The sequence below is a fragment of the Clostridium massiliamazoniense genome (assembly GCF_001403635.1).
Lineage (GTDB): Bacteria > Bacillota > Clostridia > Clostridiales > Clostridiaceae > Sarcina > Sarcina massiliamazoniense.
This window is the reverse complement of sequence record NZ_LN879468.1, coordinates 1,153,428-1,211,098: the sequence shown is the minus strand read 5'-3', so window position 1 is coordinate 1,211,098 and position 57,671 is coordinate 1,153,428. Positions and strand designations below refer to the sequence as shown.

The 57,671-nt window shown below is 29.3% G+C and carries 58 protein-coding genes (2 of these 58 cut by a window edge); 54 read left to right on the top strand and 4 right to left on the bottom strand.

Features of this window, described 5'->3' with window-relative positions:
• The 25 genes from fliG to ARA19_RS12475 all read left to right on the top strand — a co-directional run.
• Positions 1 to 182: the end of a flagellar motor switch protein FliG gene (gene fliG, locus ARA19_RS12595; protein WP_055071320.1), read on the top strand. 835 nt of this gene lie to the left of the window's left edge; the window shows 182 of its 1,017 coding nt (coding positions 836-1,017); the start codon falls outside the window, past its left edge; its stop codon occupies positions 180 to 182.
• Positions 166 to 918 carry a FliH/SctL family protein gene (locus ARA19_RS12590; RefSeq protein WP_055071319.1) on the top strand — a complete coding sequence of 251 codons (753 nt, stop codon included), beginning with the start codon at positions 166 to 168 and terminating at the stop codon, positions 916 to 918. Before fliG ends, ARA19_RS12590 begins: the two co-directional genes overlap by 17 nt.
• 12 nt (positions 919 to 930) lie before the next feature.
• On the top strand, positions 931 to 2,241 hold the full coding sequence (gene fliI, locus ARA19_RS12585; RefSeq protein ID WP_055071318.1) for a flagellar protein export ATPase FliI: 1,311 nt from the start codon (positions 931 to 933) through the stop codon (positions 2,239 to 2,241).
• Positions 2,242 to 2,247: 6 nt separating this feature from the next.
• Positions 2,248 to 2,688, top strand: a complete 441-nt coding sequence (locus ARA19_RS12580) for a flagellar export protein FliJ (RefSeq protein WP_055071317.1) — start codon at positions 2,248 to 2,250, stop codon at positions 2,686 to 2,688.
• Positions 2,689 to 2,697: 9 nt separating this feature from the next.
• The gene (locus ARA19_RS12575) at positions 2,698 to 4,071 is read left to right on the top strand and encodes a flagellar hook-length control protein FliK (RefSeq protein WP_055071316.1); all 1,374 of its coding nucleotides are present in this window, start codon (positions 2,698 to 2,700) and stop codon (positions 4,069 to 4,071) included.
• Between the two features lie 14 nt (positions 4,072 to 4,085).
• Complete coding sequence (locus tag ARA19_RS12570) at positions 4,086 to 4,808, top strand: flagellar hook assembly protein FlgD (RefSeq protein WP_055071315.1); 723 nt, start codon at positions 4,086 to 4,088, stop codon at positions 4,806 to 4,808.
• Between the two features lie 2 nt (positions 4,809 to 4,810).
• Positions 4,811 to 5,203 (top strand): TIGR02530 family flagellar biosynthesis protein, encoded by a 393-nt coding sequence (locus tag ARA19_RS12565; RefSeq protein ID WP_055071314.1) that lies wholly within the window; start codon positions 4,811 to 4,813, stop codon positions 5,201 to 5,203.
• Between the two features lie 104 nt (positions 5,204 to 5,307).
• A complete protein-coding gene (locus ARA19_RS12560) occupies positions 5,308 to 7,893 on the top strand; it encodes a flagellar hook-basal body complex protein (RefSeq protein WP_055071313.1) in 2,586 nt (861 codons plus the stop codon).
• 71 nt (positions 7,894 to 7,964) lie between these two features.
• Positions 7,965 to 8,156 (top strand): flagellar FlbD family protein, encoded by a 192-nt coding sequence (locus ARA19_RS12555; protein WP_055071312.1) that lies wholly within the window; start codon positions 7,965 to 7,967, stop codon positions 8,154 to 8,156.
• Positions 8,157 to 8,173: 17 nt separating this feature from the next.
• A complete protein-coding gene (locus ARA19_RS12550; protein WP_055071311.1) occupies positions 8,174 to 8,995 on the top strand; it encodes a motility protein A in 822 nt (273 codons plus the stop codon).
• Positions 8,995 to 9,717 carry an OmpA/MotB family protein gene (locus ARA19_RS12545; protein WP_055071310.1) on the top strand — a complete coding sequence of 241 codons (723 nt, stop codon included), beginning with the start codon at positions 8,995 to 8,997 and terminating at the stop codon, positions 9,715 to 9,717. The genes ARA19_RS12550 and ARA19_RS12545 overlap by 1 nt, the downstream gene beginning before the upstream one ends.
• A 22-nt stretch (positions 9,718 to 9,739) precedes the next feature.
• Positions 9,740 to 10,228 carry a flagellar basal body-associated FliL family protein gene (locus tag ARA19_RS12540; protein WP_055071309.1) on the top strand — a complete coding sequence of 163 codons (489 nt, stop codon included), beginning with the start codon at positions 9,740 to 9,742 and terminating at the stop codon, positions 10,226 to 10,228.
• A gap of 10 nt (positions 10,229 to 10,238) precedes the next feature.
• On the top strand, positions 10,239 to 10,622 hold the full coding sequence (locus ARA19_RS12535) for a flagellar biosynthetic protein FliO (protein ID WP_055071308.1): 384 nt from the start codon (positions 10,239 to 10,241) through the stop codon (positions 10,620 to 10,622).
• Entirely contained in the window at positions 10,615 to 11,388 is a 774-nt protein-coding gene (gene fliP, locus ARA19_RS12530; protein ID WP_055071307.1) for a flagellar type III secretion system pore protein FliP, read from the top strand. The genes ARA19_RS12535 and fliP overlap by 8 nt, the downstream gene beginning before the upstream one ends.
• A 19-nt stretch (positions 11,389 to 11,407) precedes the next feature.
• Complete coding sequence (locus ARA19_RS12525) at positions 11,408 to 11,677, top strand: flagellar biosynthetic protein FliQ (RefSeq protein ID WP_055071306.1); 270 nt, start codon at positions 11,408 to 11,410, stop codon at positions 11,675 to 11,677.
• 8 nt (positions 11,678 to 11,685) lie between these two features.
• Positions 11,686 to 13,515, top strand: coding sequence for a fused FliR family export protein/FlhB family type III secretion system protein (locus ARA19_RS12520; RefSeq protein ID WP_055071305.1), 1,830 nt, complete (start codon positions 11,686 to 11,688; stop codon positions 13,513 to 13,515).
• Positions 13,516 to 13,594: 79 nt separating this feature from the next.
• Positions 13,595 to 15,655 carry a flagellar biosynthesis protein FlhA gene (gene flhA / locus ARA19_RS12515; RefSeq protein ID WP_055071304.1) on the top strand — a complete coding sequence of 687 codons (2,061 nt, stop codon included), beginning with the start codon at positions 13,595 to 13,597 and terminating at the stop codon, positions 15,653 to 15,655.
• On the top strand, positions 15,655 to 16,740 hold the full coding sequence (flhF, locus tag ARA19_RS12510; RefSeq protein WP_055071303.1) for a flagellar biosynthesis GTPase FlhF: 1,086 nt from the start codon (positions 15,655 to 15,657) through the stop codon (positions 16,738 to 16,740). The genes flhA and flhF overlap by 1 nt, the downstream gene beginning before the upstream one ends.
• Positions 16,734 to 17,597 (top strand): MinD/ParA family protein, encoded by an 864-nt coding sequence (locus ARA19_RS12505; protein ID WP_055071302.1) that lies wholly within the window; start codon positions 16,734 to 16,736, stop codon positions 17,595 to 17,597. The genes flhF and ARA19_RS12505 overlap by 7 nt, the downstream gene beginning before the upstream one ends.
• 12 nt (positions 17,598 to 17,609) lie before the next feature.
• On the top strand, positions 17,610 to 18,236 hold the full coding sequence (locus ARA19_RS12500) for a flagellar brake protein (RefSeq protein WP_055071301.1): 627 nt from the start codon (positions 17,610 to 17,612) through the stop codon (positions 18,234 to 18,236).
• A 12-nt stretch (positions 18,237 to 18,248) separates the two neighbouring features.
• Positions 18,249 to 18,968, top strand: coding sequence for a FliA/WhiG family RNA polymerase sigma factor (locus ARA19_RS12495; protein ID WP_242862429.1), 720 nt, complete (start codon positions 18,249 to 18,251; stop codon positions 18,966 to 18,968).
• Positions 18,969 to 18,979: 11 nt separating this feature from the next.
• Entirely contained in the window at positions 18,980 to 19,471 is a 492-nt protein-coding gene (locus ARA19_RS12490) for a hypothetical protein (protein WP_055071299.1), read from the top strand.
• Complete coding sequence (locus tag ARA19_RS12485) at positions 19,459 to 19,644, top strand: hypothetical protein (RefSeq protein WP_055071298.1); 186 nt, start codon at positions 19,459 to 19,461, stop codon at positions 19,642 to 19,644. Before ARA19_RS12490 ends, ARA19_RS12485 begins: the two co-directional genes overlap by 13 nt.
• Positions 19,645 to 19,653: 9 nt before the next feature.
• Entirely contained in the window at positions 19,654 to 20,412 is a 759-nt protein-coding gene (locus ARA19_RS12480; protein WP_055071297.1) for a flagellar hook-basal body complex protein, read from the top strand.
• Positions 20,413 to 20,452: 40 nt separating this feature from the next.
• The gene (locus ARA19_RS12475; protein ID WP_055071296.1) at positions 20,453 to 21,220 is read left to right on the top strand and encodes a flagellar hook-basal body complex protein; all 768 of its coding nucleotides are present in this window, start codon (positions 20,453 to 20,455) and stop codon (positions 21,218 to 21,220) included.
• Positions 21,221 to 21,420: 200 nt separating this feature from the next.
• Here ARA19_RS12475 and ARA19_RS12470 read toward each other — a convergent pair whose 3' ends face one another.
• Positions 21,421 to 23,061 carry a putative manganese-dependent inorganic diphosphatase gene (locus ARA19_RS12470; RefSeq protein WP_055071295.1) on the bottom strand — a complete coding sequence of 547 codons (1,641 nt, stop codon included), beginning with the start codon at positions 23,059 to 23,061 and terminating at the stop codon, positions 21,421 to 21,423.
• Positions 23,062 to 23,674: 613 nt separating this feature from the next.
• Here ARA19_RS12470 and ARA19_RS12465 point away from each other — a divergent pair.
• Positions 23,675 to 26,227, top strand: coding sequence for a calcium-translocating P-type ATPase, PMCA-type (locus ARA19_RS12465; protein ID WP_055071294.1), 2,553 nt, complete (start codon positions 23,675 to 23,677; stop codon positions 26,225 to 26,227).
• A gap of 133 nt (positions 26,228 to 26,360) precedes the next feature.
• Here the strand turns inward: ARA19_RS12465 and ARA19_RS12460 are convergent, their stop codons facing one another.
• The gene (locus tag ARA19_RS12460; protein WP_055071293.1) at positions 26,361 to 26,768 is read right to left on the bottom strand and encodes a hypothetical protein; all 408 of its coding nucleotides are present in this window, start codon (positions 26,766 to 26,768) and stop codon (positions 26,361 to 26,363) included.
• 297 nt (positions 26,769 to 27,065) lie between these two features.
• Here ARA19_RS12460 and deoC point away from each other — a divergent pair, with 297 nt between their 5' ends.
• The 10 genes from deoC (at position 27,066) to holA (ending at position 38,915) form a co-directional block, all read left to right on the top strand.
• Entirely contained in the window at positions 27,066 to 27,740 is a 675-nt protein-coding gene (gene deoC / locus ARA19_RS12455; protein ID WP_055071292.1) for a deoxyribose-phosphate aldolase, read from the top strand.
• Between the two features lie 298 nt (positions 27,741 to 28,038).
• A complete protein-coding gene (locus ARA19_RS12450) occupies positions 28,039 to 30,324 on the top strand; it encodes an AAA family ATPase (protein WP_055071291.1) in 2,286 nt (761 codons plus the stop codon).
• Between the two features lie 169 nt (positions 30,325 to 30,493).
• Positions 30,494 to 30,829 carry an anti-sigma F factor antagonist gene (gene spoIIAA / locus ARA19_RS12445; protein WP_055071290.1) on the top strand — a complete coding sequence of 112 codons (336 nt, stop codon included), beginning with the start codon at positions 30,494 to 30,496 and terminating at the stop codon, positions 30,827 to 30,829.
• 24 nt (positions 30,830 to 30,853) lie between these two features.
• A complete protein-coding gene (gene spoIIAB / locus ARA19_RS12440) occupies positions 30,854 to 31,285 on the top strand; it encodes an anti-sigma F factor (protein WP_055071289.1) in 432 nt (143 codons plus the stop codon).
• 10 nt (positions 31,286 to 31,295) lie between these two features.
• Entirely contained in the window at positions 31,296 to 32,045 is a 750-nt protein-coding gene (sigF, locus tag ARA19_RS12435; protein WP_055071288.1) for an RNA polymerase sporulation sigma factor SigF, read from the top strand.
• A 544-nt stretch (positions 32,046 to 32,589) separates the two neighbouring features.
• Entirely contained in the window at positions 32,590 to 33,657 is a 1,068-nt protein-coding gene (locus ARA19_RS12430; RefSeq protein ID WP_055071287.1) for a polysaccharide deacetylase family protein, read from the top strand.
• 292 nt (positions 33,658 to 33,949) lie between these two features.
• Entirely contained in the window at positions 33,950 to 36,178 is a 2,229-nt protein-coding gene (locus ARA19_RS12425; protein ID WP_055071286.1) for a P-type ATPase actuator domain-containing protein, read from the top strand.
• Between the two features lie 4 nt (positions 36,179 to 36,182).
• Entirely contained in the window at positions 36,183 to 37,115 is a 933-nt protein-coding gene (locus ARA19_RS18155) for a ComEC/Rec2 family competence protein (RefSeq protein ID WP_055071285.1), read from the top strand.
• The gene (locus ARA19_RS18150; protein ID WP_341382806.1) at positions 37,081 to 37,881 is read left to right on the top strand and encodes a ComEC/Rec2 family competence protein; all 801 of its coding nucleotides are present in this window, start codon (positions 37,081 to 37,083) and stop codon (positions 37,879 to 37,881) included. Before ARA19_RS18155 ends, ARA19_RS18150 begins: the two co-directional genes overlap by 35 nt.
• Before the next feature lie 2 nt (positions 37,882 to 37,883).
• Complete coding sequence (holA, locus tag ARA19_RS12410; protein ID WP_055071283.1) at positions 37,884 to 38,915, top strand: DNA polymerase III subunit delta; 1,032 nt, start codon at positions 37,884 to 37,886, stop codon at positions 38,913 to 38,915.
• An 83-nt stretch (positions 38,916 to 38,998) separates the two neighbouring features.
• On the opposite strand, the gene rpsT is transcribed toward holA, so the two are convergent.
• Positions 38,999 to 39,262, bottom strand: a complete 264-nt coding sequence (rpsT, locus tag ARA19_RS12405) for a 30S ribosomal protein S20 (RefSeq protein ID WP_055071282.1) — start codon at positions 39,260 to 39,262, stop codon at positions 38,999 to 39,001.
• A 191-nt stretch (positions 39,263 to 39,453) separates the two neighbouring features.
• Here rpsT and gpr point away from each other — a divergent pair, with 191 nt between their 5' ends.
• The 5 genes from gpr to lepA all read left to right on the top strand — a co-directional run bounded on the left by gpr (position 39,454) and on the right by lepA (position 45,178).
• Positions 39,454 to 40,428, top strand: coding sequence for a GPR endopeptidase (gpr, locus tag ARA19_RS12400; protein WP_055071281.1), 975 nt, complete (start codon positions 39,454 to 39,456; stop codon positions 40,426 to 40,428).
• 57 nt (positions 40,429 to 40,485) lie between these two features.
• Entirely contained in the window at positions 40,486 to 41,562 is a 1,077-nt protein-coding gene (locus ARA19_RS12395) for a stage II sporulation protein P (protein ID WP_055071280.1), read from the top strand.
• A gap of 164 nt (positions 41,563 to 41,726) precedes the next feature.
• Positions 41,727 to 42,716, top strand: a complete 990-nt coding sequence (locus ARA19_RS12390; protein ID WP_207643343.1) for a stage II sporulation protein P — start codon at positions 41,727 to 41,729, stop codon at positions 42,714 to 42,716.
• Between the two features lie 196 nt (positions 42,717 to 42,912).
• Positions 42,913 to 43,269 carry a hypothetical protein gene (locus ARA19_RS12385; protein WP_055071278.1) on the top strand — a complete coding sequence of 119 codons (357 nt, stop codon included), beginning with the start codon at positions 42,913 to 42,915 and terminating at the stop codon, positions 43,267 to 43,269.
• A 109-nt stretch (positions 43,270 to 43,378) separates the two neighbouring features.
• A complete protein-coding gene (gene lepA / locus ARA19_RS12380; protein ID WP_055071277.1) occupies positions 43,379 to 45,178 on the top strand; it encodes a translation elongation factor 4 in 1,800 nt (599 codons plus the stop codon).
• A 161-nt stretch (positions 45,179 to 45,339) separates the two neighbouring features.
• Here the strand turns inward: lepA and ARA19_RS18145 are convergent, their stop codons facing one another.
• On the bottom strand, positions 45,340 to 45,465 hold the full coding sequence (locus ARA19_RS18145; RefSeq protein ID WP_278321699.1) for a hypothetical protein: 126 nt from the start codon (positions 45,463 to 45,465) through the stop codon (positions 45,340 to 45,342).
• 266 nt (positions 45,466 to 45,731) lie between these two features.
• On the opposite strand from ARA19_RS18145, the gene hemW reads away from it, so the two are divergent.
• The 13 genes from hemW to yqfD form a co-directional block, all read left to right on the top strand.
• On the top strand, positions 45,732 to 46,859 hold the full coding sequence (gene hemW / locus ARA19_RS12375) for a radical SAM family heme chaperone HemW (RefSeq protein ID WP_055071276.1): 1,128 nt from the start codon (positions 45,732 to 45,734) through the stop codon (positions 46,857 to 46,859).
• A 252-nt stretch (positions 46,860 to 47,111) separates the two neighbouring features.
• Complete coding sequence (gene hrcA, locus ARA19_RS12370; RefSeq protein ID WP_055071275.1) at positions 47,112 to 48,128, top strand: heat-inducible transcriptional repressor HrcA; 1,017 nt, start codon at positions 47,112 to 47,114, stop codon at positions 48,126 to 48,128.
• 89 nt (positions 48,129 to 48,217) lie between these two features.
• The gene (gene grpE, locus ARA19_RS12365) at positions 48,218 to 48,817 is read left to right on the top strand and encodes a nucleotide exchange factor GrpE (RefSeq protein WP_055071274.1); all 600 of its coding nucleotides are present in this window, start codon (positions 48,218 to 48,220) and stop codon (positions 48,815 to 48,817) included.
• A gap of 82 nt (positions 48,818 to 48,899) precedes the next feature.
• Positions 48,900 to 50,753, top strand: coding sequence for a molecular chaperone DnaK (dnaK, locus tag ARA19_RS12360; RefSeq protein ID WP_055071273.1), 1,854 nt, complete (start codon positions 48,900 to 48,902; stop codon positions 50,751 to 50,753).
• A 124-nt stretch (positions 50,754 to 50,877) separates the two neighbouring features.
• Positions 50,878 to 52,032, top strand: a complete 1,155-nt coding sequence (gene dnaJ, locus ARA19_RS12355) for a molecular chaperone DnaJ (RefSeq protein WP_055071272.1) — start codon at positions 50,878 to 50,880, stop codon at positions 52,030 to 52,032.
• Positions 52,033 to 52,197: 165 nt separating this feature from the next.
• Complete coding sequence (gene prmA, locus ARA19_RS12350) at positions 52,198 to 53,139, top strand: 50S ribosomal protein L11 methyltransferase (RefSeq protein WP_055071271.1); 942 nt, start codon at positions 52,198 to 52,200, stop codon at positions 53,137 to 53,139.
• Between the two features lie 21 nt (positions 53,140 to 53,160).
• Positions 53,161 to 53,910, top strand: a complete 750-nt coding sequence (locus ARA19_RS12345; RefSeq protein ID WP_055071270.1) for a 16S rRNA (uracil(1498)-N(3))-methyltransferase — start codon at positions 53,161 to 53,163, stop codon at positions 53,908 to 53,910.
• A 1-nt stretch (position 53,911) separates the two neighbouring features.
• Positions 53,912 to 55,216 (top strand): tRNA (N(6)-L-threonylcarbamoyladenosine(37)-C(2))-methylthiotransferase MtaB, encoded by a 1,305-nt coding sequence (gene mtaB / locus ARA19_RS12340; protein ID WP_055071269.1) that lies wholly within the window; start codon positions 53,912 to 53,914, stop codon positions 55,214 to 55,216.
• Between the two features lie 222 nt (positions 55,217 to 55,438).
• Positions 55,439 to 55,783, top strand: coding sequence for a histidine triad nucleotide-binding protein (locus tag ARA19_RS12335; RefSeq protein ID WP_055071268.1), 345 nt, complete (start codon positions 55,439 to 55,441; stop codon positions 55,781 to 55,783).
• A 128-nt stretch (positions 55,784 to 55,911) separates the two neighbouring features.
• Positions 55,912 to 56,088 carry a 30S ribosomal protein S21 gene (rpsU, locus tag ARA19_RS12330; RefSeq protein WP_055071267.1) on the top strand — a complete coding sequence of 59 codons (177 nt, stop codon included), beginning with the start codon at positions 55,912 to 55,914 and terminating at the stop codon, positions 56,086 to 56,088.
• A 63-nt stretch (positions 56,089 to 56,151) separates the two neighbouring features.
• Positions 56,152 to 56,601: a GatB/YqeY domain-containing protein gene (locus tag ARA19_RS12325; protein WP_055071266.1), complete on the top strand. Its 450-nt coding sequence runs from the start codon at positions 56,152 to 56,154 to the stop codon at positions 56,599 to 56,601.
• Between the two features lie 288 nt (positions 56,602 to 56,889).
• Positions 56,890 to 57,174, top strand: a complete 285-nt coding sequence (gene yqfC, locus ARA19_RS12320) for a sporulation protein YqfC (RefSeq protein ID WP_055071265.1) — start codon at positions 56,890 to 56,892, stop codon at positions 57,172 to 57,174.
• On the top strand, positions 57,171 to 57,671 hold the 5' end (the start) of the coding sequence (gene yqfD / locus ARA19_RS12315) for a sporulation protein YqfD (protein ID WP_055071264.1). It continues 627 nt past the right edge of the window; the window shows 501 of its 1,128 coding nt (coding positions 1-501); the start codon lies at positions 57,171 to 57,173; the stop codon falls past the right edge of the window. Before yqfC ends, yqfD begins: the two co-directional genes overlap by 4 nt.

The following is a 57,671-nucleotide window of genomic DNA, read 5'->3' as shown; positions in this document are numbered from 1 at the left end:
TATTTAGAAATCAATCAAAGAGAGCTGCTGCTTCATTAAAAGAGGATATGGAATTCTTAGGACCAGTAAGACTTATAGATGTTGAAAAAGCTCAACAGCAAATTGTTAATTTAATAAGAAGATTAGATGAAGCTGGAGAGATTGTTCTTGCTAGAGGAGGAGAAGATGCAATCATCTTATAGTGTTATAAAGAGTGGAAATTTATATTCAGGCAATTTAGTTAAAGTAAATACTATCTATGAGAATAAAAAACATATAGAAGAATGTTTTAAGGCTGAGAGCATAAAAAATGAGAATATGAATGAAAGCTTTAAAAATTTAGGGGAAAATTTATTAAAACAAGCTAGGGAAGAAAAAGAAAATATATTAAAAGATGCCTATGATAAGGCAGTTAAGATTGAAAAAGAAACCTATGAAAAGGCTTATAAAGAGGGATTAGCCAATGGAGTAGAAGATGGCTATAAGGAAGCTTATGAGAAGAATATAGAAAGAGCTTTAGAAGAGGCTGAAGTCATAAGAAATGAGGCTATTGCTATGCTTCATAGAGCAAAAGTAGACTATGAAGAGTATTTATCTGCAAAGAGTGAAGAAATTTTAAAACTTTCCTATAATATAGTTTCTCATATTTTAAATGAAAATATAGGAAGTGAATATGGGGTGAATAAGTTTATAGAAAATGTTTTAAAAGATTCTAAGGATAGTAAAAGTTTTGTAATTAGAGTGAATGAAATTCATAGATTGCCTTTAGAAGAAGAATTAGCACGTTGGAAATTAGAATTTTCTTTAAAGGGTGAAGTGTTTATTTTAGAGGATAATTCACTTAAGGAAGGTAATGCCATAGTTGAAATGGAAAAAGGCAAAGTTGAAGTTGGAATAGATAAAGCTTTAGAAAGTATAAAGAACGAAATTTTTAGCTAATAAGGGGAAACTATGTTAGATATTGATTTTGAGAGACTAAATAGAAAAATAGTTAATTCAACAGCTTATTACTATGAGGGAAGAGTAAAAAAAGTTATAGGTTTAACTATAGAGGTTGAGGGCATAAGAGCAGCAGTGGGTGAACTTTGTATAATTTACAACCACAAAAATGAAGAAATTAAATGTGAAGTTGTTGGATTTAAAGAAAATGAAGTTCTGCTAATGCCCTTAGGTGAACTTGTTGGAATAGCTCCAGGGTGTAGAGTTGTTCCTCAGGGGAAACCTTTAAGTGTTAGATGTAGTGATGAGCTTTTAGGTAAAATTCTTGATGGAATAGGAGAACCTTTTTATGGTGATGGAATAAGTGGAGGAGAATTTTATAGTTTAGATAACTCACCACCAGATCCAATGACTAGAAAAAGAATTAAAGATATACTTCCCACAGGACTTAGAGCTATTGATGGCTTTTTAACCTGTGGAGATGGACAAAGAATTGGTATATTTGCAGGAAGTGGAGTTGGGAAAAGTACAACTCTTGGAATGATTGCAAGGGAAGCAAAGGCTGATGTTAATGTAATTTCTCTTATAGGTGAGAGAGGAAGAGAGGTTCTTGATTTTATAGAAAAGGATTTAGGACCAGAGGGGATGAAGAAGTCTGTGGTTGTTTGTGCAACTTCTGATAAACCAGCACTTATAAGACTTAAAGGAGCATTAACAGCAACAGCTATAGCAGAGTACTTTAGAGATCAAGGTAAAAAGGTTATTTTAATGATGGACTCTGTTACAAGGGTGGCCATGGCACAAAGAGAAATTGGATTGGCCATTGGGGAGCCACCAGCAACAAAGGGATATACACCATCAGTTTTTGCTATTTTACCAAGGCTTATGGAAAGAGCGGGAACCTCTGATAAAGGTTCTATAACAGCTTTTTACACAGTACTTGTTGATGGTGATGATTTTAATGAGCCTATAGCGGATACTGTAAGGGGAATACTTGATGGTCATATAGTTTTATCAAGGGCTTTGGCTCACAAAAACCACTATCCAGCCATAGATATTTTAAATTCAGTATCAAGGCTTATGCCTACTATAGCTGATAAAGAGCATATAGAAATTGCTTCTAAGGCAAGAAATATGTTGGCTCTTTATAAGGAATCAGAGGATTTAATTAACATTGGTGCTTATGTAAGAGGACAAAATAAGAATTTAGATTTAGCTGTAGAGCTTCAAGAAGAAATAAATAATTTTTTAAAACAAAAAATAGATGAAAGCTCGGAGTTTAATAATTCAATTGAGAACTTAAAGACTTTAATGAGAGGTTAATTTTTTATGGGTAAAGGGTTTGATTTCAAGCTTCAAAAAATATTAGACATAAGAATAGAAAAGGAAGAAGAAAAGGCCAGAATTTTTAAAAAAGCACAATGTGAAAAAAATGAAATTGAAGAAAAGATAAAAGAGTTAGAAGAGAGTTATATAAGATATAGCGAAGTTACCAATAAAGAAACAGTTGCCTATCAGAAGATAAAGAGAATTTATGTGCAAAATGTTTCAAGAGCTATTGAAGAAAAGAAAAAGGAGCTTCAGATAAAGGAACAAGAAGTTTTGTTTAAAAGGGAGGAAGCAAAAAAAAGCCAAATAGAAAGAAAAACTGTTGAAAAACTTAAGGAAAAAGAATATGAAAATTTTAAAAAGGAACAAGAAAGATTAGAAACGGTATTTAATGATGAGATGGCTTTATATGGTCATATAAGAAAACTTGAAAGGGGGTGAGAATAGTTAATGAAAATAGATATATTAAGTTCTATGGAAACTTTAGTAGTTCAAAGTAAAAGTAAAGAAGTTAAATTAGAGAATAATTTTAAGGATATATTAGATAAGGCAACAGCTACTAGAAATCAAAAGGATGACATAGTTGATTCTAAGAAAAGTGAAGTTAAAAAAGAAATCAATAGCACTAAAGATACAGAGAAAAAAACTATAAAAAATAATGAAAATGTTGTTAAAGATAATTGTGACAATAAGGAAGTTATTGAAGAAGGTTTATTAGATGGAGAAGGGCTTAAAGTTGTTGAAGAATTAATGGCATTTATTATGGGATTTAATGAAATGATTAATGAAGATTTAAAATCAGTAATAGATGAGATGAATTTAGAGACTTCTATTAATGAACTAAATGAAGAAGTGATTAGCAGATTACTTGCTCATAGTAATAATGAATTAATAGTTAAAAATGACTTACAAGAAATTATAAATAGCTTAGAAAGTGTTGGATTTGTAGAAAAAGATAATTTCTTAGTGAATCATATTAATGAGGTTTTAGGTAATTTAGTTGAGGAATTAGAAAAAATAGATTTAGTTTTAGAAAATACACCTTTGGTTAAGGAAAATGAAAATATAAGGGTTGAAATTAAGAATTTCATTGAAAATGGAAAAGCTATTATAGAAAAATTACCTAAAAATAATATTTTAAAAGATAATTCTGTGCACTTAAATGATGAGAATAGATTAGAGTCTGAAGAGCTTATAATTACTTCAAAAAATAGTGAAATAACTAAAGAAAAAACAGAAACAACCTTTAATAATAAAGGAGAAGAAAATAAAGAGTTTTCAGAATCAGAAAAGGAAGATTTAGTTTTAAATAAAATATTAGGTCATGAAATAAAAGACCATAAACCTTTTATAGCAAATAAAATTCTATCTATGAATAATGAAAATGTTGGTGAATTAAAAGAAGTTATAAATGTAAAAAGTTTTTCTGTAGATACAGTAAAAAATATGAAGTATATGGTTAATAATTCTATTAAAGAGTTAGTAGTTAAAGTTAATCCAGGGAATTTAGGAGATGTGACTATAAAAATTTCTATGGCAGGTAATGAAGTTAAAGCTAATATATCAACAGCTTCAAAGGAACTTTATAATTATATAAATTCAAGTGAAATAAAGAACCTGTTGAACCAAGAAAATATAAGGGTTTCAGAGGTTAATATTTCTTTGTATCAGGAAGATACAACTTTCTTTAGGGAAGGTAGTGAATTTAATGGTAGAGGTAATAATGAGAAAGAAAGAACTTTTAATAGAGAAGGCTTTAGTGCTCTAGAGGAAGGGATTGTAGAAGAAGTAAAGGACTTAAGTTCTTTAGATATTATAGTTTAAAAAGGAGAGAGGTTATGGAAATAAGATTAGCTGGAGCTAATAGTGGAAGAGCTACTGATAGGGGAACACCTATTGTAAAGCCAGGTGATGATATGGACAAGCATGCTTTTTTAAAAATATTATCAGCACAGCTTAGAAATCAAGACCCACTGGCATCAGATCAAGATTCTAGTCAGTATGTAACACAGATGGCCCAATTTACAAGTATGGAACAAATGCAAAATTTAAATGATACTATGACAAATTATGCAAATCAATCCTTAGTGGGTAAGGGAGTTACTGTTAATGATGTAGATGCTGAGGGGAATCCTTACACTGGAATTGTTAAAGCAGTTAATAAATCTGGTGGAGTGACAACAATTTCTGTTGAAGTAAATGAAGGAGGTAAAAATGTTTATAAAGAATTTGATATCGAATCTATTAAGACTGTTTTAGGAGTGCCTGATTATTCACTACCTGCAATAAATAATGTTAATGGAAATACATCATTCTTATTAGCATCATCCTTTATAGGGAAGGATGTAGAGCTCAGTGAAAAGGATAGTAGTAATAACAATTATATTGGAAAAGTTACTACTGCATTTAAGGAAGATGGGCTTATAAAGGTTAAGGTTAAATTAAAGGATAGTGATGAAGAAATCTCTGTAACCATAGATAAAATAAGTAAAGTTGGAATTTTTGAGAGTAAGGATGACAGCCAAGAGGATAGTAACGACAATATAGAGAAGAATAAGTAATTATGAGCTATAGAATAGTAAATGGACGAGTTTATCATACTGGTTTAAATAATAATTTCAATAATGGATATAACTCGGAAATTAGAGATAATTCAAGTAATAATTTTAAAAGTATATTAGATGAAAGGTTAAAAGATCATAGGAATATAGGTTTTAAAATATCTAATCATGCATCAGAACGATTAAGAAATATTAATTTGAATTCTATAGATTATAAGAAAATAGAAGAAGGTTTTGAAAAGGCAAGGGAAAAAAGTTCTAAAAATGCAGTGATACTTTATAAAGATATGGCACTAGTTGCAAGTATAGAAAATAGTACTTTAATAACAGTAGTTACTGATGATAGAGCAAAAGAGAATGTTTTTACCAATATAGATAGTTTAGTAATTTTATAATTTAGGCTGGACCAAGGATGGAAGCCTATGCTACATAGAACGATAGATATGTAGTTGAATATATGTCAAGGATGGTAATTGGGTAAAATGGAGGATGTTTATAGATGTTAAGATCAATGTATTCAGGGATTTCTGGTATGAAATCAAATCAAGTAAAATTAGATGTTATAGGAAACAATATATCAAACTTAGGAACTACAGGGTTTAAATCATCAACTGTTAAATTTCAAGATATGTTATCACAAAGTATAGGGGATGCCACTTCACCAAGTATGAATCAAGGGGGAGTTAACTCAAGGCAAGTAGGCCTTGGAGTACAGCTTTCAAGTATAGATACAGTTATGACACAGGGAACACTTCAACCAACAGGAAGAAATCTAGATTTAGCTCTAGATGGTGGTGGATTCTTTATGGTAAGTAAAGGACCTACTGTTTTTGGGGATAATACATTAGAAGTGAGTCATAAAGCTGGAGCACATAACATTTCAAGTCAATCAATAATAAACTCTGGGTCAGAAATGATGTTTTCAAGAGCAGGTACATTTACTTTAGATGAAGAAGGAAATCTTTTAACATCAGATGGATATAGAGTAATGGGTTATTCAGTAACTAATGATGATAATGGAATGCAACCAACAGGAAAAATACCAAATGGAGTATCAGCAGCAGGACTTGATTTTAGATTTGGACCTGGTTCTCAATTAAATGGCTATAAAGTAGTTATAGGAAAAGTTGGACCAGGAACAGTGACAGATGCAGAGGTTGATAAGGGAAGTAAAACAATAAAAATTCATGGTGACTTTTCAAAGGATTCTACTATTACAAAGGAAGCTATAGAAAGTGTAGCTAATAAAGCTCTTTCAGCAGCGGGAATATCTCAAAGATTAAATGTATCAGGTAGCCCAGTTCAATTTAATGAATTAGGAAGTAATACTGTAGAGGGAGGTTCTGATGCAACAGCACCAGCATCAGTTTCATTAATGGGAGTTACATTTAAGTTCTCAGAAGGTAGCAATTTAAATGGATACACAATAAAAGTTGGAGAAATAAAGTCTAATTCAACAGATGCAGTTTTAGATGAAAACGCAAAAACTATTACAATAAACAGTAACTTTATGGATAAAGGTGCTGTTACAGGACAAGAAATAGCAGATGCTATAAATGCAGTACTAAATGGAAAGAATATGTCGGTAACAGCTATAGGAAATCCATCTATAATACCAGGATTAGAAAGTACAAGTAAAAATGGTACAGATGGAAGTGTTCCAAATGCTGTGAAAAATGGAGCAGACGAAATAATAACTTTTGCACAAAATAATTCAGCAGATTCTACAGGAAGATTTTCTGAGTTAAATGGATACAAAATAAACATAGATGATAAGGCAAATAGTATTAATATAGATAAATCTTCAAAGGTTATAACTTTAAGTAAAACTGACCTTACTGCTGGAACTAAGTTCCAAGATGCTTTAAAGAATGCTGGATTTAAGAGTGTAGATGTAACTGTCACTACAACTACTGGAAATATACCTGAAAACGGTAGTTTTATTATTGGAAATGAAGGTAAGGATAAGAAAGCTCCTGATAAGGTGAGTATAGGTGGATTTACAATAGAATTACCAAAGGGAGATACTTTTAATGATTATACTTTTAAAATTGTAGATATTGAAGCTTCAACTTTATCAGCACAAGCAAATGCAAGTAATCCAAAGATAATTGAAATTTCAGGAGATTTCTTAAATGGAACAGTAACAGCAGATAATCTTAGAGATACTTTGAAAGCTTTACCTAATTTAACGGAAATAAAGGTATCAGGAAGAGCAAAGGTAGATTTAGAAGCAGAGTCAAATATGATTGATGGAGGTGCTGAACTTAAAGAACCTGGAGCACAAGAGGTTTTTGGAATGACTATAGAATTTGATGCAGGAGCTGCACTAAATGGATATAAAGTGGTTATTGGGGATACATCTCCAAGCACAAAAACTTCAGCTAATGTAGATACAAAGAATAAGACTATTGTGATTAATGGTGATTTTGTTAATGGTAGAGTAGCTGGAAGAGAAATTCAAAATGTTATAAATAGATCTTTAAAGGATAAAGGCATAGACCAAGGAGTTAAAATTCTTGGAACTCCTAATACAATAGATGGAACTATATCAGAGGAAACAAGTGGTGGTACACCTATTCAAAGTTTAGACCAAGATGGAGTAGTTAGCTTTGTTGATGGAGCTAAGGAGGTTAAGGCTTATGATGAAGGGTTAAAAACATTAAAAATTCCAGATAAGGTTAAAGACCCAGCATCAGGTGAAGAGTTAGCTGTTAAGTCATTTAATATAGACAAGAACGGAATTATAAACTGTATTTTAGAGAATGGTTCTGTGGCAGCTGTAGGACAAATAGCTATGGCAAACTTTAAAAATCCAGAAGGATTGGACAAGCTTGGTGGAAATCTTTATGCTCAATCAGCCAATTCAGGTGAGCCAACAATAAAGAGTGGTGTAGGAACTAGAGGGGATGATAATTCAAAGGGTTATGGAGACATGCTTCAAGGAATGATTGAATTATCTAACGTTGATTTGTCAGAGCAATTCACAGATATGATAACAACTACTAGAGCATTCCAAGCAAGTGGAAAGATAATTAACACTGGAGATGAAATACTTCAGGACATAATAAATCTAAAGAGATAGGTTTATTGATTTTTGTAAGTTTATCACTGAGGGAAGAAGGTACTTCCCTCTGATGATATTTAGGAGGGTATATGATTAGGTTAATTGCTATGAATAATCAAGAGTTTTTTCTGAATCCAGATCATATAGAAAAAATGGAGTCTGTACCAGAAACTGTTCTAACTTTAAGTAATGGTAGAAAGTATATAGTAAATGAAAGTCCAGAGGAAATCATTAGATATATTGTTGAGTTTAAAAAAAGAATTTTTATAAAAGGGATATAATTTAGGAGGCCAAGAAAATGAAAAAGGCAGATAATCTAACCCTAGTAGGAGTTTTATGTGGGTTAGCAATGGTTGTATGGGGAATGATGGGTGAATCTGGATTTGGGATATTTATAGATGCTCAATCATTGGCTATAACTGTAGGAGGATCTTTTTGTGCTTTATTAGTAACCTATTCTTTAGGTGACATAAAAAGAGTTGGTAAGTTAATACTTCAAAGTACTAAAGAAGAAGGGATAGCACCTTTAGAACTTACTAGTAAATTTGGAGAAATTTCAAAAAAAGCTAGAAAGGAAGGATTATTATCCTTAGAAGAAGAGATAAATGCTATTGAGGATGAATTTATGAAAAAAGGGCTTCAGATGGTTGTTGATGGAATAGAACCAGAAACTATATCTGAAATATTGGAACTTGAAATAGAACAAATAGAAGGAAGGCATAAAGTTGGGGTTGGCCTTATGAGAACTTGGGGAGAGTATGCACCAGCTTTTGGTATGGTTGGAACTCTTATAGGTCTTATAAAAATGCTTGCTAACTTAGGTGGAGATGTATCAGCTATTGCTGATGGTATGTCAGTTTCACTTATTACAACATTCTATGGAGCTTTATTTGCTAACCTAATATTTTTACCTATAGGTAATAACCTTGAGTTAAAAAGTAATAAAGAAATGAAAATAAAGGAAATGATGCTTGAAGGAATTTTAGCCATCCAATCAGGTGTAAATCCAAGAATTGTTGAAGAAAAATTACTTACATATATAAGCCCAGAAGAGAAAAAAGCTTATGTGGCTGAAGGCTCAGAAGGAAATTTAGGTAATGCAGAGGGAGCTATTGATTAATGGCTAGAAAAAGAAGAAAAAAAGATTCAGAGAATAAAGGTGGAGCAGGATGGATGGCCAGCTTTGCTGATACAATGACTCTTCTTATGACATTTTTTATATTGTTATATTCTATGGCAAGTGTAGAAGAGGAAAAAATGATAGCTATGGCTAATGCTCTTCAGAATGTTTTACAAGGAAAAAAAAGTGATGCTATTTTTGATTATAATTTATCAAATGGAGAAGCCACTATAATTAGTGCTGATGAAAAAGAATTAGAACAAAATGAAAGTGATTACACTTATGAAGAGCTAAAAAAATATATTGAAGGTAATAATTTAGAAACTTTAATGACTGTTGAAAAAAATGAGGAAGGAGTAGAATTACAACTTAGTGATAGTATTTTATTTCCTTCGGGGACGGCAGACTTACTAAATGAGAGTAAAACCATACTTAATAAGGTGGCAGAACTAATTTTAAATAGTAAAACAGATATTGTAATTGCAGGTCATACTGATAATAGACCAATAAAAAATAATAAATTCCCGAGTAACTGGGAACTATCAGTTCAAAGAGCTGTTAATGTAGTTAAGTATTTTACAGAAGGGAAAGGCATTACCTCTTCAAGATTTTCTGTTATGGGTTATGGTGAGCATAGACCCATTGGAGATAATAGTACAGAAGAAGGGCAAAGAGCAAATAGAAGAGTTAGCATTTTATTTAAGAATGTAGATAATAATTAAAAAATTATTATAGGGGGTAATTATGGGGAAAAATAAAAAATCTAGTGAGGAGAAAAAAACTATAGAAATTTCAAAGCCATTACTAATATCAATAGTTGTTTTAATTGTAATTTTTATAGGAAGTTTTGTATTTTTTACTTTTATGTTTAATTTAAATAAGTCTAAAGGAAATAAGGTTGCAGCACAGCAAACTGTAGAAAAGAAAGAGTTAGTTAATTTGGGCTTAGGAGAAGAATTTGTAGTTAATTTAGCAGATCAAGGTGGAAAGCGATATATAAAAACTAATATTGTTGTGGCTTATAACAAGAAAAATAAAGACTTTGCAAAGGTTGCAGAGGAAAAAACAATTGTTTTAAGGGATGCTACAATTAACTACTTAAAATTAAAAACAGTAGATGAAACAAAAGATACGGAGGCTATAAAAAAAGGGTTAATAGATGCTTTAAATAAAGCATTAGGATCTAAAGATGCCATAGAAGATATTTATTTTCAATCACTAATAGTTCAATAGGAGATTATTTATGACTTATATAGTATTGACAGTGAAATTAGCAATATTTACATTAGCTATAATTTTACTATTAGTAGGATTTTTAAAGTTAACAGATGGAAAGTTAAAGAATTTATCTAAGGGGAAATACATTAAAATAATTGAAAAAACTCCCCTTTCTAAAACTAGCAATATATATTTATTAAAGTTAGGTGATGAAGGGGCTGTTATAGTAACAAATGATAAAGGAGCCACAGTTTTAAAAGAGTTGTCAGTAGAGGAAATAGAAGATATTGAAAAAGCTAAGGAAGAAAGTTACTTAGAAATGAATAAAAAATACAAAGATGGATTAAATCAAATAAATTTATGGGGAAACTCTATGTTTAAAAAGGTTAAGGGGGAAAAAAATGAATAAGAAAAAATATGTTCTAGCTATAATACTCTTAGCCTTTGTAATTGTTGCAGGAATAAAAATGGAGGTTGTTGCTGAACCTAATAATATTCCATTACCAAATATAAATATATCAGTGGATCAGGCAAATTCACCAAAGGAATATGTAGGCAATATAAAGTTGTTAATAGTTCTTACAGTATTAACACTTTTACCTTCCTTCTTAATAATGATGACTTGCTTCACAAGAATAGCAATAGTTTTATCCTTTTTTAAAAGTGCTATAGGAGCACAACAATCTATACCAAGCCAAGTATTAGTTGGACTAGCATTATTCTTAACTATATTTGTAATGGCTCCAGTATATGGTGAGGTGAACAGTAAAGCTCTTACACCATATATGGAAAATAAGATTACTCAAGAAGAAGCTATAGAGCTTGGAACTAAACCAATTAAAGAGTTTATGCTAAAACAAACAAGGAAGAAAGATTTAGAGCTTTTTGGTGAATTATCAGGAGTAGAAAAAGGAACTTTAACTAGAGAAAATATACCTTTAACTACCTTAGTTCCAGCTTTTGCTATAAGTGAGTTAAAAACAGCTTTTGAAATAGGATTTTTAATATATTTACCATTCTTAGTTATTGATATGGTAGTAGCCAGTGTTCTTATGTCCATGGGAATGTTTATGCTACCACCAGCTATGGTTTCATTACCATTTAAATTATTATTATTTGTAATGGTTGATGGATGGCATTTATTAATTAAGTCTCTTGTACAGAGTTTTATGTAGAAATAGGGGAGTGATTTTAGTGACAGATACGTTGATTATGACAGTTGTTAAGGATTCTATGATGGTTGCTTTAAAGGTAGCTGGACCATTTTTAGCTGTTTCCATAATTCTTGGTCTTTTGATTAGTATTATTCAAGCTACTACTCAAATTCAAGAGCAAACTTTAACATTTGTTCCAAAACTTCTTGGTATTGCGGCCACTGGATTATTTCTAGGAACATGGATGTCACATACAATAGTAGAATTTACAAAAAGGATATTTGAAATTATAGGAACTATAACTATGTAGGAGGAATAATGGTAAATACTGATTACTTTTTATTATTAATATTAATATTTATTAGAATATCTTCTTTTTTAGTTATAACTCCAGTATTTTTTCCAAATGGAACACCAAAGATTTTAAAGGCAGCTCTTGCTATGGTCCTATCTTTTTTTATTATAGGATTTATAGGAGATGTAAGTTTACCAGACGTAAATAATAACATAGCTTTAACTATGGCTGTTATAAATGAAATTAGCTCAGGGTTAATTTTAGGTGTAGCAACTTCTTTATGGTTTAATTTTATTAAGATGGCTGGAAGTTTCATAGATTTACAAATGGGACTTGGAATGCTTAATATGTATGATCCAAATAGTAAAACTAATACAACTTTAATTTCAAATTTAACTCATTGGATTGCTCTTCTTATATTTTTTATTTTAGATGGGCATCACATGATTATAAGGATGCTAAAGGAAAGTTTCTCTATTATAAGCGTAGGACAAAATATGTTAGGTCAAAGTTCTTCAATGGTAATTATGGATTCTATGTTTTCATACTTTGTTTTAGCTATGAAAATATCATTACCATTAGTTTTAATAATAATAATTTCAGATATTGTAATGGGATTAATATCAAGAAGTGTTCCTCAACTTAATATTATGATACTTGGAATGCCAGTAAAGCTTCTGATAGGTATAAGTAGCTTTATTATTGCCCTTCCATTAATAATAAAGGTTATAGTTGGTGGAATTGATTTAATACCGGATTTATTTAAAGCTATTTTTAAAGCAGTTCCTTTGGTGTTTATATTCTCTGAAGAAAAAACAGAGGAGGCAACTCCAAAGAAAAAAGCAGATGCTAGAAAAAAAGGACAAGTTCCAAAAAGTAAAGAAGTAGGAACAGCATTAACTTTAGCTGCTATTTTAATTGTAATAATATTTTTAGGTGGGTACATAACAAATGGATTTAAATCAGTGATGATTTATTATTTCTCCATGGACTTTTCTCTTGCTTTAAAGGAAAGTACAGCAAGTAAAGAAGTTGTTCATGCCATAATGAATTTTGCAAAAATAGCACTCCCTTTAATATTACCAATTATGATAATGGGTATTGTTGCAAGTATAGCCCAAACAGGATTTTTATTTAGTAAGGAAGGAATTAAGCCATCCTTAGGTAAATTAAATCCTATTAAAGGTTTTAAGAATATGTTCTCTAAGAAAAATATCGTTGATTTATTTAAGAACTTTATAGTTATTTTTATTTTAGCTTATATTGGAATTGATTTTGTTAAAGAAAACTATGATGAAATAATGCAAATAGGAAATTTATATTTACCTACTTTTGGAGTTGAATTTAAAAATTTATTAGTAGGTATAATATCAAAGGTTGTTATGGTGTTAATTGTTATAGCAGGGGTAGATTATTTTATTCAATTTAGATTAAATAAAAAAGAAATGAGGATGTCAAAGCAAGAAATAAAGGAAGAATCAAAACAGTCAGAAGGAGATCCTCACATTAAGGGAAAAAGAAAACAAAAGCAAAGGGATTTTGCTATGAGTAGGATGATGCAAGCAGTGCCTAATGCAACTGTAGTTGTCACAAATCCAACGCATATTTCTGTGGCTATTTTATATGAAGAAAATTCGGCTTTTTCAGCACCTAAGGTAGTAGCTAAGGGAGCTGATAATATTGCCTTAAAAATAAAGGAAATAGCTAAAAAAAATGAGATTCCCGTCATAGAAAATAGACAATTTGCAAGACTAATATATGAAACCGTGGATATAGAACAAGAAATACCAGAAGAAATGTATAGAACTATGGCAGAAATCTTAGCAGTTGTCTATAAAATGAAGTCTAATTAATATAGGTGTAAAACAATATTTAGGGGATAGGACACTATATTGAATAGTTATAAAAAACTAATTGAAAGGATGATTATCGGTGGAGAAAAAGAGGGGGAAGTTTTCTATAAAGCCCGATGTTTTAGTTGCTTTTGGTGTTATAGGAATAATACTTATGATTATTATTCCTTTACCATCACCAGTTTTAGATGTGTTATTAGCTGTAAATATAACTATTTCAGTAATTATAGCACTTATTACAATGTTTACTACAAATGTTCTTCAGTTATCTGTATTCCCGACATTATTACTTATTACAACACTTTTTAGGCTAGGACTTAATATTTCATCAACTAGATTAATTCTAAGTGGTGGAGAGGCTGGTGCTATTATAGATGCCTTTGGAGAATTTGTTATAGGTGGAAATTATGTTGTTGGTATAATAATTTTCTTAATCATTATGATTATTCAGTTTATGGTAATAACTAATGGTGCTGGAAGAGTATCAGAGGTTGCAGCTAGATTTACCTTAGATGCTATGCCAGGTAAGCAAATGAGTATTGATGCTGATTTAAATTCAGGTCTTATAGATGAGGAAACAGCTAAGCAAAGAAGAAAAGATTTACAGGCAGAGGCAGATTTTTATGGAGCTATGGATGGTGCATCTAAATTCGTTAAGGGAGATGCCATAGCAGGTATAATTGTAACAGCTATTAATGTTATAGCAGGTATAATCATCGGAGTTACTATGCTTAACATGGATTTTGCTACTGCTGCAAGTAGTTATGTAAATTTAACAGTTGGTGATGGTCTTGTAAGTCAGATTCCAGCTTTATTAATATCAACAGCTTCTGGAATATTGGTTACTCGTTCTGGAAGTTCAGAAAATTTTGGTAAGGTTGTTACTAAGCAACTTACAGCTTTCCCAGTAGCTTTAGGACTTGCATCAGCACTTATGTTTTCTTTAGCTATAGTACCAAGTATGCCTAAGCTTCCATTTTTATTATTGGCAGTAGTTACTGGTTCATCAGCTTACTTCATTTATAAAGATGAAGTGAAAAAAGAAGAAATAGCTATCAAAGAAGAGGAAATAGCTATTGAGCAAGAGGAAAGTAAAGAACCAGAAAATGTAATGAGTTTAATAACAGTAGAACCTATAGAAGTTGAAATTGGATATGGATTAATTCCTTTGGCAGATGAGAGTACGGGTGGAGATTTACTTCAAAGAATTGCATCTGTAAGAAGACAATGTGCCATAGAGATGGGGATAGTAGTTCAACCTATAAGAATTAGAGATAATTTACAATTAGGTAGCAATGAATATGTGGTTAAGTTAAGGGGAACTGTAGTTGCGTCAGCAGAAATGATGCCTGGAATGCTTTTAGCTATGGATGCTACAGGAGAAGGTATAGATATAGGTGGATTAAAAACAATTGAACCAACCTTTGGATTACCAGCAGTTTGGATAAATGGAGACCAAAGAGAAGATGCTGAAATAAGAGGATTAACAGTAGTTGACCCAACAACTGTAATGGTAACCCATTTAACTGAAACTATAAAATCACATTCCTTTGAATTATTAGGAAGACAAGAGGTCAAGGTTATAGTTGACAATGCAAAGGAGAAATATAGTGCTGTGGTAGAAGAGCTTATACCTGATTTAATGTCTCTAGGAGAATTGCAAAAGGTGTTACAGAATTTATTAAGGGAAAAGGTTCCAATAAAAGATATGGTTACTATAATGGAATCTTTAGCTGATAACTCAAGAAATACTAGGGATATAGAACTTCTAACAGAGTATGTTAGATTTGCACTTTCAAGAACTATATGTAATCAGATAATAAATGAAGATAAAGCTATTATAGTTATGACTTTATCTCCAGATATAGAGGAAATAATAGCTACAAGAACTCAAAAGTCTACCCAAGGTTCTTTCCCAGCTATAGATCCAGATACAAGTACACAAATTTATTCAGCTATTAAAGAAAAGATGGAATCAATTTATTTCCATAACAATCAACCAGTAATTCTTGTATCTCCAAATATTAGACCAAGCTTTAGAAGATTTATTGAGATGGTATTCCCAGAATTAATGGTAGTTTCATTAAATGAAATACCAAATGATATTGAAATAAGAGCAGAAGGTGTGGTGGCATTATAGTGATAGTTAAAAAATATATAGCAAGAGATATGAATGATGCAATGGGAAAAATAAAATTAGATTTAGGTTCAGAAGCTGTTATTATTGCACAAAGAAAAATAAGAAAATCAGGAATAAGAGGGATATTTTCCCCTAAGATTTTAGAAGTAACAGCAGCAAAAGATAACAAAGGAATAAGTTATGGTAGAGAAAATACCTATGATGCTATTGCAAGTTTGCAATCTATAATGACAAAGGAAATTGAAGAAAGAACAAAAAGTCCTATTAATAATGAAAAAAAGGTAGATAAAGAAGAAAATTTAAATTTAGAATCTGAATTGAAAGAAATGAAAGGCTTATTATATAAATTCATGGAAGAGAAAAATGTGGATGAAAGGGAGTTGTATAAAAACTTAGATTTAGTTGAAGATTTAGAAGAATTTATGGGTAAAAGTGAAGAGGAAATTAAAGCAAAGTTAAGAGATACCATAGAAATAACTAGTAAAGATTTTAAGGGAAAAGCAGTTATGGTTGGACCAACAGGTGTAGGAAAAACAACAACTATTGCGAAATTAGCTGGAAGACTAGCCTTAATAGAAAAGAAAAAAGTTGGGCTTATAACTATTGACACATATAGAATAGGAGCTGTAGAACAATTAAGAACCTATGCAGAAATAATGAATGTTCCTTTTAGAGTTGTAATGACCTTAGGAGAAATGGATGAAGCCTTAGAAGCAATGAAAAATTGCGAAGTAATTTTAATTGATAGTACAGGGAGAAGTAGTAAAAACTTAATGCAAATATCAGAATTAAGGGCTTTTATAGATAAGATAAAGCCAGATAATATAAGCTTAGTTTTAAGTGCTACTACAAAGAATAATGACTTAAAATCAATAATAGAGGGGTATGGTACTTTAGGATATAATGACTTAATAATAACTAAGCTTGATGAAACTACATCCTATGGAACAGTATTAAATGCAGCATATATAAGTAAAGCACCAATTAGGTATTTAACAAATGGACAAAATGTTCCAGATGATATAAAAAGATTTTCTAAGGATGAGATTGTAGATTTAGTTACGGGAGAGTTAAAGGTATGTTAGATCAAGCTTCTAGCTTAAGAAAATTAGTGGAAAATAATATTAATATAAATTGTAATATGGGTAAGGCAAAAATAATTACTATAACCTCTGGTAAAGGTGGAGTTGGAAAGAGTAATTTAGTTGTTAATTTAGCTATAGGACTTCAGCAAGAAGGGAAAAAAGTATTAATTTTTGATGCAGATATTGGAATGTGTAATGATGATATATTACTAGGGATTTTTCCGAAATACAATATTTATGACCTTTTATTAAAAGATATGAATATAGAAGACATTATAGTTGAAGGACCTCTAGGAATAGGACTTCTATCTGGAGGTTCAGGAATAAATAAAATAGAAGATCTTTCACAAAATCAAAGAAGCTTATTTTTAAGTAAGTTAATGTCTTTAGATAAGTATGATTATATTTTAATGGATACTGGTGCAGGAATAAGTAAAAATGTAATGGCTTTTGTAGCTGCTTGTGATGAACTTATAATAACAACAACACCAGAACCAACTGCATTAACAGATGCTTATGCTCTTTTAAAAGCAACTAAGCATTATGGATTAAAAGAAAAGGCTTCTGTAGTTGTAAATAAATGTTTCACAGAAAATGAGGGCTATGAAACTTTTAAAAAGTTTAAAGGAGCAAGTAAAAAGTTTTTAAATGTAGATTTAACTTTTTTAGGGTGTGTTTTAGATGATAAAAAATTAGAGGAAGCAGTTAGAGAGAGAACTCCAGTTTTAATAAGATATCCATCAGCAAAGGCTTCTAGAAGCATATATGCCATAGGAAAAAATATTTTAGGGGTACCAAGTACGAATAAAAAGGGAGTAGGGGATTTTTTCAAAAAGCTTTTCGATATATTTGCATAAGGGGAATTTTAAATGAAAACTTTTGATATTTATATAAATTGTATTTTAGATGTTTTAGATGAAAAAGGTAAAACTTATAAAAGTAGAATTCAAGAAATTAATGAAGATTATATGTGTATAGATATACCTATGGAAAATGGAGAATATCTATTGCTAAGAAAAAATTGTGAAATAGGAATTATTATATATAATGAAAAAATTGGGATGTTATATAAGGGGAAACTCAGAATAATTGATAAGAAAGTAGAGGGAAACCTGAGATTATATAAGGTTTCAAGACCTTATGATATTGAGAAATTACAAAGAAGAAATTATGTAAGAGTAGATACAACTAGAGCAGTGAAGTATAAGAAAAAAGGGGATAAGGCATATTCAGATGCCGTAATTTTAGATTTAAGCGGTGGAGGAATGAAAATAAAATTAGATAAAAAAGTTGAAGTTAATGATATAGTGGATCTTATTGCTGAACTTGATGGAAAATTTGCTCAAATAAGAGGAGAAGTTCGTAGGGTATATAAGGATGAAAAGGATAGAAAATATATAATTGGATATGAGTTTACAGAAATTAATGAAGCTGTTAGAGATAGAATAATACATATGGTTTTTTCCATTATGAGAAGACAAATGGAAGTATTATAGGGGGACTTAATAGTGATTGGTGAAAAGAGTAATGAAATAGTAGTAGAAAAATATATACCTTTAGTTAAGTATATTGCAGGGAGAGTTATATTAGGGAAAAATAAATACATTGAATATGAAGATTTAGTAGGTTACGGTATGGTTGGACTTATGGATGCTATTTCTAAATTTGATAAGGAAAAGGGGATGAAATTTTCAACTTATGCATCTATTAGAATAAGAGGAGCTATGATTGATGAAATGAGGAGAAATAGTCCAATTTCTAAGGGGGCTATGGATAAGTTAAATAAATATAATAAGGCTTTAGAAACTTTACAAAATAGAAATTTTAGAGAGCCAAATAAAGAAGAAATAGCAAAGGAACTTAATATAAGTGAGAAGGAAGTTTCTGAAGTTGAGGGGTATATAAATTATATATCAATTAGTTCTTTAGATTCTATAATATATGGTGAAGATGATGTTTCTATAAAGTCACTAATAGAAGATACTAGTAGTATAAGACCAGATTATATATTAGAGGAAAAAGAAGAAATAGAAATATTAAAAAATTCCATAGAAAAATTAAATGAAAAGGATAAGATCGTTTTAAATTTATATTATTATGAAGGACTTACTTTAAAAGAAATAGGCACTGTTTTAGAGGTATCAGAATCAAGAGTTTGTCAATTACATTCAAGGGCTATATTAAATTTGAGAAAGCTTATGAAAAAAGCAGATTGTTTTGTTAAATAGGTGGTTAGTTTATGAAAATAATTTTAGTGATTTTAGCAGTTGCTTTACTTTTAATTAATTTATTATTTTATAAAAATGATAAGAAGGCAACGAAGAAAAAATCCAATTTTGAATTTAAAGAAATATTGGATGATGAAAAAGAAAATACTAATGATTTTAAGTTAGAATTAGGAAAAATAAGAAGAGAGCTAAGTGAAACTATAATAGATTTACAAAGAGAAATTTATGATTTAAAGGATGAAATAGCAGAATTAAAGGCTTCTAAGGAGCCTTTAATTCAAAATAGAGAAAGTAATGATAATAATGAAAGGATTCATTTAGATAAAATAATTGAAGAAGAGACTTTAAGTGACGATAATAATTTAGAGTACTCTGATATTAATGAAAAAGCTTTAGTTATTAAAAAATTATTAGTAGAAGGAAAATCAGAGGAAGAGATATGTAGCTTTCTCAATATAGGTAAGGGGGAGTTACTATTAATAAAAAGCTTATGCAGATATTAGATAATATAAAAAGTTTGGATAGAAATTTATTTATAGGTATAGCCGTAGGAATTTTAATATCAGTGACCTTTATGTCTTTTGATTCAAAGAATCTTGATAAAGGAGAAATAGAAAAGAAGGCTATGTCCTATGGAATGCATTACGAGGATCAGTGTAAGGTTATTTTTAAATAGGGGGATTTTATGATTAGAGGATTACATACTGCAGTTTCAGGAATGATAACTCTTGAGGCAAAACAAAGTGTTATAACTAATAATTTAGCTAATATAAACAATAATGGTTATAAGGCTAATAATCTTATTTCTAAGTCATTTAAAGATGTTATGATTCAAAATAAAGACAATGGATCAGGTGAAAACAAACATATAGGAACCATGAACTTAGGGTCAAGAATAGATGAAACGTACATAAATTTTGAGCAAGGTGTTTTAAAGAATACTAATAAAGAAAATGATTTTGCTATAGAGGGTGAAGGTTTTTTTGTAGTAAGAAGAGGAAACAATAATTACTACACAAGAGATGGACATTTTAGAGTTAATACAGCAGGTTATTTAGTAACAACAGAAGGTGATGAAGTTTTAGGACAGAATAAGTCTACTGGAGCTTTAGAGCCTATTTTTGTAGGAAATAATTCTCTTAGAATGGATAGTGAAAAAAGTCTTTTTATTGGTGAAAATTCAACACATAAATTAGCTATAGCAAGTTTTAAAATGGAAGATTTAGAAAAACTTTCTGATAACATTTACAGGGGAACAAATCCAGATTTAAATAAGAAAACCTATGTAAAACAAGGGTATATAGAACAATCTAATGTCAATCTTGTAAATGAAATGACAGAGATGCTTACAACAATGAGAAGCTTTGAAAGTAATCAAAGAATAATTAAAACTATGGATGAAACTTTAGGTAAAGCAGCTAATGATATAGGATCTGTTAATTAGGAAATTTAATTAGAGTAAATAATGTAAAAGAGGTATTTTTATGTATAGAATTTTATGGAATGGTCAAAGTGCCATGAATGCAAATCAAAATAGGTTAGATATAATATCTAATAATATAGCCAATATGAGTACTAATGGATATAAAAAAATAGATGTATCTTTTAAAGATTTAATGACAGAAAGTTTAGAAAGAAAGGGTTATCCAACAAATAATAAAGGTGCTTTTACTGGAACAGGAATAAAATCTACAGAAATAGGAAGAGATAAATCACAATCTATATTACTAAGCACCGGGATGTCTACTGACTTTGGATTAGATGGAGAAGGAATGTTTAAAGTGGTAGATGGAAATGGTGATATATTTTATACAAGAGATGGTTCTTTTCAAGTTGATGTAAATGGAAATATAGTTAATAGTAGAGGCGATAAGCTCTTTGTAGAGTATAAGGCAGGCTTTGAAGGAACTAAATTTGATCCTAGAAATATGAGTGTAGATCAACAAGGAAACATTTTTATGAGGGGAAATGACGGCAAGACTATAGAAATAGCTAGGATACCTTTATATAGTGCTGTAGGTGATGAAGCTTTTAGTGCAGCTGGTACGAATTTATTTAAAGCAGCTGAAGGTGTAAATGTATATGAAGTTTTCGATACTAGCATATATCAAGGAACAGTAGAAGGATCTAATGTTGATGTGGGAGAAGAGTTTGCAGATATGATAATGACTCAAAGAGCGTTTCAATTAGGTTCAAAAAGCGTAAATATTGCTGATGAAATGTGGGGAATGGTTAACGATTTAAGAAGATAAACTAAGACTTAATTGAGGGATAAATGGTGAACCTATATAGCTAGAGAAAAAGCAAAGAGGATGTATCTGTAATTTGATACATCCTCTATTTTTATTTAATTTCCATTAGCCAAATCAAAAATTTGAGGGAGAGATGAAACTCGACTCACTTCATTCGCTGAGTAACTTTCACCAACCAAATTGAAAATTTGGGTTGTTAGTTATCTTGCGCTTATTGCATTTGTTAGTGGAGGTACTACTTGTTTCTTTCTTGATAGTACTCCTGGTAAGAATGCCATATCATTTTCAAGTTTTACATTGAATGTTTCTTCAGCTATAGCAGGATCTTTTCCAGCTACTAGTATTTGAGAACCTTCTTTGATGATATCTGTTAATAGAAGCATTGTCATATCAGCGCCTATTTCTTCAGCTTTTTTGTTCATGTAAGCTATCATATCATCTTTTAATGGCATAAATCCTTCGATATCCATTGTGTTAACTTGAGCAACACCAACTTTTGTTCCTTGAATAACGAATGGTTTAAAGTCTTGGTTAAATATTTCTTCACAAGTTTTACCTTTTAATGAAGTACCAGCTTTTAATACTTCTATAGCGTAAGTATCTAAATCAACACCAGCTATTTCAGCTAATTTTCTACAGATTTTTTCATCAACTGGAGTACAAGTTGGTGATTTAAAGAATAATGTATCAGAAATTATAGCTGAACATAAAAGACCAGCAGCTTCTCTTGATGGTTTTACATCATTTTCAAAGAATCTTTTAGCGATTATTGTTGAACAGCATCCAACTGGTTCATTTCTAAAGTATATTGGGTTACTAGTTTGTATATCAGCAACTCTGTGGTGATCTAATATTTCTAATATTTCAGCATCATCTATACCATCAACAGCTTGAGCTCTTTCATTGTGGTCAACTTGGATTAATTTTTTCTTTTTATCTGAAATTACGTGGAATCTGCTTAGGTTTCCAACAACTTCATTAGATTCATTTAATACTGGATAACTTCCGTATCTAGTTGAACTCATTACCTTTTTAGCATCATCAGCTAAATCATCAAGATTAACAGTAACTAAATTTTCTGAAGCCATTACATAATCAACAGGGATACTTTGAACTATTAATCTACCAGTTGTATATGAATCATCTGAAGTTAAAATAACATTAACTCCTTTTTCCTTAGCAAGTGCTACAACTTCATCATTTGGAGTATGTCCACCAGCAATAATTAAAAGAGATACATTTGAGTTTATAAGAGCTATTTGAGCCTCAGCTCTGTCACCTATTATAGCTATATCCCCTTCATTTATGAAGTTTTTCATTGATTCAGGGTGCATAGCAGCAATAACTATTTTTCCAGGAAAAACAGAAACTTTTTCATTTTTATTTAAAATCTTAGCATCTAAAGTTTCTACTATATTTTCAAGTGATGTTTTACTAACAGCTAAAATAGAATCATTCCAGCTATCCATATATGTAGATGTTATGTTAGATGTAGTTAAAACTCCAACTAAATGTTTGTTTTCATCAGCTACAGGAATTGATTTTATTCCTTTTTCTTTCATTATAGTCCAAGCTTTTCTTAATGAAGTTTTTGGGCTAATAGGTGAAAGTTTATCATAATCCAAATCTTCTACTTTTAATTTTACAGTTTTTATTAACTTAGGAGCTTCTACACCAAAGTAATCAAGTATGAATTGAGTTTCTTGGTTTACATTTCCTAATCTAACAGCAATTGCAGGAATATCTTGTGTTTTATTTTTAAATTCAGCATATGCTGTAGCAGCACATATAGAGTCTGAATCAGGGTTTTTATGTCCAGATACGTATATTATATCTTTCATATGTTACTTTCCGTTAAATACTAAAATTAGTTTTAACGGATTCACCTCTCTTTCATTTTATATTTTAAAATTTAGTTTTTTATTTTTCTAAGCTAATTTTAGAAAATCTAATCCACTACTAAAAACGAAAATTTTGTCTAAAAATCTCCTGTATATATTTTAAGGCTTGTTTAAAAAATTGTAAAGTAAGATAAATTCTATAAAAATCAGGGGTTTATCTGATGTTTAATACCTATAATATTTTAATGTTCTATAAATCTAAGATGAATAGACACAACTTCCTAGATAACTTTCTCTAAATTTAGAAGAGAGTTAAAATCTTACATGAATTAAGTCTCAGTTTATTTAATAGTTAGTAGTTACAACACTATATTACTTTTAAGTCCTAAATTTATTAGTTTTTATTCTTAATAAATTATAGCTATTCAATTATATTTTGCCCTAAATATAAAATTATATAATAAGTAATTTCATTGAATAGCTATAAAAATTTAAATAGATAATTAATAAGTATAGAATTACAAATTTATTATAAATACTTTTAATTATGTTCTAAATGTAGATTTACTTAACATATATTGTTTATGAAGTTATTTACAAGGAGGAAGTTCGGGTGGAGTTAAAAGAGTTTGAAAACCTCAAAGGTCTTACTACAAAAGAAGCACAAAGGCGGTTAGAGAAGTATGGATTAAATGAATTAACAAAAAATAAAAAGGTATCGCCTGTTAAAATATTTCTATCACAATTTAATGATTTTATGACATGGGTACTTTTAGGTGCCACACTAATATCAGGAATTATGGGTGATACAGCAGATGCAATAACTATTTTTATTATAGTAGTTTTAAATGCTATATTAGGATTTATTCAAGAGTATAAGACAGAGAAGTCTTTAGATGCTCTAAAATCACTTTCATCTCCAACATGTAAGGTATTTAGAGATGGAAATGTTAAGGTAATATCAGCTAAAGAGTTAACTTTAGGTGATATAGTTGTATTAGAAACTGGAGATAGAATTCCAGCGGATGGAGAATTTATAGAATGTACAAACTTAGTAATAGATGAATCTTTACTTACAGGAGAATCTGTTGGAGTAAGTAAAAGTACTAAAAAGGGTAGTAACTTAGGTTATATGGGAACTAACATATTAAAAGGAAAAGGAACCTTTAAAGTAACACAAATAGCTATGGATACTGAAATGGGAAAAATAGCAAATATGCTTGATAGTATAGACAATGAGAAATCACCTTTAAAAGAAAGGTTAGAAGGTCTTGGAAAGATATTAGTTATTGTTTGTTTGGCTGTTTGTGCCTTAGTTACTGTTTTAGGGGTACTTAGAGGAAATGATATAGGTGATATGTTCTTACTTGGAGTAAGTTTAGCAGTAGCAGCTATTCCAGAAGGTTTAACAGCAATTGTTACAGTGGCATTAGCCCTTGGTGTATCAAGAATGTTAAAGAGAAAATCTTTAGTTAGAAAGTTACCAGCTGTTGAAACTTTAGGGTGTACATCAGTAATATGTAGCGATAAAACAGGAACTTTAACTCAAAATAAAATGACTGTAAAAGAAGTTTATGTAGATGGAAAGAACTATAGATTAGATGAAGAAGAAGCTCCAAGAAATCCTAAATTATTAAGAAGTTTTGTTTATTGTAATGATTGTAATTATGATTTTTCTAAGAGTAATATAGAAAAAGCACTTCATGGGGAGCCTACAGAAACAGCACTAATAAAATTATTTTTTAAAGATGTTAAGCTTTTAGAAGCAGCAGTTTCTAATTCAAAGAGAGTATTTGATATACCTTTTGATTCTTCAAGAAAAATGATGTCAGTGGTAGTAAGAGAAGGTGGAAAGGAAGTAGCTTATGTTAAAGGTGCACCAGAAAGGTTATTAAATAATTGTACTCATATATTAGAAAATGGTACTGTTAAAGTTCTTACTTTCAATAAGAAGAAACAAATATTAGATGTTATGAACAATATGAGTAAAAGAGCTCTACGTTGTATTGGTGGAGCTTATAAGGAAAATGGAATTTCAAAGGATGAAAGTATAGAAAGAGATTTAATTTTTATAGGACTTGCAGGAATTATAGACCCACCTAGAAAAGAGGTTAAAGATGCTGTATTAAAATGTAAACTTGCAGGGATAAAACCAGTAATGATAACTGGTGACCATAAAAATACAGCTTATGCTATAGGAAGGGATTTAGGTATAGCTACAGCAGAAGAGCAAGTAATAACAGGGGAGGAATTAGAAAAAATTTCAGATAAAGAGTTAAAGGAAAAGGTTGATAAAATAAGAATATTTGCTAGGGTTACACCTAGTCATAAGCTTAGAATAGTAAAGGCATTTAAAAGTAGAGGGCAAATAGTAGCTATGACTGGAGATGGAGTTAATGATGCACCAGCAATAAAAGAAGCGGATATTGGAATAGCTATGGGTATATCAGGAACAGATGTTACAAAGGAAGCATCAGCTATGATATTAATGGATGATAACTTTGAAACTATAGTTGCAGCAGTAGAAGAGGGAAGAAGTATTTATGATAATATAAGAAAGTTCATAAGATACTTATTGTCCTGTAATTTAGGTGAAGTTTTAACAATGTTTATAGCATCATTATTTTACCTTCCAGCACCAATGTTACCTATACAAATTCTTTTTGTTAACTTAGCAACAGATGGGCTTCCAGCTATAGCTTTAGGGGTAGACCCTGCTGATAATGACATAATGAAACAAAGACCTAGAAATAAAAAGGAAAGCATATTTGCAAGAGGATTAACTGAAAAAATTGTAGTTAGAGGTTCTTTAATAGGAATATGTACTTTATTATCCTTTGTTATAGGTCTTAATTATGGATTATCTTTAGAAGTAAGTAGAACAATTGCCTTAAGTACACTTGTAATGTCACAATTGTTTCATGTATTTGAATGTAGATCAGAAAGACATTCTATATTTGAAATAAAATTATTTACAAACCCATATTTAGTGGGAGCTGTTTTAACTTCTATAATTATGTTATGTTCAATTATGTACATTCCATTCTTATCAACAATATTCCACACAGTAGCTCTTGGAGTTAAAGAATGGTTAATAGTTTTATTCTTCTCATCAATAATAGCATTTATAAATAGTGTATATTTACTTATAAAAGTAAAAAAATAAGAGAAGTTATAGATTATAATTGGATAAAATCAGAGTTTATTTAGATAGGTGAGAGGTCACAAATGATGAACCTATATAGCTATCTAAAAGCAGAGAGGATGTATCTATAAATTAGATACACCCTCTCTTTTTATTATCTTCTCATTTTAGTTTGTTGTTGTCTTACCTTTTTAAATTGAGAATGGTCTACAGGAATTATGTCCTGATGAGTTGTAAGGTTTACTATATTTTGAACTTCTATAATTTCTTTATTGTCTTTATTTGACTTTAAACCTTGAATTATAACATTATGTCCTTGTTTTAAGTTTATAAATGTTGGCTTTTTAAACCATGCATTTTTTTTGTAAACACATTTCATAACAACTTTGCTTCTATCTGGTCTAACAACTACTGTTGCTGTTAATTTATTGAACATTCCAAGTACAGATTTTTCTTCTACTTTTGAAGAAAGAAGAACACCTTGAAATTGAGTTAATCTATTGCCATATTTCTCTAAGTAAGAATTAGTATAATAATTAGATATCTTTTCTTTAAATCCCATGCACATACTCCTTTTGAATTATTTTCTTATAATTGCGAATAAATTTAAATATATTTATTATTATAGCATAGTAGCACCATTTATAAAACTAGTTTAACCTAAGTATTTGTTATATATGATATAATACTGTTAAAAAAATATTTAAAATGAATATAAATAGTAAAAAAAACATTAACATTTATGATAAATTTCATAAAAGTTAGTGTTAGTGCAGATGAAAAGGTTTGTAGAAATTATAGACTTATGCATAGTATTAAATTATAATATAAGTACTAGTTAATAAGGGAGGACTTAATAATGGAAAATAAAAATATAGCATCTATAATAGATCATACTATTTTAAAGGCAGATGCAACTAAAGAGGCAGTAGAGAAAGTGTGTAAGGAAGCAATAGAATATAAATTTGCTTCAGTTTGTATAAATCCTGCTAATATTGCTTTATGTGCAGAATTATTAAAAGGTAGTGGAGTTAAAGTATGTACAGTAATAGGATTTCCTTTAGGAGCTAATACTTCAGAGGTAAAAGCTTTTGAAACAAAAGATGCTATAGAAAAAGGTGCAAATGAAGTTGATATGGTAATTAACATAGGTAAATTAAAAGATAAAGATTATGACTATGTTAAAAAAGATATAGAAGCTGTTGTAGAAGCAGCTAAAGGCAAAGCTTTAACAAAAGTTATAATAGAAACTTGTCTTTTAACTGATGAGGAAAAAGTTAAAGCTTGTGAACTTGCAAAAGAAGCAGGAGCTGATTTTGTAAAAACATCAACAGGTTTCTCAACAGGTGGTTCAACACCAGAAGATATAAAATTAATGAGAGAAACAGTAGGTCCAGAAATGGGAGTAAAAGCATCAGGTGGAGTAAGATCATTAAAAGATGCGGAAGCTGTTATAGAAAATGGAGCAACAAGAATAGGAGCATCAGCTTCAGTTGCTATATGTAATGGACAAACAACAAGTGGAAATTATTAAGAAAAAGCCCTACGGGGCTTTTTTTGTCGAATGAAATTTTTTAATAAATTTATCAATTTGTTACCTAAAATAGCCATTTTAGAATATTAATATAGTATATTACTTTTAAGGAGGTAGCTGCTCTATTAAACTTTAAATCTTTTATCTGATGACTAGTATCTGCAATATTCTAATTTTCTATAAGCTAGAACTGAGCAGACACAGGTCTCTAGATAACTTTGACTAAATTTAAGTTAGAGTGAAAACTCTAAGGGAATTAAGTCTTAGTTTATAGATTTAGTTTTTCGAGTAGATTGTTATGGGAAGAGAGTTAACTCCAAGAGAAATAGTTTATGATGAAAGTTTTGCTATAGAAAGGTCAGAGTTAGGTGATTTAGATTCTGTGTTGGAGCAGGAGGAGATTTTAAATATTATAGAGGAAGCCTTAAATATAAATAGGGCTGGATTTAATATTTATTTGGTCGATAGTTTTTCTAATAAAAAATTAGAGAATCTTATTAAACATGTTAAGGAAGTTTTCAATAGGAGAGAGAAACCAAGAGATATTTGTTACGTTACTTTAGAGGATCCAAGAAAGCCAACTATAATAACTTTAGAGAATGGTTTTGGAATTAAAATGTACGAAACCTTAGAAAAAATAAAAACAGCTTATTTTGATAAGATTTTTGATTTCTATAATTCTTCAATTAATGATGAAAAGGAGAGGATTATAGAGGATATTAATAAGAAAAGAAATGACTATATAGGTGATCTTATTAAAACAGCTAAGAATGATGGTTTTGAATTAAAAGTAACTAATGTAGGTATAAGTTTTGTTCCTATAAAGGATGAGGAATCTGAAGATGAAGGAGATATAGATACTATTTTAGAAGATGAAAATAGTATGTTTGAAAAGGTTGGAAAATTAAAGTTAGGTGCAGAAGAAATACTAGATATCCTTAGAGATATGGAAGATACTTCTTTAGATAAGTTAAGGGGGATTTTAAGTTCTTATTTAAATGAAGAAATGGAAGATATCAAGGAAGAAATTATGGAAGTTTTTGAAGGGAATACTGAGGCTAAAGAATATCTTTTAAAGGTTTGTGAGGATATTGAATATAATTTAATAGATGCATATTCTATGAATTATGAAGATGATGAAGAAAAAATCAAAGAGATAATTTTAAAGTATATAGTAAATGTTTTATTAGATAATAGTAATGTGGAAAGTCCTAAAGTAATATTTGAGGAGGACCCATCTGTAAATAATTTAATAGGTAGTATAGAATATGAAAATCATAATGGTTCTTATTCAACAGATGTATCTTTAATTAAAGCAGGATCATTAATAGAAGCTAATGAGGGATGTTTAATATTAAGGTTAAGTTCCTTATTAATAAATCAAGGTAGTTATTATTATTTAAGAAGAGCCTTATTAAATGAAAAAGTAAATTTCAGTTATGATAGAGGTTACTTAGAATTATTATCTTTAAATGGTTTAAAGCCTGAAGCGGTTCCTATAAATGTGAAAGTAATTTTAATTGGAGATTACGAAAGTTATGATTATCTTTATAAAAATGATGATGATTTCAAAAGAATATTTCAAGTAAGAGCTGAAGTAAGTAATTTTACAAGAATTGATAGATATACTAAAGAAGCTTTAAATAGTTTAATAAGTAATATTACATCTAAGGATGATATATTATCCATTTCTCCTGAAGGAATAAATGAAATAGGAAAATATCTATCGAGACTTAGTGAAAATAGAAAGAGAATATTATGGGATATAGATGAAGTGGAAAGGATAATAGTTTTATCCAATACCATTGCTAAGAAAGCAAGAAAAGAAGTAATTACTGATGAAGATATTAGAAAAGTCCTATATAATAAGTCAGCTATTGAAAAAGAATATGAAAAAATGTATAGGGATAATAAAATATTAATAAATGTTACTGATAAAATCGTTGGAAGTATAAATGGATTAGCAGTTATAGATACAGGCTATTTAAGCTTTGGAAAGCCTATAAGAATAACTTGTATAGCTTATAAGGGAAGTGGAAGAATTATAGATACTCAAAGAGAGAGCAACCTTAGTGGAGTAATTCATGGAAAATCTATAAGTATTTTAAAAGGTTTTTTAAGTAATTATTTAAATAGTTATGGAACTATACCAATAGATTTTCATATATCTTTTGAGCAAATGTATGGACCTTTAGAAGGGGATAGTGCTTCAGTGGCAGAAATAATAGCTTTAATTTCAGCACTAAGCAAAATACCTATAAATCAAAACATAGCTGTAACAGGTTCATTAAATCAATTTGGAGAAGTTCAGCCAATTGGTGGAGTAAATGAAAAAATAGAAGGTTTTTTCAAGGTATCTAATATATTAGACACTTATAAAGGAAAGGGTGTAATAATTCCATATAGCAACAAAGATGAATTAATTTTGAGCAAAGAGGTAGAAGAAGCAGTAAGGCAGGGCGATTTTAAAATATATACTATGAAAAATATCTATGATGCTATGGAAGTTTTAATGTTAAATCAAAATAGCTCCTTAGAAGATATAGCTGCTGCAATTGATAGGGAAATAAAAAAATATAAGTAAGTAAAATGACTATGTCAAAGAGGGATAAAATTCCCTTTGGCATAGTCATCTTGTTTATTAAACAAAATAAAGTTCTACTTAACAATGTATTGACCGAATTACATAAATATGCTAAAATATGGTAAAAAATAGTAATGTGAGGTGAATTGCTCTTTTAGGGCTATTGTTTATGTATATAGATTTTAATAGAAAAAATGATTGTTTAATAGTAAAGCTTATAGGAGAACTTGATCATCATAGTGCAGAAGAGGTTAGAGTTAAAATAGACGATAGAATTGATAGAAATAATGAAGAAAAATTAATTTTTGATTTTTCATCTGTTAGTTTTATGGATAGTTCTGGAATAGGTGTTATAATAGGAAGATACAAGAAAATAATGATGAGAAATGGCAAAGTGGCTATTGCAGATGTTAATAGCAGAATAAAAAGAGTTTTTGAATTATCAGGTATGTTTAAAATAATAAAGGTGTATGAAACAGTAGAAGATGCTATTGAAGCTATGTAGAATTTTATTTTGGAGGAATGAGTGATGAATGATAATAAGATTATATTGGAGTTTTTAGCAAAGTCTCAAAATGAAGCTTTTGCTAGGGTAGCTGTAGCAGCATTTATTTCACAATTAGATCCAACTCTAGATGAGTTAACAGATGTGAAAACAGCAGTTTCTGAAGCTGTAACTAATGCTATAATCCATGGATATAATAATGATGAAAGTAAATTTGTTAAAATAGAGGCAGCTATAGAAGATAGAGAGGTTAACATAATAATTGAAGATAATGGTGTTGGTATAGATAATATTGAAGAGGCAAGAGAACCATTGTATACATCTAAACCAGAACTTGAGAGATCTGGGATGGGGTTTACTGTTATGGAGAGCTTTATGGATGAAATTGATGTTAGAAGTGAAAAACATAAAGGTACTAAAGTGATTATGAAAAAAAAATTTAGCACTTTGGAATAGGTGATAGATTATGAATACATCTAATATAAAAAAATATGGCTATAATGACAATAAGCTCTTAGTTGAATTAGCTAAAAAAGGGGACAAAGAGGCTATGAATACCCTTGTTGAAATAAATACCCCTTTAGTTTCATCATTATGCAAAAAGTTTTTAAATAGAGGCTATGAATATGAAGATATATTCCAATTAGGATGTATGGGGCTTGTAAAAGCAATAAATAATTTTGACTCTTCCTATGATGTTAAGTTTTCTACTTATGCAGTACCAATGATTTTAGGAGAAATTAAGAGGTTTTTACGTGATGATGGTATTATAAAAGTAAGTAGAAATTTAAAGGTTTTAGCCCAAAAGCTTCATTTTCAAAAGGAAATTTTATTAAAAGAATTAGGAAGGGAACCAACTATAGACGAATTAGCTAATTATGTTGGTGTTGATAAAGAAGAAATTTTATTAGCTTTAGAATCAGTGAATAATATGAGTTATTTACATGATACTATTCATCAAGATGAAGGATCACCAATATTACTTATAGATAAGATAAGTGAGGACTCTGATGAACAAGAGGATATGATAGAAAAAATTGCATTAAAGGAAGCTATTAGAGATTTAGATTCTAAATCAAGAAAAATAATTGTTCTTAGATATTTTAAAGATAAAACACAGAGTGAAGTAGCTAAGTTACTTGGAATAAGTCAAGTTCAAGTATCACGTATAGAGAAAAAAATATTAGTAAATATAAAAGATAAATTAAAAGAATAATAAGTAAACCTGTGGAAGCATATCGTAAATATATAATTAAAGGGAAAAGATATTTAAATTAAAATATTAATAAAATGTTAATTTTAAGTTTTTATAAAGGGGATTAAAGTATTAACTGGTATATATAGTTAGATGAAAAAAATAGAATATGAGAATATAGGCTGATTAAGTGAAGTTTTAAAAATAACCCCGTAAATGTTCACAAAATTTTAAAACTTTTTGTCTTTAATATGTTACCTTTATTATTTTTTTGATTTTATAATTATATATGCAATAGTTAAAGTTTATTTAAGAATATGAGTTTATTTATATCTAATTTATAGAAAATTAGAGTATTTATGGATGCTACTCATGAGATAAATATTAATATATATTAGATTAAATAGGCCGAAATTTAGAGTCGGATTTTTAACTTTGGTGAAGAGATTAATTTGACTAAAATTAATCATAATAGATTTAGGGATTTAATTAAAATTTGATTTTGAATTAAAGGTCATTTTATAAATAATTAAAAAATACTAACTCAAAGATGAAAGGCAAGTAGATGAACAGATTAGAAAGAAACAAAAGAAACAACAACAAGTACGTTGTAAGAAGACTTTCAATTTTAGTTGTTATACTTATAATAATAGCTGGATTTGGATTTTGGATTACAAAAACAGAGAAAGATAATAAGGTAGTACAACAAAGTAGTTCTAATACTCAAAAAACTACTCAATCTACTCAAAAAACTACAAGTAACAATAATGCTACTACTCAAAATAGTAAAAAATATGATTTAGGTACTATAACACCACCATATGCAGGTTATAACCCAGATGAAATAGTTAAAGGCGAGAATATTATAGAGTCTGCACAGGCTTATGCTGTTCCAGCCAATGAAGTAGCTCAAATGATAGCAGGAAATTCAAAGGATACAAACAAAGAAGTATTCTTAACTTTTGATGATGGTCCAAGCGTTAATAATACTCCTAAAATATTAAATATATTAAAGGAGAATGGAGTACATGGAACTTTCTTTACAATAGGAAATAACTTAAAGAATAATCCTAAGTTACAACAAGTATTAAGAGAAGAAATTGCTGATGGAAATGCTATAGGAAATCACACATATAACCATGAATTAAAACAATTATATCCAGGTAATAAAGTAAATCCTACTGAATTTATAAATCAAGTAGATGAAACAAATGCTCTATTTGATGCTATATTAGGACCTAACTTTAATACTAGAGTTTTAAGACTACCAGGTGGATATATGTCTAGAACTTATTATAAAGACCCTAATTTAGAAAGCTTTAATGAAGCTTTAGATAAAGCTCATATAACAGCTATAGATTGGGATGCAGAGACTGGAGATGCAGAAACAACTAGTCAAATGTCAGTATCAAAAATGGTGGCAAATGTAACAAGAGCTGCATCAAAAGAAAATCATGTTATTATATTAATGCATGATGCTCCTGCAAAGAGTGATACAGTGAAAGCTTTACCAGATATAATAAAATATTTCAAAGATCATGGTTATGCATTTAAAGTAATAGAAAATGCACCAGCTAGTTCTTTTGAAAATTTACCAGTAAAAACAACAACTGATTCAAATCAAGGACAATAAAAAAAGAGATGGGGATGTATCAAACTTAAGGATACATCCCCTCTATATTTTACATAGCTATATAGATATATTATTTGTATCTGTATAGCTTTTTTTATTAGAAGAAGAATAATGTAAATTCAAGGGTTAATTTTATAGAATCATAGCTTTTTCATACTAAAAGTTAATTTTTAGTCATAATTCCATAAAATATGATGACATGCATAGAAAAAAGTAATATAATTTTTTTGATTATTTAAAATTTTAGAATAAGGCGTTGGTTGAAAATAATATGGGGGAATGATGGACAAGAATGAATAGGTGGTACAATTTAAGTTGGAGTAGAATTGTTGAAGTTCTTAATAGCGATTCAAAACGAGGTTTATCTTTTAAGCAATTAGAAATTAGTATGAAAACTTCTGGAAAGAATAATTTAAATTTAAAAGGAAAGTCAGAAAAGTCTAATTTTAAGCTTATCTTAGAAGAAATCTCTTTTTTAGTTATTTTTATAATAGGTGCTTTAATATTTTTAAGGGCTTATATGGAAGGAATTTTATTATTTATATTATTAGTATTTAAGGTATATATTTTTTTTAAAAATAAAAAGAAAAAATTAGCTGAAATAGATGCTATTAATAATTTAAATTACACAGATGTTTGGGTAATGAGAGGTGGCATAAGAGATTTTATAAAAGCAGAGGATCTCGTTATAGGAGATATTGTTTTATTAAAGAGTGGAAATCTTGTTCCAGCTGATATAAGAATTATTGAAGCAGAGAATTTAAAGATAAATGAAAGAAATGTTTTAGGAGAAGAATTTATAAGTTTAAAAAACTCAGCAAGAATTGATGGAGAAATAAATTCTTTAAAGGAAGTTTATAACATGGCCTTTAGGGGAACTAGAATAGTTTCTGGTGAGGGGAGAGGCATAGTAGTTTCTATTGGAAGTAACACTAAGCTAGGCAATATTGTTAAATATTTTGATTTATATAATAAAAAATCACCAATAGCTGATAATAAAATAAATGAGTTTAAGAAAAAATTTAATATTTATGGTATAACCTTAAGTTTAATTATTCTTTTTACTTATTACATAGTAAAGGTTGAAAATGTTAAAAATTTAGGAATATACTCTTTATTTATAATTGGAACTCTTAACTTCTTAGATATGTTTAAATTTTTGACTGTAAAGAGGAATATAGAAAGTTTTAAAAGAAAAGGAATAAGTGATTTAAAAGAAGAATATTTGAAAACCTTTGATAATATAAATGTTTTATTTGTTGATAAATTAGCTGCAATTACAGAAGAAAAAATGAATGTTAAGGCTATTTATACAAATAATGAAATTAATGAAAAAGGAAAAATTAATACCAATGAAATTAATAATGAAAGGATTATGTCCATAGCTGTTCTTTGCAATAACTCTAAGTATAATAAAGTTACAGAGAGTTATAGTGGAGATTTAAAGGAAGGAGCAACTCTTAAGTTTGCTTCGGAAAATGGTGTGTTTAAATCATCTATGGAAGCAAAAAATAAAAGAATATTTGAAGTTGTTAATGATGGATATAAAGGAATAAAAACAACAGTAAATAAAGTGAATAAAAATTATAGAGCAAATGTTAGAGGGGCATTAGACGAGATTTTAGCAAGGTCATCTTATATAATGATAGATGGAGTAGAGAAGACTTTAGACAATGAAATGATTGAAACTATTAAAAAAATAGATTTCAATTTTGAAAATACAGGCTATGTTACAGAAGCTTTTGCTTATAGAAGTTTTAATTATGAACCTACAGAGGATGAAAATATAGAGAGTAATTTAGTTTTTGTTGGTCTTATAGGTTATGAAAATCCAAAGAAAGAAAATGTTGAAGAAATAATAGATGAAATTAAAAAAAGAAATATAGTACCTATTTTATTTACTGATGATAATAAAATCACTGCTTATAGAATAGGGAAAGATGTTGGATTAGTTAATAATATGTCAGAAGTTATTTCAGGAGTTGAGCTATTATCTTTAGGAAAAGAAGAAATTATAGAAGTTTTATCAAGAGTTAAAGTATTTTGTAGAATTAATCCTGATATAAGAAATAAAATTATAGAAATTTTTGTAGAAAATAAATATAGAGTATGCTCTACAGGAGAAAATTTATCTCATATACCATCAGTTTTATTATCAGATGTTAGTATAGCTAAGGGAAATAATGTTGCAGCACTTATTAAAACCTTAAGCACTGTAAGTATAGGAGATAACATATTAAAAAACATTATATACTTATATGATAATTGTAAGAAACATAAGTATAACTTAGGGAAAACTTTAATTTTAACAAAAAATATATTAATTGGTGAGGCTATAGTAGTCTTATTTTTAGAATTAATATTAAAGGTTTCATTAAGATATGGTATTCTTTTATTTAATTTTTTATTTCTTCCAATTTTATTTTCTTTATTAATAATAAATTATGAGAAGGTTGAAAGAAAAATCTTAGATATAGGTGAATTTATTTCCTATAAGTGGGAAGTATTAAAGTTGAGGTGATTAAATGAATGTACCAAAGATTTTGATAAATAAGCCTATATTACATATACTAATGGGGACTATAATTGGCATAGTTACATATCTATTTTGGAATCAAAATCAACTGAGTGCAGTGGTAATTACTGCACTCTTTGTTATATATATATATTTTTTTTATGAATTAAAATATTTTAAAATACTATTATGTTTTTTTATTTTAGGTTATATTTCTATCTTTGCTTATTTTAATTTAGTTGGAAATAAATATGGTTTCTATGAAGCTAGAGTTGAAGAGGTATATTCTAAATATTCTCTAGGAACTTTAAATGGAAGGAAAGTTTATATAAATTCTAAGGAAAATAACTTTGAAAAAAATGAAGTGATTAAATTTAAGGGAAAGTTTAAAAGAAGCATAGATTTAGACAAGGCAATTGTAGGGGATTTATTTGTTTATGAAATAATAGATGTAAAATATGATTGGATTTATAAATTACGCTCTATACCAAAAGCTTATAATGAATATTTAAATAAATATATAAGGAAAGAGCATAGTGCAGTAATAACAGCTTTAACTTTTGGAAATAAGGAATTTTTAGAAAAAGAAGAGAAGGAAAAATTTAAAACTTTAGGTGTTATACATTTGATTTGTATATCAGGATTTCATATAGCTATAATTCATCAAATTATAAAAAAGATTTTAAATAATAATATAGCATTAGTAGTAGCTTTCTCTTATGTTATATTAACGGGAATGACAGCATCGGCCATTAGAGCATTTCTTATGATAAGTTGTTTATCACTTTCTACTACAGTATTTAAGAAATATGATAATATAAGTGCTTTGGGCTTTTCAGCATTAATATTGCTTATAATTAAGCCTATAAACATAGTAGATGTTGGTTTCCATTTAAGTTATTTAGCCACTGCTGGAATTTTGTTATTATATAAATTTTTTTAGTAGAGGATTTTATAGATTACCTAAGATTATAAGAGAAAGTATTTCTTTAAGTATTTCAGCTCAATTTTTTGTGTTTCCATATATGATAATTGTTTTTGGAAGTTTTTCTTTAAATTTTTTATTAGGTTCTTTAGTTTTAACACCTATTATATCAATAATGCTACCTTTGGGGATATTTCTTTTCTTTACTTTTATATTTTCTTTAAATATAAGTTTTTTATTGGTTTTAATAAATAGTATTTTAGGGATTTATAGTATTTTGATAGAATTTTTAAATTATCTTGCTATGCCTATGTTATATTTAAATCTAGTTGCCTTTGTAGGATATTCTTTAATGATTATTTGCTTTTACATGCATTATATGAATGTTAGTAAATTTAAATTTAAGGAGCTTGGATACTTTATTTTTTTAGGAATAATTATAGGAAATTTTAATTTTGGAACTACAATATCAGTTTTTAAGAGCAATTGGAACAACGGAATTATAATAAAAAAGGGTTTTTACAAAGAAGCTTTTACAGCTAGTGATAATGAATATTTTATTGAGGAAATAAAGAAGAATTACTCTGTTGGAGATGTAAAGGAAATAAAAAAAGAAGAGATTATAAAAATAGATGAAGAAATACATTTAGTTTTAAATAAAAAAATAGAGAATTCCTTTGTAATGTTAAAGAAAAATAAATATGATATAATTGACTTGCTAAAAAAAGAAAAAAGACTTTATCATAAGGGTAAGTTTATATATATAGATGAAAGAGGTACTTAGTAGTGATTGATTTATTAAAATTAGAGGAAGAGATTAAAAGTGGTAATATAAAAAATTCCTATGTTTTATGTGGAACAGATGAGTTTTTGATGAAAGAGTCTGTTAATAAAATTATTTCAGCATCTATAGATAAAAGCTTTTTAGACTTAAATCTAGCAAAGTTTGATGGAAATAATTTAAATTTTGATGAGTTTATGAATGCCTGTGAAACATTGCCTTTTATGGCTGATAGAAGAGCTGTTGTAATGGCAAGAACAAATTTTTTAAGGGATAAATGTGATAATGAAAATAAAGCTTTCTATGAGAAAGCAAAGGATTATTTTATAAATCCTCCTTCAAGTACTTTAGTAATAGGGTATTTACTTTTAAGCGATAAAAGAGAACGAGCTAATAAGTTTAAGAAGATAATAGATTTAGATAAAAAGGGGTGCACTATTGTTTTAGTTGATAAATTAAAAGGTGTGAGATTAACTAATAAAATAGAGAATATATTTAAAGAACAGGGGAAAAATATTGGTAAAATAGAACTTAAGTATTTTTCTGAAATGGTTGAAAATAACTTTGATATAATCGAGAGAGAAGTAGATAAATTAATAAACTTTACAGAAGGTAGAGAAATAACTAAAGAAGATATAAATTTAATGTTACCTAAAACAAGTGAAGATGACATGTTTGATTTAATAGAGTTTATATCACAAAAGAGAGCTAATAAAGCCATTGACCTAATTAATGAGCTTATTAGTAAGGGAGAAGATATATTTTCTATTTTAAGATTAATACAAGAACAACTAAAAAAACTATATATAACTAAGGTATGTTTAGAAAAAGGAAAAAGATTAGATGATATAAGCAGAGAACTTAAGTTACCTAATTTTGTGGTAGAAAAGTTAATAAATCAAAGTAGGAAATTTAAAGAAGGAGCAATAAAAAAAGCTCTGAATATATCTTTAGAAACAGAAAAGAGACTCAAAAGTCAATCTTATTTAGATAAGAAAACAGAAATAGAACTTATGGTAATTAATATTTTAATATAAAGATATAAAAAAGAGCTATATAAAAATATAGCTTTTTTTTAGGCAAAAAAGAAAAGGTGTTAGACTATCTAACACCGTCACAATTAAGCCATAGCGTTTAATTTGCTAGCTAATTTTGATTTCTTTCTAGCAGCCATGTTTTTATGTACTACACCTTTGCTTGTAGCCATATCTAAAGCTCTAACTGCTTGAACATGAAGAGCTTTTGCTTCTTCAACATTTTTAGCTTCTACAGCAGCTTCAAATTTCTTTATAGCTGTCTTAAGAGCTGACTTAATCATTTTATTTCTTAAAGTCTTAGTTGCTGTTACTTTTATTCTCTTTTTTGCTGATTTTATATTTGCCATTCTGGTTCACCCCCTTCAACTTTTATCGCGTATCTGCAGTTTTGGGGAATCTGCGTACGAGTTCATTATTTAACAAAGGTAATTATAGCATTTAAACATTATAAGTTCAAGTATTTTTTAAGGAAAAATAGACATAAAAAATATGGATAAAGGATAAAATAAGTTAACTACAAAAGAAGAGAGGTGTAGAAATGTATAATGTAAGAACAGATTTAGCTATTGAAAGACGTGATATTTACGAAAGTGAAAATAATAAAACTATAACGGGCGTAAAGGTAGAAGAAGAAAGCTCAGAAGATATAAAGATAACTACTGTTCATATAGAAAATGAAGAGGGAGAAAGAAATATGGGTAAACCTATAGGGCAATATATAACTATAGAAATGCCAGAACTTACTCAATATGATGGAGCTATAATGGATCAAGTTGCACATATTCTTGCTGGAAGCTTGGAAAAAATAATAAATTTAAAGGAAGATAGTCTTACTTTAGTAATTGGTCTTGGAAATATAGCAGTTACTCCAGATGCATTAGGACCAAAGGTAGTTAAAAAATTAATGATAACAAGACATTTAAAAAAACTTATACCAGATGAAATTGATGAAGAAATAAGACCAGTATGTGCTCTTGCTCCAGGTGTATTAGGGACAACAGGCATTGAAACAGGAGAAATAATAAAATCACTTGTAGATAAACTAAATCCAGATTTAGTTATTTGCATTGATGCACTTTCATCAAGGAGTTTGAAAAGAGTAGCTAAAACAATTCAAATAAGTAATACAGGTATAGCTCCAGGAGCTGGTGTTGGAAATAATAGAATGGAAATAAATGAAAAAGCTATAGGAGTTCCAGTAGTAGCTATAGGAGTACCAACAGTTGTAAATGCAGCCACAGTAGCTAATGATGCAATGGATTTAGTATTAGATGAAATGATAGAAGAAGCCACAGAAGGTAAAGAATTTTATACAATGTTAAAATCAATGGATAGAGGTAAAAAAGGAGAACTTATAAAAAGTCTTTTAAGACCATACATGGGAGAATTAATGGTAACTCCAAAGGATGTAGATGAAATTATAGATTTTATTTCTAAAATAGTAGCAAATGGAATAAATCTAGCATTACAACCAACTATGATGATAGATGAAATAAATAGCTTTTTAAATTAGTAAACATAATAAAATCCCTTAACTCATATAAATTTTTATAGAGAGGAGGGATATTTTTTGTCTTTAACAACGAGAACCATGAGGAAAAATTCAGAATTACCCATGGGATTAATATTTACTTTAGTATTTACAATATTTTTTATGATTAGATTTATGAATATAGCTTTATCAAGAAATATAATGGGTAATCATGCTTACGTTCAGATGATTAATGAAGGAATACCAATGCTTAAAGCTGAATATTATGATAAGGATGCCTATGTGGAAAGTGAAGTTACAGTTAAAAATTTAGTTTTAGAAACCTTTTGGATTGATAAAATAAATTTAGAAACTATATTAGCACTTCAAATACCGGGATTTAATGAATTTGCCTCTAAAAATGAATTTAGTGGTAGTAAAGAAAATATAGATTCTTTTATTGTTAAGGAAAGCAGTATAGAAAAGCACACTGAAAATGAGAAGAAGGAAAATCAAGATACTAAAGTTAATGAAGCTAGAAATCCTAATATAGTAAAAGTTTTAGATCAATCAAAGCCTGAAGTTTTGATTTATAGTAGCCATACAGCAGAGGCTTTTGGAGAAACTGGTGGATTTAGCAATGATATGGAGAAAAATATATTAGGAGTAGGAGCTTTAATAGAAAAGGAACTAGAAGAGTATTATGGTATATCTGTTATTCACGATAAAACTATGTATGCAGCAGATTATAATAATGCCTATAAAAGATCTAGAGAAGGGGTTCAAAGTTATTTAAACAAGTATGGAGACTTTAAATTCATTTTAGATCTTCATAGAGATGGGGGACCTAAAAGAGAAAATGTAACCATGAATATAAATGGAGAAAGTGTTGCTAGAGTAATGTTTGGAAATGGGAAAAATAATCCTAACTATGCTCATAGTAATGAAACAATAAATAGGATGATTGAAGATTTAAATAAGAATTTTCCTGGGTTAAGTAGGGGAATAGTTACTTATAACAGAGCTAAAAGTAATTCATACAATCAAGACTTATCTAAAAATGCTTATTTAATGGAGGTTGGATCAGAGAAATGTACTCCTGAAGAAGCAAAGAACACAGCAAAATATATAGCTAGAATAATTGCAGAGGAAGTTTATAGACAAGATAATAGATAGATATTTCTACTGAACTTTAGAAAACATAACATAATATTTTAAGTCATTGCATATAAATCTCTATAGATAAAGGAGGTGTGCTTTTGATTGAAACCGTAAGGCTAAATAAGAAAGTGGAGCTGCCCATAGGGATGATTATATGTCTAGTAATATCTATGTTATTTATGACGAGGTTTGTAAAGGTAGCTTTAACAAGAAATATAACAGGGAATCATGCTTATGTGCAAATGATTAATGGAGGGATTCCTATTTTAAAGGGTTCTTATTATGACAAAGATGCTTATGAAGAAAGTACAGTAACCATAGGGAGTTTACTTATGGAAACTTTATATGTTGATAAAATAAATCTAGAGGCTATATTATCTCATGGAGTAGCTGGTTTTAGAGGATTTACATCTAATAATGAATTAGTAGAAAATAATACGCTTAGTTCCTTTACAGTAAAAGAACAAAGCGTAGAGCTTAAGGGGAATGAAGAGAAAAAGGTAGATCCAAGTGGAGTTAGAAATCCAAAACTAGTTAAAACCTTAGACCAATCAAAGCCAGAGGTATTATTATATAATACTCATACAACAGAGGCTTTTACAGGTGATATTGAAGGTAGAAATGCTTATAGTGATGATATGAGTAAGAATATTGTTGCAGTTACTTCCTTAATAGAAAAGGAACTTGAAGAATATTATGGGATATCTGTAATACATGATAAAACTATATATTGTTCAGATTGGAATAATTCATATAGAGCATCTAGAAAAGGAATTCAAAATTATTTAAATAAGTATGATGACTTTAAGTTAATAGTAGATGTCCATAGGGATGGAGGAATACCAACTAAAGAGAGAACTACTGCAAATATAAATGGGGAAAGTTTAGTTAAATTACTTTTCCCAACTGGAAAAAATAATGTTAATTATAATGAAACAAAGGCCTTAATAAATAGAATGAATGATGATATTAAGGAGTTTTTCCCAGAACTTTATAGGGGAGTTTTAGAGAGAAATAGAGCTTCTAGTAACTCTTATAATCAAGATTTATCAAAAAATTCAGTTTTGATAGAAGTTGGTGGAGACAAAAACACCTTTGAAGAGGCTAGTAATACAGCTAAATATATAGCTAGATTAATAGCAGAAGAAGTTTATAGAAAAAGTAATTAGAATTAGTGTAGAAGGATTACAGTGATTAACTATAAGACAAAAGATACTTTAGGTATATCTCTATAGGTTAGGAGTTATAAATTATATTATGAAAGTTAAAGTATTTACTTTAATTTATACCTTAGAGTATTCTGAATAAAAAGTGAAATTTAGGACATCCTTTAAGATAGATATTTATCTTAAGGGGTGTTTTTGTTTGGGAAAAAAAATAGTATTTTCATGTACATTAGTTTCAGTAATTATATTTTTACTTTGGGGTGTGTTAACAATAAATTTAATAGTCACTGACGCTTTTAATAGTATGGAGAATGAAAGGTATGTAGTAAATTATGATGATATAAAGGAAAAGGTTGGAGTTGATTTAAAGAGTTTTAGTAATGACAATGCTTTTTTAAAATCCTATAATTCTAAGGAAGGTTTAATAATAGGTTTAGGAAAGTATTTTATAAATTTAGATACTAATGTAGTAACTAAAATTTTTTCAAAGAGCTTTTATTTTATAACAGATACAGTAAACACCATAAATAATTATGTATATGATATTTTTTATTAATATTTTAGATTATTTACACTTTGAATAAAACTTATGGTATAATCTATTTTGACTTATTTTACAATGGGGGTGAATACTGTCAACTAGGCTAGAAAGGACAGGAGATAATATGGATAAAAAGAAATTTATTAGAAACTTTTCTATAGTGGCACATATTGACCATGGTAAATCAACATTAGCGGATAGACTTCTTGAGAAAACAGGAACCTTAACTAAGAGGGAAATGGAAGAGCAAGTTCTAGATACAATGGAACTTGAAAAAGAGAGAGGGATTACTATAAAGTCTCAAGCAGCAAGACTTATATATAAAAGAGAAAATGGAGACGAATATATATTAAACTTAATAGATACTCCAGGACATGTAGACTTCACTTATGAGGTTTCAAGAAGCTTAGCGGCTTGTGAAGGTGCAGTACTTGTAGTTGACGCAAGTCAAGGAATACAAGCTCAAACATTGGCTAACTGCTATTTAGCTTTAGATAATGATTTAGAGATAGTACCAGTAATAAACAAAATAGATTTGCCAAGTGCAAGACCTGATGAAATAAAGCAGGAAATAGAAGATGTAATAGGAATAGAGGCAGAAGAGTGCCCATTAATTTCAGCTAAAACAGGATTAAACATAGAAGACGTTTTAGAAGAAATAGTTGAAAAGGTTCCAGCACCAGAAGGTGATAATGATGCACCTTTAAAAGCTTTAATATTTGATTCTTACTATGATAGCTATAAGGGTGTAGTTTGTTATGTAAGAATAAGAGACGGTAAAGTTAAAAAAGGAACTAAAATAAAGTTAATGGCAACAGGAAAAGAATATGAAGTAACAGAGGTAGGAGTGTTTACTCCAGCACCATTCCAAGTGAATGAACTTCAAGCAGGTGAAGTTGGTTACATAACAGGTTCTATAAAGAATGTTAGAGATGCTAGAGTTGGTGATACTATAACTTATGCAGATAACCCAACAGCTGAACCTTTAAAGGGATATAAACCAGCAATGCCAATGGTATTCTCAGGTATATACCCTGTTGATGGAGCAAAATACGAAGAACTTAAAGAAGCTTTAGAAAAACTTCAAATAAATGATGCAGCATTAACTTTTGAGCCTGAGACATCTATAGCTCTTGGATTCGGATTTAGATGTGGATTCTTAGGACTTCTTCACATGGAAATTATGCAAGAAAGAATAGAAAGAGAATTCAATCTTGATATAATTACAACAGCACCATCAGTTATATATAAAGTAACAAAAACAGATGGAGAAACTTTTGATTTAACAAACCCAACAAATCTTCCAGAACCAACAGAAATAGCTTACATGGAAGAACCAATGGTTAAAGCTTCAATAATAACACCAACAGATTATACTGGAGCTGTTATGGAACTTTGTCAAGATAGAAGAGGAAAGTATCTTGATATGAGATATATAGAAGAAACAAGGGTTGTTATAGATTACGATATGCCTTTAAATGAAATAGTTTATGATTTCTTTGATACTTTAAAATCAAAAACTAGAGGATATGCATCCCTAGATTACGATTTAAAAGGTTATGAAAAATCAGAACTTGTTAAGCTTGATATACTTCTTAATGGAGATGTTGTAGATGCCTTATCTATGATAGTTCCTAAAGATAGAGCTTACAATAAAGGTAGAGGAATAGCTGAAAAATTAAAAGAAATAATTCCAAGACAAATGTTTGAAATACCAATACAAGCAGCAGTAGGTTCAAAAATCATAGCTAGAGAAACTGTTAAAGCTATGAGAAAAGACGTTCTTGCTAAGTGTTATGGTGGAGATATTTCAAGAAAGAAAAAACTTCTTGAGAAACAAAAAGAAGGTAAGAAGAGAATGAGACAATTAGGAACTGTTGAAGTGCCACAAGAGGCATTTATGGCAGTACTAAAAATAGATTAGAAAAAAAGGATGCTTTATGCATCCTTTTTTTTATTACTTTTATCAATGTATTTTTTCATTTGCAGAGATAGCTATATAGGCACAAATGGTGAACCTATATAGCTAGATAAAAGGCAGAGAGGATGTATCTGTAAGTTGATACATCCTCTTTTTTTCTATTATTAATTTTTTTCTTTTCCTTGTATTTCTGGTACTTGGTTTTCTCCATATTTATGATGTGGTTTGTGGTTACTTTCTTTTCCATGTTGAGCTTTTGGATTTGGTAATCTCATTCCTGCTTTTGCCATTAATATCACCTCAAATATTTATTAATCTTTAAATAATAAAATGGTTCATATTTAATCTTTCTCTATTATTATTTCAATGTATGAAAGATTTATAATAAGTACATAATGGAAGAAAACATATAATAGATGTGATTTCTTAATATATTACAGGGAATTTTTCTTATGATATTATATAACTAATGAATGTAGACTTAATTTATATGGACTTTTAACTCTATTTAGATTTTAGTGGAAGTCATATAAAATAAAAATTTTTGGAGGAATTTATGAAAGAAATATCATTATATATACATATACCTTTTTGTGATCAAAAATGTTTTTACTGTGATTTTCCTTCCTTTGCGGGTAAGGGACAATTAAAGGAAGCTTATATTAAAGCTTTAATTAAAGAAATGAATAATAAGATTACTAAGGAGTATTTAATTAATACTATTTTTATTGGTGGTGGAACACCGAGTTCCTTAGGAGTTAATGAATTAGAAATGCTTTTAAAGGAAGTAAGTAAATTAAATTTAAGTAACAATATTGAACATACTATGGAGTGTAATCCAGGAAATTTAACAAGAGAAAAGTTAAAAATAATGAAGGAATATGGTGTTAATAGAATAAGTATGGGACTTCAAGCAGTACAAAACACTTTACTTAAATCTATTGGTCGTATTCATGATTATGATGAATTCGAAAAGAATTTTAAGGAAGCAAGAGATTTTGGTTTTAATAATATAAATGTAGATTTAATTTTTGGGCTACCAAATCAAAGTTTAGAAAACTGGAAAGAAAGCCTAGAAAGGATAATAGCTTTAAACCCAGAACATATTTCAGCTTATAGCTTAATTATTGAAGAAGGAACAGCTTTTTATAAACTCTATGAAGAGGATAAGTTAAAGGTTCCTGAAGAAGAAGTTGAAAGAGAAATGTATAATTTGGCTAAAAGTAAATTATTAGAGGCTGGATATTATCAATATGAAATATCTAATTACTCAAAGATAGGATTAGAATGTAGGCATAATTTAGCTTATTGGAATATGGATAGTTGGATAGGTGTTGGAAGTGCTGCCAGTTCTTATATTGATAATAAAAGATTAACTAATACATCAGTAGTTGAAAAATACATAGAAGGGATAAATAATGATAATCCTATAGTGGAAGAAGAAATTATTAATTCTTTAAAAGACAATATGGAAGAATTTATGTTTATGGGTCTTAGAAAAATAAAAGGTATTAGTATAAGTGAATTTGAAAAAAGATTTGGCAAATCTATTGAAGAAGTATACGGTCCTTTATTAAATAAATATGAAAAGGCAAAACTTATAATTAGAAATGGAGATAATCTATATCTTAGTTCTCAAGGAATAGAATGGTCTAATCAAATAATGGCAGAATTTTTATTGTAAAAGTAATTTTGAAAAGAAATTTCCTATGAGGAGATTAGGAATAATGGCTATTTACGGTTAAAAATAAAAGATTTAATTAAAGGTGATTATATATCTAAAATGGAGAATGAGGAAGATAATTCTTTATAATCTCCATAAATGAAGTATTTTCCTTTAAAAAATAATATTGACGAATTTAGGATAAAAGCATATTATAAGACTATAGTAATTAGCACTCGATATTAATGAGTGCTAATAAAAGAGGTGATAGTAATGATAGATGATAGAAAATTAAAAATTCTGCATGCTATTATAAGAGATTATATTTCTACAGGTGAACCGGTTGGTTCTAGAACTATCGCTAAAAAATACAATCTTGGTATAAGTCCAGCTACTATAAGAAATGAAATGGCTGACTTAGAAGAAATGGGGCTCTTAGAGCAACCTCATACGTCAGCTGGGAGAGTTCCTTCTAATAAGGGATATAGATTATATGTAGATAGAATAATGGAATGTGAAAGACTTTCACAGGAAGAGGAAGCTATAATTAAGCATCAAATACTAAAAAATGAATATGAAATAAATACATTAATTCATCATGTTAGTAGCTTATTATCTGATCTGACCAAATTAACTTGTGTTGTTAATACAAGATCTGTGAAAAGAAATTGTGTTATTTCTATACAATTAATCAAAGTAGATAATAATGGAATACTTTGTATAATGGTAATGGACAGTGGGATTATAAAGAATAAATTAGTTAAAGTTAGTTATGTACCTAATGAAGAAGTACTTTCAAATATAGGGAAAATAATAACTAATGACTTAAAAGAACTATTTATCGAACAAATAACTCTAGAAGTTATTGAAGGCCTAAAAGAAAAATTAGGTGGTTATGATGATATAGTTGAAGCTGTACTTCCTGCTTTATATGAAGGCCTTAACAGTAAAACTGTTGACGAATTATTTATGGAAGGAACCACAAATATATTTAATTATCCTGAGTATAATGACATTGAAAATGCAAAAAAAATGTTATCATTACTCCATAACAAAACAGAAATACCAAAGCTAATAGGAAATAATGACGGCATAACTGTTAGAATTGGAGATGAAAATTTCGTTCCAGAAGCTAATGATTGTGCAATAATATCTGCTAATTACACATTAGGAGGTAAAGAATTAGGAACTATAGCTCTTATAGGACCAAAAAGAATAAATTATTCTAAAGTCTTAAGTATTATGAATATGGTTATGAAGGAATTAAATGAAACTTTAAATGATGAATAGTCATTATTAAAGATGATTGTTATATTTAATAAGCTAAATTTATAAGTTGGTTTATATTTAAATGATAGAAATGAGGTGGCCAAAAAATAATGGAAGATAATAAAAATGGAATAGAAGATGAAGTTTTAAATAAAGAGGAAGTTTTAGAAGAAGAGCCAAATGTAGATGAAAATAGCGAGGAAGTAAGTTCCGAAGAAGAAACTGAAGAAATAGATGAGCTAAAGGAATTAAGGGAAAAACATATGCTATTTGAAGGAAAAAATAAAAAACTACAAAATGAGCTTGATACCTTAAAAGATAGACTGCTTAGAATAAATGCAGAATATGAAAATTACAGAAAAAGAACAGACAAAGAAAAAGAAAGAATTTACAGTGATGCTTGTACAGATGTACTTTCAAAAATGCTTCCTGTATTAGATAATTTAGAAAGAGCAGTTTTAGTTGATGGTAGCGTTGAAGACCTTAAAAAAGGTGTTGAAATGACTATAAGACAATTCATTGATGCTCTAGGTAAATTAGATGTTCAAGAAATAGATGTGTCTGAAGGATTTGATCCTAATGTACATGAAGCAGTAATGCATGTACAAGATGAAAATTTTGGACCAAATCAAGTTGCTGAAGTCTTCCAAAAAGGATATAAAAGAGGAGATAAGGTAATAAGACATGCAATGGTTAAAGTTGTAAACTAATAAAAGTTTATAATTTGAAATTAAACATTAAAAGATAAAAATAAATTTTAAATAAAAAAGATTATTTAGGAGGAATTTTATTATGAGTAAAATAATTGGTATAGATTTAGGAACAACAAATTCATGTGTATCTGTTATGGAAGGTGGAGAACCAGTTGTTATAACAAATGCAGAAGGTGCTAGAACTACTCCTTCAGTAGTTTCATTCCAAGCTAATGGAGAAAGATTAGTTGGACAAATAGCTAAAAGACAAGCGATAACAAATCCAGATAAAACAATAATTTCAATCAAAAGACATATGGGAACAGACCATAAAACTAACATAGATGGAAAAGATTATACTCCACAAGAAATATCAGCAATGATACTTCAAAAATTAAAAGCTGATGCTGAAAGCTACTTAGGAGAAAAAGTAACAGAAGCTGTTATCACAGTTCCAGCTTACTTCAATGATGCTGAAAGACAAGCGACTAAAGATGCTGGTAGAATAGCTGGTTTAGATGTTAAGAGAATAATAAACGAACCAACAGCAGCTGCTTTATCATATGGTTTAGATAAAATGGATGATGCTCATAAAATATTAGTATATGACCTAGGTGGTGGTACTTTCGACGTATCTATCCTTGACTTAGGAGATGGAGTATTTGAAGTTGTATCAACAAACGGTGATGCAAGACTTGGTGGAGATGACTTCGACCAAAGAATAATAGATTTCATAGCTGACGATTTCAAAGCACAAAATGGAATAGATTTAAGACAAGACAAAATGGCTCTTCAAAGATTAAAAGAAGCAGCTGAAAAAGCTAAAATAGAATTATCATCAGCTTCACAAACAATTATAAACTTACCATTTATTACTGCAGATGCTACAGGTCCAAAACACGTTGATATGACTTTAACAAGAGCTAAATTCAACGAAATGACTAGAGACTTAGTTGAAAAAACTATGGATATAATGAAGGGTGCATTAAACGCAGGGAATGTAAGCTTAAGTGATATAGATAAAGTTATCTTAGTTGGTGGATCAACTAGAATACCAGCTGTTCAAGAAGCAGTTAAAAACTTTACTGGAAAAGAACCTTCAAAAGGAGTTAACCCAGATGAATGTGTTGCTATGGGTGCTGCTATCCAAGGTGGAGTTTTAACAGGAGATGTTAAAGACGTATTATTATTAGATGTTACACCACTTAGCTTAGGAATAGAAACTTTAGGTGGAGTTGCAACTAAATTAATAGAAAGAAATACAACTATCCCTACAAGAAAGAGCCAGGTATTCTCAACTGCTGCTGATGGTCAAACTTCAGTTGAAATTCACGTAGTTCAAGGTGAAAGAGAAATGGCTGGAGATAATAAATCACTTGGAAGATTTACATTATCAGGAATAGCACCAGCTCCAAGAGGAATCCCTCAAATCGAAGTATCATTCGATATAGATGCTAACGGTATAGTTAAAGTTTCAGCAGTAGATAAAGCTACAAATAAAGAAGCTAATATCACAATAACAGCTTCAACAAATCTTTCAGATGCAGAAGTAGAAGCAGCTGTTAAAGAAGCTGAAAAATTCGCTGAAGAAGATAAGAAGAGAAAAGAATCTATAGAAGTTAAAAACAATGCTGAACAAGTATTCTACCAAACTGAAAAAACTATAGCAGATTTAGGAGATAAATTATCAGCAGAAGATAAGAGCAAATTAGAAGCTAAAATGGAAGCTCTTAAAGCTGTAAAAGATGGAGAAGATATAGAAGCTATTAAGAAAGCTATGGATGAATTACAACAAGAATTCTATGCTATATCATCAAAATTATATCAACAAAATCCAGAAGCTGCTCAAGGTGCAGGATTTGATCCAAACAACATGGGTGGAGCAGAAGCAAACCAAGCTCCTCATGATGACAATGTTGTAGATGCAGACTTTAAAGTAGATGAAGATAAATAATTAACTACAAAAAAGCCTTAAGCTCTGATATAATATAAAAAAGAATTTAATTAAAAGGGAAGGCAAGGGTCTTCCCTTTTTCTAAGTAGAACAATAAGTAAAGAATATATAGGTGGTGAGAATAATGTCTAAGAGAGATTATTATGAGGTCCTTGGGCTGCAAAAAGGTGCATCAGAGGATGAAATAAAAAAAGCTTTTAGAAAATTAGCAATAAAGTATCATCCAGATAAAAATAAAGGTGATAAAGAAGCTGAAGAGAAATTCAAAGAAATAAATGAAGCATATCAAGTGCTATCTGATGCAGAGCAAAAAGCTAGATATGATCAATTTGGTCATGCTGGTATGGAAGGTGGCTTCGGTGGCGGCGGAGCTGGTGGATTTGGAGGCTTCGATTTCTCAGAAATGGGAGGATTTGGAGACATATTTGAAACATTCTTTGGTGGCGGAGGCGGTGGCTTCGGCGGAAGTAGTAGAAGAAAAAATGCACCAAGAAGAGGTAGCGATTTAGAATATCAACTAACAATAGAATTCGAAGAAGCTATGAAAGGTGTAGAAAAACAATTTAATATAACTAGAACGGAAAGTTGTGAAACTTGTAGTGGAACAGGGGCTAAACCAGGAACATCTAAGAAAACTTGTTCAAAATGTAGTGGATCAGGACAAATTAGAGTTCAAAGACAAACTCCACTTGGAAGTTTTGTTTCAACTAGTGCTTGTGATGCCTGCGGTGGAACTGGTGAAGTAATAGATGAGCCATGTAACGAATGTAAGGGAAAAGGAAGAACAAGAAAAACTAGAAAAATAACAATAAATATACCAGCGGGTGTTGATAATGGAAATATACTAACATTAAGAGGACAAGGTGACCATGGAATAAATGGTGGTCCAGCTGGAGATATTTACGTTAGAATAAATGTAGTTCCATCTAAGATATTCAAGAGAGAGGGAGCAGATATTTTCTACGATTATAAAATATCTATGACAAAGGCAGCTCTTGGAGAAGAAATTACAGTACCAACTATTGATGGAAATGTTAAGTATACAGTTCCAGCAGGTACTCAACCAGGAACTAGATTTAGATTAAAAGGAAAAGGTGCTCCAAGAATAAATTCAAATGCTAGAGGAAATCAATATGTAAATATTATAGTTGAAGTTCCTAAGAATCTTAATAAAGAACAAGAAGAAGCATTAAGAGCATTTATGGTGACTTTAGGAGAGGAAACTGCTACTGAAGAACATCATAGCAAGAGAAAAGGATTTTTCGATAAATTTAAATAAATTTAAGGAAAAGGGTTCCTATTTTGGGGACCTTTTTCAATTATGTATAAACATATTTATTTGTTCTTTTATTATTTAAATAGAGAAGTCATTGCATTGACTACCTATAAGATAAAGTGTAAAATAAATTATTAGTCGCAGAGAATACAGGGAAGGATGATAATCTTGGAAGGTAATTGGATTGAAATAAAAGTAATAACTAAGAGCGAGGCTTTAGAGCCAGTATCAGGAATATTTTATAGCTTAGATTGTAAAGGTGTAGCTATAGAAGACCCTAATGATATTTTAGGAAGAGAGCAAGGTCCATTAACTTGGGATTTTGCAGATTTAAACATATTGGAATATAAAGGTAAAGCTGCTGTAGTGAAAGGGTATTTTGCAGAAGAAGATAATATAGAAGAAATAGTAGAATACATAAAGGAAAGAGTAGCAGAACTTAGAGAAGTAGGTATAGACTTAGGGGAAGGTACAGTTGAAGTAAATTCTATGCAAGAAGAAGATTGGGCAAATAACTGGAAGAAGTATTATAAGCCAACTAAAATTGGTGAAAGAATAGTTATAAAACCAATTTGGGAAGATTACGAAGTAAAAGATAATGAGTTATTAGTAGAACTAGATCCAGGTATGGCTTTTGGTACAGGAACTCATGAAACAACTAGAATGTGTGCAGCAGCACTTGAAAAGTATGTCAAAGAAGATAGTACAGTATTTGATATTGGAACAGGTTCAGGAATACTTGCTTTAATAGCATCAAAATTAAATGCTAAACATGTTGTTGGAGTAGACTTAGACCCTGTAGCAGTTGAGTCAGCTAAAATAAATATAGGATATAATAACGTTGATAATATAGAAGTTCTTCATGGAAACTTAGTTGAAGTAGTTGAAGGAAAAGCTGATTTAGTTGTAGCTAATATATTAGCTGAAATAATATGTGTATTAGTAGATGATGCTAAGAAAGTATTAAAAGAAGATGGTTTATTCATAACATCAGGAATAATTCACGAAAGAAGACAAATGGTAATTGATAAGTTAGAAAGTGAAGGCTTTGAAATAATAGAAGTAAATAAAGACGGAGAATGGAACTGTATAGTTGCAAAATTAAAATAGTTTTAAAGGGGTCATTTTATTATGCATAAATTTTTTACGCCAATAAATCTATTTACAGATACCCATGCTTTTATCCAAGGTGATGATGTTAAACATATATACAAAGTTTTAAGAGTTACAGCGGGAGAGAAGGTTTCTATAAACAATCTTCAGGGAGAAGAATATCTTGGAGAAGTTGAGGAAATATCAAAGACAGAAGTTAAGGTTAGATTAATAGAAAAATTAGATATAAACAATGAAAGTCCTATAAGCATAACTTTATTTCAAGCTATGCCAAAGGCAACTAAAATGGATTTGATTGTTCAAAAGGGAATAGAACTTGGAATGGATGAATTTATTCCAGTTATAACTTCTAGGGTTGATGTTAAGCTTAAGGGTGAATTTAAAAAACTTGATAGATTAAATAAAATTGCCCTAGAAGCAGCAAAACAAAGTAAAAGAAGTAAAATTGCTAAGGTGTTAGAGCCTATGAGTTTTGAAGAAGCTATGGAAATGATGAAGGAAATGGATTTAATTGTTATACCTTATGAAAACGCCACAGGATACGGAATTAAAGCATTAAAAGAAGAAGTAAAAGATAAAGAAATAAAAAAAGTAGCTATAATGGTAGGTCCAGAAGGCGGATTTGAAGAAGAAGAAATAGAGAATCTAAAGAAAATAGGAGCTCATATAGTAACCTTAGGTCCAAGGATTTTAAGAACAGAAACAGCAGGATTTACTTGTGCCTCTTTATTACAATATGAGTTTGGAGATTTAGGAGGAGAAATTTAGAATGAAAGTAGCATTTTCAACTCTAGGATGTAGAGTTAATCAATATGAATCAGAGGCTATGACTGAAAAATTCATAAAAGAAGGATATGAAATTGTAGATTTTAATGGTTATGCTGATGTATATGTAATTAATACTTGTTCAGTAACTAACATGGGAGATAAAAAATCTAGACAATTTGTAAGCAAAGCAAGAAGAGAAAATCCAGAAGCTATAATAGCAGTAGTAGGATGTTATTCACAAATTGCATCAACAGAAGTAAGTGGAATCGAAGGTGTTGATGTAGTTTTAGGAACTAGAAATAAGGGTGACATAATTTACTACATAAATAAAGCTAAGGATGAAGGAAAGCAACAAGTTAAAGTAGGAGCAGTCCTTAAAAATAAAATATTTGAAGATTTAACAATAGAAGATTATCAAGATAAAACTAGAGCATTCTTAAAAATCCAAGATGGATGTAATAGATTCTGTACTTATTGTATTATTCCTTATACAAGAGGAGCTATATGCTCAAAGAATCCTATTAAAGTTATAGAAGAAATAAAAAAACTTGCTGAAAATGGATTTAAAGAAGTTATATTATCAGGTATTCATATAGCATCTTATGGAGATGATTTTGAAGTTGAAGATAGAACAACTTTAGTTGATATCTTAGAACAAATAGAAGAAATTGATGGAATAGAAAGAGTTAGAATTGGTTCTATAGAACCTAATTTCTTTACTGAAGACGTAGTAAATAGAATATTTAAATTAAAGAAACTTTGCCCTCAATTCCATTTATCACTTCAAAGTGGATGTAATGCAACTTTAAAAAGAATGAACAGAAGATATACAGCTGAAGAATATGAAGCTATTGTAGATTTATTAAAGAGTAGAATAGAAAATGTTTCTATAACTACAGATGTAATAGTTGGATTCCCAGGGGAAACTGATGAAGAGTTTGCTGAAACTTATAAATTCTTAGAAAGAATAAAATTAAGTAAACTTCATGTATTTAAGTATAGTCCAAGAAAAGGAACTAAAGCTGAATCGATGGAAAATCAAGTTGATGGAAATAAGAAAGAAGAAAGAAGTAAGGCTTTAATAGAGTTAACTAAAAGATATGAAAATGAATTTGCAAAAGCTCATTTAGGAAAAACTCTAGAAGTATTATTTGAAATGGCATCTAAAGAAGAAGGTGTTCATGAAGGGTATACAAAAAATTACTTAAAAGTTGAAGTACATTCAGATAAAAATATAAGAGGACAATTATTACAAGTAAAAATAGTTGATGTTAAAGATGATATGGCTATTGGAGAACTTGTTTAATAGAATGAACTAAGATTTGATTCAGCTAGAGTTTTGACTCTAGCTGAATTTTTAATGGAAGTTATTTAAGAAATGTGTTTTTTACCTTCATTTTGTAGAAGGTTAGAATATTATAGCCTCTATCTATAGGATAAATTAAGATTAAAATTTGACTTTTAATTATTTAAAATATTTTACTGCTAAGGTATAATAATATTAGAAGAAAAATTGGAGGTGAGAATTATGTCAGATTGTATTTTTTGCAAAATAGCAAAAGGTGAAATACCAAGTAAAAAAGTTTATGAAGATGATAAAGTTTTAGCTTTTTATGATATAGAACCAGCAGCTCCAGTGCATGTATTAGTAATTCCTAAAAATCACATAGGAAGTATTAATGAGATAAATAATGAGAATTCTAGTATTGTAGCACATATTTTTGAAGTTATTAATAAAATAGTAGTAGAGCTTAACATAGCTGATACAGGATATAGAGTTGTATCAAACTGTGGTGACCAAGGAGGTCAGACAGTAGGTCATCTTCATTTCCACTTATTGGGTGGAAGAAATTTAGCTTGGCCACCGGGCTAAATTATAATAAAATAGCTTATAAGTTATTGACCTATGAAAATAGTTATAGTATAATATAGCGTGTGTTATTTAGCCCACAGCTGTGAATTAACTTTAATAATTTACGCTAGCGGAGGGAGGGAAAAAGAATGTCAGAAATAAGAGTAAAAGAAAACGAATCACTAGAGCAAGCACTTAGAAGATTCAAAAGATCATGTGCTAGATCAGGAGTGCTTTCAGAAGTAAGAAAAAGAGAACACTACGAAAAACCAAGTGTTAAAAGAAAGAAAAAATCAGAAGCTGCAAGAAAGAGAAAATTCAAATAATTTTAAATTTCAAGTAGTTTTGTAATTTATTTATAGAGAATTCTTTTGAAAGAAGGTTGTGAAATGCCAACTATTAAAGAAAGACTTCAAGAAGACTGGAAGCAGGCCTTAAAGAGTAAGGATAAGTTTAAAGCAAATGTTTTAAGCACTGCGAAGTCAGCAATACTTTTAGTTGAAAAAACTGAGGGTATTACGCTTGAGGATGAAAAAGTAATTGAAATCTTAGCGAAGGAAATTAAGCAAAGAAATGAAGCTATGCTTGAATTCCAAAAGGGAAATAGACAAGATTTAGTAGATCAGAATAAATCTGAGATAGAAATTTTGTTAAGCTACCTTCCTCAGCAGTTAAGTGAAGAAGAAATCAAAGAATTAATTGAAATCACAGCAAATGAAGTTGGTGCTAATAATATTAAAGATATGGGCAAAGTAATGTCAGCTATTCGCCCAAAAACAGTTGGTAGAGCTGATGGAAAACTTGTAAGTCAATTAGTAAAAGAATTTTTAAATAAATAGTAGAATTCGCTGAGAAGCGAATTCTTTTTTTTATACATAAACATAGACTAAGCATTCAGGTGGAGTTTTACTCCATCTGAATACTTAGTTAAAGTTATCTAGAAGTGTGGGGCTGTAATACTCTTATAGGAGTATTACAGCCTCTAGCTATTAGATAAAATTAGTTTATAAGAAGTATAAGTTCTTCAATATTTAAGTACATACTGGAGTTATTAAATTAATCCTGTAATAAATCTATACTACAATTCATAAATTTATAGAAGAATTAATATATGAGGAGTAGTGGTTATGGGAAAGTTAAATAATTTTAGGGCTAGAATAGCTGATGAGTTTAATATTTCGGAAGAAGTATTATTAGATGTTCCTAAAGTGAGTGTTGTAGGAAGAAATAAAATAATCATAGAAAATCATAAAAGTATTTTAGAATTTAGTAAGTCAGTGCTTAGAGTAGCTAGTTCTATAGGTACCATATATATATATGGTGATAATATGGAAGTATTATTTATGGGGGATGAAACTATAGTTGTTTCAGGTACATTTAATTCCTTAAATTATGAGGAGGAAAAGGAATGAAAAGATCAGCTATAGATTTAACTGTTGAGGTTAAGGTTTTTAAAAAAGAACAGTTACTTAATTTATTATTAAACAACAACATAATAATTAAAAATTCACGGACAGTTGATAGATTTACTATTAGATTTGATGTTAATTATAGTGATTATAAATATGTTAGAAAGCTTGTTAAAAGATTAAAAGGTAAAATTAAAATAGTTAATAAAAGTATTTTTCTAAAAATATTAATGGGATTAAGAAACAATATAGGCTTACCAATAGGAATAATTTCTGGTTTTATTGTATTATTAATTTTATCTAATTTTGTTTTAAGGATATCCATAGAAGGAAAGAGTTATCTTGCACCTTATGAAGTAAGAAGTGAACTAAAAAAGATGGGAATAAAGCCAGGGATGTTAAAGTCATCTATTGATGTATCAAAGATAGAAAAAGATTTAGAAAAAAATCTTGAAGAGATAATGTGGATAAATGCAAGAGTGGAAGGTGGAACTTTAAAA

Coding starts and splice junctions, on each gene's coding strand:
- ARA19_RS12590 (WP_055071319.1), top strand. CDS start 166: ATGCAATCATCTTATAGTGTTATAAAGAGTGGAAATTTATATTCAGGC.
- fliI (WP_055071318.1), top strand. CDS start 931: ATGTTAGATATTGATTTTGAGAGACTAAATAGAAAAATAGTTAATTCA.
- ARA19_RS12580 (WP_055071317.1), top strand. CDS start 2,248: ATGGGTAAAGGGTTTGATTTCAAGCTTCAAAAAATATTAGACATAAGA.
- ARA19_RS12575 (WP_055071316.1), top strand. CDS start 2,698: ATGAAAATAGATATATTAAGTTCTATGGAAACTTTAGTAGTTCAAAGT.
- ARA19_RS12570 (WP_055071315.1), top strand. CDS start 4,086: ATGGAAATAAGATTAGCTGGAGCTAATAGTGGAAGAGCTACTGATAGG.
- ARA19_RS12565 (WP_055071314.1), top strand. CDS start 4,811: ATGAGCTATAGAATAGTAAATGGACGAGTTTATCATACTGGTTTAAAT.
- ARA19_RS12560 (WP_055071313.1), top strand. CDS start 5,308: ATGTTAAGATCAATGTATTCAGGGATTTCTGGTATGAAATCAAATCAA.
- ARA19_RS12555 (WP_055071312.1), top strand. CDS start 7,965: ATGATTAGGTTAATTGCTATGAATAATCAAGAGTTTTTTCTGAATCCA.
- ARA19_RS12550 (WP_055071311.1), top strand. CDS start 8,174: ATGAAAAAGGCAGATAATCTAACCCTAGTAGGAGTTTTATGTGGGTTA.
- ARA19_RS12545 (WP_055071310.1), top strand. CDS start 8,995: ATGGCTAGAAAAAGAAGAAAAAAAGATTCAGAGAATAAAGGTGGAGCA.
- ARA19_RS12540 (WP_055071309.1), top strand. CDS start 9,740: ATGGGGAAAAATAAAAAATCTAGTGAGGAGAAAAAAACTATAGAAATT.
- ARA19_RS12535 (WP_055071308.1), top strand. CDS start 10,239: ATGACTTATATAGTATTGACAGTGAAATTAGCAATATTTACATTAGCT.
- fliP (WP_055071307.1), top strand. CDS start 10,615: ATGAATAAGAAAAAATATGTTCTAGCTATAATACTCTTAGCCTTTGTA.
- ARA19_RS12520 (WP_055071305.1), top strand. CDS start 11,686: ATGGTAAATACTGATTACTTTTTATTATTAATATTAATATTTATTAGA.
- ARA19_RS12505 (WP_055071302.1), top strand. CDS start 16,734: ATGTTAGATCAAGCTTCTAGCTTAAGAAAATTAGTGGAAAATAATATT.
- ARA19_RS12500 (WP_055071301.1), top strand. CDS start 17,610: ATGAAAACTTTTGATATTTATATAAATTGTATTTTAGATGTTTTAGAT.
- ARA19_RS12490 (WP_055071299.1), top strand. CDS start 18,980: ATGAAAATAATTTTAGTGATTTTAGCAGTTGCTTTACTTTTAATTAAT.
- ARA19_RS12485 (WP_055071298.1), top strand. CDS start 19,459: ATGCAGATATTAGATAATATAAAAAGTTTGGATAGAAATTTATTTATA.
- ARA19_RS12480 (WP_055071297.1), top strand. CDS start 19,654: ATGATTAGAGGATTACATACTGCAGTTTCAGGAATGATAACTCTTGAG.
- ARA19_RS12475 (WP_055071296.1), top strand. CDS start 20,453: ATGTATAGAATTTTATGGAATGGTCAAAGTGCCATGAATGCAAATCAA.
- ARA19_RS12470 (WP_055071295.1), bottom strand. CDS start 23,061: ATGAAAGATATAATATACGTATCTGGACATAAAAACCCTGATTCAGAC.
- ARA19_RS12460 (WP_055071293.1), bottom strand. CDS start 26,768: ATGGGATTTAAAGAAAAGATATCTAATTATTATACTAATTCTTACTTA.
- deoC (WP_055071292.1), top strand. CDS start 27,066: ATGGAAAATAAAAATATAGCATCTATAATAGATCATACTATTTTAAAG.
- ARA19_RS12450 (WP_055071291.1), top strand. CDS start 28,039: ATGGGAAGAGAGTTAACTCCAAGAGAAATAGTTTATGATGAAAGTTTT.
- spoIIAA (WP_055071290.1), top strand. CDS start 30,494: ATGTATATAGATTTTAATAGAAAAAATGATTGTTTAATAGTAAAGCTT.
- spoIIAB (WP_055071289.1), top strand. CDS start 30,854: ATGAATGATAATAAGATTATATTGGAGTTTTTAGCAAAGTCTCAAAAT.
- sigF (WP_055071288.1), top strand. CDS start 31,296: ATGAATACATCTAATATAAAAAAATATGGCTATAATGACAATAAGCTC.
- ARA19_RS12430 (WP_055071287.1), top strand. CDS start 32,590: ATGAACAGATTAGAAAGAAACAAAAGAAACAACAACAAGTACGTTGTA.
- ARA19_RS12425 (WP_055071286.1), top strand. CDS start 33,950: ATGAATAGGTGGTACAATTTAAGTTGGAGTAGAATTGTTGAAGTTCTT.
- ARA19_RS18155 (WP_055071285.1), top strand. CDS start 36,183: ATGAATGTACCAAAGATTTTGATAAATAAGCCTATATTACATATACTA.
- rpsT (WP_055071282.1), bottom strand. CDS start 39,262: ATGGCAAATATAAAATCAGCAAAAAAGAGAATAAAAGTAACAGCAACT.
- gpr (WP_055071281.1), top strand. CDS start 39,454: ATGTATAATGTAAGAACAGATTTAGCTATTGAAAGACGTGATATTTAC.
- ARA19_RS12390 (WP_207643343.1), top strand. CDS start 41,727: ATGACGAGGTTTGTAAAGGTAGCTTTAACAAGAAATATAACAGGGAAT.
- lepA (WP_055071277.1), top strand. CDS start 43,379: ATGGATAAAAAGAAATTTATTAGAAACTTTTCTATAGTGGCACATATT.
- ARA19_RS18145 (WP_278321699.1), bottom strand. CDS start 45,465: ATGGCAAAAGCAGGAATGAGATTACCAAATCCAAAAGCTCAACATGGA.
- hemW (WP_055071276.1), top strand. CDS start 45,732: ATGAAAGAAATATCATTATATATACATATACCTTTTTGTGATCAAAAA.
- hrcA (WP_055071275.1), top strand. CDS start 47,112: ATGATAGATGATAGAAAATTAAAAATTCTGCATGCTATTATAAGAGAT.
- grpE (WP_055071274.1), top strand. CDS start 48,218: ATGGAAGATAATAAAAATGGAATAGAAGATGAAGTTTTAAATAAAGAG.
- dnaK (WP_055071273.1), top strand. CDS start 48,900: ATGAGTAAAATAATTGGTATAGATTTAGGAACAACAAATTCATGTGTA.
- dnaJ (WP_055071272.1), top strand. CDS start 50,878: ATGTCTAAGAGAGATTATTATGAGGTCCTTGGGCTGCAAAAAGGTGCA.
- ARA19_RS12345 (WP_055071270.1), top strand. CDS start 53,161: ATGCATAAATTTTTTACGCCAATAAATCTATTTACAGATACCCATGCT.
- mtaB (WP_055071269.1), top strand. CDS start 53,912: ATGAAAGTAGCATTTTCAACTCTAGGATGTAGAGTTAATCAATATGAA.
- ARA19_RS12335 (WP_055071268.1), top strand. CDS start 55,439: ATGTCAGATTGTATTTTTTGCAAAATAGCAAAAGGTGAAATACCAAGT.
- rpsU (WP_055071267.1), top strand. CDS start 55,912: ATGTCAGAAATAAGAGTAAAAGAAAACGAATCACTAGAGCAAGCACTT.
- ARA19_RS12325 (WP_055071266.1), top strand. CDS start 56,152: ATGCCAACTATTAAAGAAAGACTTCAAGAAGACTGGAAGCAGGCCTTA.
- yqfC (WP_055071265.1), top strand. CDS start 56,890: ATGGGAAAGTTAAATAATTTTAGGGCTAGAATAGCTGATGAGTTTAAT.